Source organism: Burkholderia pyrrocinia (assembly GCF_003330765.1).
GTDB classification, from domain to species: Bacteria; Pseudomonadota; Gammaproteobacteria; order Burkholderiales; family Burkholderiaceae; genus Burkholderia; species Burkholderia pyrrocinia_B.
The window spans coordinates 2,394,362-2,450,388 of record NZ_CP024903.1 but is presented as its reverse complement, the minus strand read 5'-3'; the positions used below and the strand labels follow the sequence as shown (position 1 = coordinate 2,450,388).

The 56,027-nt window shown below is 64.7% G+C and carries 52 protein-coding genes and 3 pseudogenes (1 of these 55 cut by a window edge); 30 read left to right on the top strand and 25 right to left on the bottom strand.

The annotated features are described in order from the left end of the window. From CUJ89_RS28735 to CUJ89_RS28725, 3 genes are all read left to right on the top strand, one after another. Positions 1–933, top strand: partial view of a 4-hydroxyphenylacetate 3-hydroxylase family protein gene (locus CUJ89_RS28735; protein WP_114180675.1) — the 3' portion only. Its footprint begins 546 nt before the window's first position; the window shows 933 of its 1,479 coding nt (coding positions 547–1,479); the start codon falls outside the window, past its left edge; it ends in the stop codon at positions 931–933. 50 nt (positions 934–983) lie between these two features. Then, positions 984–1,370, top strand: a complete 387-nt coding sequence (locus CUJ89_RS28730) for a cupin (RefSeq protein ID WP_089453518.1) — start codon at positions 984–986, stop codon at positions 1,368–1,370. Between the two features lie 70 nt (positions 1,371–1,440). Then, entirely contained in the window at positions 1,441–2,130 is a 690-nt protein-coding gene (locus tag CUJ89_RS28725) for a DUF2848 domain-containing protein (protein WP_114180674.1), read from the top strand. A 66-nt stretch (positions 2,131–2,196) separates the two neighbouring features. On the opposite strand, the pseudogene CUJ89_RS28720 reads toward CUJ89_RS28725, so the two are convergent. From CUJ89_RS28720 to CUJ89_RS28710, 3 genes and pseudogenes are all read right to left on the bottom strand, one after another. Further along, positions 2,197–2,421, bottom strand: a pseudogene (locus CUJ89_RS28720) (class I SAM-dependent methyltransferase); the annotation flags it as partial. Between the two features lie 13 nt (positions 2,422–2,434). Next, positions 2,435–3,061, bottom strand: a complete 627-nt coding sequence (locus tag CUJ89_RS28715; RefSeq protein ID WP_114180673.1) for a LysE family translocator — start codon at positions 3,059–3,061, stop codon at positions 2,435–2,437. An 81-nt stretch (positions 3,062–3,142) separates the two neighbouring features. Next, entirely contained in the window at positions 3,143–4,063 is a 921-nt protein-coding gene (locus CUJ89_RS28710) for a LysR substrate-binding domain-containing protein (protein ID WP_114180672.1), read from the bottom strand. Between the two features lie 108 nt (positions 4,064–4,171). On the opposite strand from CUJ89_RS28710, the gene CUJ89_RS28705 reads away from it, so the two are divergent. Together CUJ89_RS28705 and CUJ89_RS28700 are read left to right on the top strand one after the other, a co-directional pair. Further along, on the top strand, positions 4,172–5,254 hold the full coding sequence (locus CUJ89_RS28705) for a tartrate dehydrogenase (protein WP_114180671.1): 1,083 nt from the start codon (positions 4,172–4,174) through the stop codon (positions 5,252–5,254). 183 nt (positions 5,255–5,437) lie between these two features. After that, positions 5,438–6,748 (top strand): MFS transporter, encoded by a 1,311-nt coding sequence (locus CUJ89_RS28700; protein ID WP_114180670.1) that lies wholly within the window; start codon positions 5,438–5,440, stop codon positions 6,746–6,748. Between the two features lie 142 nt (positions 6,749–6,890). Here the strand turns inward: CUJ89_RS28700 and CUJ89_RS28695 are convergent, their stop codons facing one another. The 4 genes from CUJ89_RS28695 to CUJ89_RS28680 all read right to left on the bottom strand — a co-directional run bounded on the left by CUJ89_RS28695 (position 6,891) and on the right by CUJ89_RS28680 (position 12,088). Next, positions 6,891–7,388, bottom strand: a complete 498-nt coding sequence (locus CUJ89_RS28695) for a shikimate kinase (protein ID WP_114180669.1) — start codon at positions 7,386–7,388, stop codon at positions 6,891–6,893. A gap of 281 nt (positions 7,389–7,669) precedes the next feature. After that, on the bottom strand, positions 7,670–9,007 hold the full coding sequence (gene argG, locus CUJ89_RS28690) for an argininosuccinate synthase (RefSeq protein WP_114180668.1): 1,338 nt from the start codon (positions 9,005–9,007) through the stop codon (positions 7,670–7,672). Between the two features lie 340 nt (positions 9,008–9,347). After that, the gene (locus CUJ89_RS28685) at positions 9,348–10,418 is read right to left on the bottom strand and encodes an FUSC family protein (protein WP_114180667.1); all 1,071 of its coding nucleotides are present in this window, start codon (positions 10,416–10,418) and stop codon (positions 9,348–9,350) included. A gap of 137 nt (positions 10,419–10,555) precedes the next feature. Next, on the bottom strand, positions 10,556–12,088 hold the full coding sequence (locus CUJ89_RS28680; protein ID WP_114180666.1) for a sensor domain-containing diguanylate cyclase: 1,533 nt from the start codon (positions 12,086–12,088) through the stop codon (positions 10,556–10,558). A gap of 588 nt (positions 12,089–12,676) precedes the next feature. Here CUJ89_RS28680 and CUJ89_RS28675 point away from each other — a divergent pair. From CUJ89_RS28675 to CUJ89_RS28660, 4 genes are all read left to right on the top strand, one after another. Next, positions 12,677–14,212, top strand: coding sequence for an amino acid permease (locus CUJ89_RS28675; RefSeq protein ID WP_114180665.1), 1,536 nt, complete (start codon positions 12,677–12,679; stop codon positions 14,210–14,212). Positions 14,213–14,475: 263 nt separating this feature from the next. Further along, positions 14,476–14,721 (top strand): DUF3717 domain-containing protein, encoded by a 246-nt coding sequence (locus tag CUJ89_RS28670; protein WP_114180664.1) that lies wholly within the window; start codon positions 14,476–14,478, stop codon positions 14,719–14,721. Positions 14,722–14,900: 179 nt separating this feature from the next. Beyond that, positions 14,901–15,818 carry a LysR family transcriptional regulator gene (locus CUJ89_RS28665; protein WP_114180663.1) on the top strand — a complete coding sequence of 306 codons (918 nt, stop codon included), beginning with the start codon at positions 14,901–14,903 and terminating at the stop codon, positions 15,816–15,818. Between the two features lie 107 nt (positions 15,819–15,925). Next, entirely contained in the window at positions 15,926–16,756 is an 831-nt protein-coding gene (locus tag CUJ89_RS28660; protein ID WP_114180662.1) for an alpha/beta fold hydrolase, read from the top strand. Positions 16,757–16,793: 37 nt separating this feature from the next. On the opposite strand, the gene CUJ89_RS28655 is transcribed toward CUJ89_RS28660, so the two are convergent. The 3 genes from CUJ89_RS28655 to CUJ89_RS28645 form a co-directional block, all read right to left on the bottom strand. After that, positions 16,794–17,147 carry a hypothetical protein gene (locus tag CUJ89_RS28655; RefSeq protein ID WP_114180661.1) on the bottom strand — a complete coding sequence of 118 codons (354 nt, stop codon included), beginning with the start codon at positions 17,145–17,147 and terminating at the stop codon, positions 16,794–16,796. A 179-nt stretch (positions 17,148–17,326) separates the two neighbouring features. Then, complete coding sequence (locus CUJ89_RS28650) at positions 17,327–18,862, bottom strand: intermembrane transport protein PqiB (RefSeq protein ID WP_236654984.1); 1,536 nt, start codon at positions 18,860–18,862, stop codon at positions 17,327–17,329. 91 nt (positions 18,863–18,953) lie between these two features. Then, complete coding sequence (locus tag CUJ89_RS28645; RefSeq protein WP_114180659.1) at positions 18,954–19,616, bottom strand: DUF3313 domain-containing protein; 663 nt, start codon at positions 19,614–19,616, stop codon at positions 18,954–18,956. A 388-nt stretch (positions 19,617–20,004) separates the two neighbouring features. Between CUJ89_RS28645 and CUJ89_RS28640 the strand changes: the two genes are divergently transcribed. Next, positions 20,005–20,622: a TetR family transcriptional regulator gene (locus CUJ89_RS28640; RefSeq protein ID WP_114180658.1), complete on the top strand. Its 618-nt coding sequence runs from the start codon at positions 20,005–20,007 to the stop codon at positions 20,620–20,622. A 104-nt stretch (positions 20,623–20,726) separates the two neighbouring features. Here the strand turns inward: CUJ89_RS28640 and CUJ89_RS28635 are convergent, their stop codons facing one another. After that, on the bottom strand, positions 20,727–21,347 hold the full coding sequence (locus tag CUJ89_RS28635) for a TetR/AcrR family transcriptional regulator (RefSeq protein WP_114180657.1): 621 nt from the start codon (positions 21,345–21,347) through the stop codon (positions 20,727–20,729). 96 nt (positions 21,348–21,443) lie between these two features. Here CUJ89_RS28635 and CUJ89_RS28630 point away from each other — a divergent pair, with 96 nt between their 5' ends. Continuing rightward, complete coding sequence (locus CUJ89_RS28630; RefSeq protein ID WP_114180656.1) at positions 21,444–22,685, top strand: glycosyltransferase; 1,242 nt, start codon at positions 21,444–21,446, stop codon at positions 22,683–22,685. 9 nt (positions 22,686–22,694) lie between these two features. Here the strand turns inward: CUJ89_RS28630 and hutC are convergent, their stop codons facing one another. Beyond that, on the bottom strand, positions 22,695–23,390 hold the full coding sequence (gene hutC / locus CUJ89_RS28625; protein WP_114180655.1) for a histidine utilization repressor: 696 nt from the start codon (positions 23,388–23,390) through the stop codon (positions 22,695–22,697). 580 nt (positions 23,391–23,970) lie between these two features. Here hutC and CUJ89_RS28620 point away from each other — a divergent pair. The 6 genes from CUJ89_RS28620 (at position 23,971) to CUJ89_RS28600 (ending at position 28,046) form a co-directional block, all read left to right on the top strand. Beyond that, positions 23,971–24,744 (top strand): ABC transporter substrate-binding protein, encoded by a 774-nt coding sequence (locus tag CUJ89_RS28620; protein WP_114180654.1) that lies wholly within the window; start codon positions 23,971–23,973, stop codon positions 24,742–24,744. Between the two features lie 68 nt (positions 24,745–24,812). Next, entirely contained in the window at positions 24,813–25,502 is a 690-nt protein-coding gene (locus CUJ89_RS28615) for an ABC transporter permease (protein ID WP_114180653.1), read from the top strand. Beyond that, the gene (locus tag CUJ89_RS28610) at positions 25,499–26,212 is read left to right on the top strand and encodes an ABC transporter permease (RefSeq protein ID WP_114180652.1); all 714 of its coding nucleotides are present in this window, start codon (positions 25,499–25,501) and stop codon (positions 26,210–26,212) included. Before CUJ89_RS28615 ends, CUJ89_RS28610 begins: the two co-directional genes overlap by 4 nt. Positions 26,213–26,236: 24 nt before the next feature. Next, positions 26,237–27,004, top strand: coding sequence for an ABC transporter ATP-binding protein (locus CUJ89_RS28605; protein ID WP_114180651.1), 768 nt, complete (start codon positions 26,237–26,239; stop codon positions 27,002–27,004). A gap of 371 nt (positions 27,005–27,375) precedes the next feature. Next, on the top strand, positions 27,376–27,513 hold the full coding sequence (locus CUJ89_RS38365; RefSeq protein ID WP_201752341.1) for an HHHH-motif protein: 138 nt from the start codon (positions 27,376–27,378) through the stop codon (positions 27,511–27,513). Between the two features lie 62 nt (positions 27,514–27,575). Further along, the gene (locus tag CUJ89_RS28600) at positions 27,576–28,046 is read left to right on the top strand and encodes a DUF3761 domain-containing protein (protein ID WP_114180650.1); all 471 of its coding nucleotides are present in this window, start codon (positions 27,576–27,578) and stop codon (positions 28,044–28,046) included. Positions 28,047–28,151: 105 nt separating this feature from the next. Here the strand turns inward: CUJ89_RS28600 and CUJ89_RS28595 are convergent, their stop codons facing one another. Continuing rightward, positions 28,152–29,507: a polyhydroxyalkanoate depolymerase gene (locus CUJ89_RS28595; RefSeq protein WP_114180649.1), complete on the bottom strand. Its 1,356-nt coding sequence runs from the start codon at positions 29,505–29,507 to the stop codon at positions 28,152–28,154. A 289-nt stretch (positions 29,508–29,796) separates the two neighbouring features. Between CUJ89_RS28595 and CUJ89_RS28590 the strand changes: the two genes are divergently transcribed. The 7 genes from CUJ89_RS28590 (at position 29,797) to CUJ89_RS28560 (ending at position 37,195) form a co-directional block, all read left to right on the top strand. Next, positions 29,797–30,459 (top strand): glutathione S-transferase family protein, encoded by a 663-nt coding sequence (locus CUJ89_RS28590; protein WP_114180648.1) that lies wholly within the window; start codon positions 29,797–29,799, stop codon positions 30,457–30,459. A gap of 239 nt (positions 30,460–30,698) precedes the next feature. Then, on the top strand, positions 30,699–31,949 hold the full coding sequence (locus CUJ89_RS28585; RefSeq protein WP_114180647.1) for a Crp/Fnr family transcriptional regulator: 1,251 nt from the start codon (positions 30,699–30,701) through the stop codon (positions 31,947–31,949). A 14-nt stretch (positions 31,950–31,963) separates the two neighbouring features. Further along, complete coding sequence (locus CUJ89_RS28580) at positions 31,964–32,728, top strand: flagellar motor protein (RefSeq protein WP_114180646.1); 765 nt, start codon at positions 31,964–31,966, stop codon at positions 32,726–32,728. 36 nt (positions 32,729–32,764) lie between these two features. Beyond that, entirely contained in the window at positions 32,765–33,436 is a 672-nt protein-coding gene (locus CUJ89_RS28575) for a flagellar motor protein MotB (protein WP_114180645.1), read from the top strand. Between the two features lie 48 nt (positions 33,437–33,484). Then, positions 33,485–34,441 carry a hypothetical protein gene (locus CUJ89_RS28570; RefSeq protein WP_114180644.1) on the top strand — a complete coding sequence of 319 codons (957 nt, stop codon included), beginning with the start codon at positions 33,485–33,487 and terminating at the stop codon, positions 34,439–34,441. Positions 34,442–34,587: 146 nt separating this feature from the next. Next, positions 34,588–36,450: a methyl-accepting chemotaxis protein gene (locus CUJ89_RS28565; protein WP_114180643.1), complete on the top strand. Its 1,863-nt coding sequence runs from the start codon at positions 34,588–34,590 to the stop codon at positions 36,448–36,450. A gap of 103 nt (positions 36,451–36,553) precedes the next feature. Continuing rightward, positions 36,554–37,195 carry a hypothetical protein gene (locus CUJ89_RS28560; RefSeq protein WP_236654983.1) on the top strand — a complete coding sequence of 214 codons (642 nt, stop codon included), beginning with the start codon at positions 36,554–36,556 and terminating at the stop codon, positions 37,193–37,195. Positions 37,196–37,682: 487 nt separating this feature from the next. Here the strand turns inward: CUJ89_RS28560 and CUJ89_RS28555 are convergent. From CUJ89_RS28555 to CUJ89_RS28530, 5 genes and pseudogenes are all read right to left on the bottom strand, one after another. After that, positions 37,683–37,814 (bottom strand): annotated as a pseudogene (locus CUJ89_RS28555) (IS256 family transposase); the annotation flags it as partial. A 66-nt stretch (positions 37,815–37,880) separates the two neighbouring features. Then, a complete protein-coding gene (istB, locus tag CUJ89_RS28550; RefSeq protein ID WP_114175276.1) occupies positions 37,881–38,654 on the bottom strand; it encodes an IS21-like element ISBcen13 family helper ATPase IstB in 774 nt (257 codons plus the stop codon). Then, the gene (gene istA / locus CUJ89_RS28545; protein ID WP_114175274.1) at positions 38,651–39,679 is read right to left on the bottom strand and encodes an IS21 family transposase; all 1,029 of its coding nucleotides are present in this window, start codon (positions 39,677–39,679) and stop codon (positions 38,651–38,653) included. The genes istB and istA overlap by 4 nt, the downstream gene beginning before the upstream one ends. Positions 39,680–39,772: 93 nt before the next feature. Next, a pseudogene (locus CUJ89_RS28535) lies at positions 39,773–40,894 on the bottom strand (IS256 family transposase); the annotation flags it as partial. A gap of 1,018 nt (positions 40,895–41,912) precedes the next feature. Continuing rightward, positions 41,913–42,836 (bottom strand): recombination-associated protein RdgC, encoded by a 924-nt coding sequence (locus CUJ89_RS28530; RefSeq protein ID WP_114180642.1) that lies wholly within the window; start codon positions 42,834–42,836, stop codon positions 41,913–41,915. Positions 42,837–43,398: 562 nt separating this feature from the next. Between CUJ89_RS28530 and CUJ89_RS37865 the strand changes: the two genes are divergently transcribed. After that, a complete protein-coding gene (locus CUJ89_RS37865) occupies positions 43,399–44,007 on the top strand; it encodes a hypothetical protein (RefSeq protein ID WP_152036672.1) in 609 nt (202 codons plus the stop codon). 67 nt (positions 44,008–44,074) lie between these two features. On the opposite strand, the gene CUJ89_RS38090 is transcribed toward CUJ89_RS37865, so the two are convergent. Continuing rightward, the gene (locus tag CUJ89_RS38090) at positions 44,075–44,221 is read right to left on the bottom strand and encodes a hypothetical protein (RefSeq protein WP_161556566.1); all 147 of its coding nucleotides are present in this window, start codon (positions 44,219–44,221) and stop codon (positions 44,075–44,077) included. An 803-nt stretch (positions 44,222–45,024) separates the two neighbouring features. Here CUJ89_RS38090 and CUJ89_RS28520 point away from each other — a divergent pair. The 3 genes from CUJ89_RS28520 to CUJ89_RS38680 all read left to right on the top strand — a co-directional run bounded on the left by CUJ89_RS28520 (position 45,025) and on the right by CUJ89_RS38680 (position 46,761). Beyond that, positions 45,025–45,321, top strand: coding sequence for a hypothetical protein (locus tag CUJ89_RS28520; RefSeq protein WP_114180640.1), 297 nt, complete (start codon positions 45,025–45,027; stop codon positions 45,319–45,321). Positions 45,322–45,566: 245 nt separating this feature from the next. Next, positions 45,567–46,469, top strand: a complete 903-nt coding sequence (locus CUJ89_RS28515) for a LysR family transcriptional regulator (RefSeq protein ID WP_201752340.1) — start codon at positions 45,567–45,569, stop codon at positions 46,467–46,469. Positions 46,470–46,578: 109 nt separating this feature from the next. Then, the gene (locus CUJ89_RS38680) at positions 46,579–46,761 is read left to right on the top strand and encodes a PAAR domain-containing protein (protein ID WP_236654982.1); all 183 of its coding nucleotides are present in this window, start codon (positions 46,579–46,581) and stop codon (positions 46,759–46,761) included. Positions 46,762–46,797: 36 nt separating this feature from the next. On the opposite strand, the gene CUJ89_RS28505 is transcribed toward CUJ89_RS38680, so the two are convergent. From CUJ89_RS28505 to CUJ89_RS28495, 3 genes are all read right to left on the bottom strand, one after another. Then, positions 46,798–48,039 carry a metal-dependent hydrolase family protein gene (locus tag CUJ89_RS28505; protein WP_114180638.1) on the bottom strand — a complete coding sequence of 414 codons (1,242 nt, stop codon included), beginning with the start codon at positions 48,037–48,039 and terminating at the stop codon, positions 46,798–46,800. Positions 48,040–48,051: 12 nt separating this feature from the next. Beyond that, complete coding sequence (locus tag CUJ89_RS28500; RefSeq protein WP_114180637.1) at positions 48,052–49,368, bottom strand: MFS transporter; 1,317 nt, start codon at positions 49,366–49,368, stop codon at positions 48,052–48,054. Positions 49,369–49,491: 123 nt separating this feature from the next. Continuing rightward, positions 49,492–50,403, bottom strand: a complete 912-nt coding sequence (locus tag CUJ89_RS28495) for a LysR substrate-binding domain-containing protein (protein ID WP_114180636.1) — start codon at positions 50,401–50,403, stop codon at positions 49,492–49,494. Between the two features lie 191 nt (positions 50,404–50,594). Between CUJ89_RS28495 and CUJ89_RS28490 the strand changes: the two genes are divergently transcribed. Next, a complete protein-coding gene (locus tag CUJ89_RS28490) occupies positions 50,595–51,005 on the top strand; it encodes a TIGR02594 family protein (protein WP_114180635.1) in 411 nt (136 codons plus the stop codon). A gap of 147 nt (positions 51,006–51,152) precedes the next feature. Then, entirely contained in the window at positions 51,153–51,785 is a 633-nt protein-coding gene (gene yfcF / locus CUJ89_RS28485; RefSeq protein WP_114180634.1) for a glutathione transferase, read from the top strand. Positions 51,786–51,879: 94 nt separating this feature from the next. Here yfcF and CUJ89_RS28480 read toward each other — a convergent pair whose 3' ends face one another. The 3 genes from CUJ89_RS28480 to CUJ89_RS28470 are packed head-to-tail and all read right to left on the bottom strand — an operon-like array spanning position 51,880 to position 56,006. After that, positions 51,880–53,316, bottom strand: a complete 1,437-nt coding sequence (locus CUJ89_RS28480) for an efflux transporter outer membrane subunit (RefSeq protein ID WP_114180633.1) — start codon at positions 53,314–53,316, stop codon at positions 51,880–51,882. 10 nt (positions 53,317–53,326) lie between these two features. Beyond that, on the bottom strand, positions 53,327–54,901 hold the full coding sequence (locus CUJ89_RS28475; RefSeq protein WP_114180632.1) for a DHA2 family efflux MFS transporter permease subunit: 1,575 nt from the start codon (positions 54,899–54,901) through the stop codon (positions 53,327–53,329). A 13-nt stretch (positions 54,902–54,914) separates the two neighbouring features. Further along, positions 54,915–56,006, bottom strand: a complete 1,092-nt coding sequence (locus CUJ89_RS28470; protein ID WP_114180631.1) for an HlyD family secretion protein — start codon at positions 56,004–56,006, stop codon at positions 54,915–54,917. Positions 56,007–56,027: the final 21 nt, after the last annotated feature.

Here is a 56,027-nt window from a genome sequence, read left to right as displayed (position 1 = left end):
CGCGGCGCGAAGATGCTCGCGACCAGCGGGATCATGGCGAACGAGGTGTTCTGCAGCTGCATCCAGCCGCTGCGCGAAGGCGACGAGATGTACGCGCTGTCGTTCGCGGTGCCGATGAACGCGAAGGGCATGAAGATCATGTCGCGCAAGTCGTACGAGGAGAACGCGACGTCGGTGTTCGACAACCCGCTGTCGAGCCGCTTCGACGAGAACGACGCGGTGCTGTATTTCGACGACGTGAAGGTGCCGTGGGAGCGGATCTTCGTCGCCGGCAATACGGCGATGTGCGCGAAGCAGTTCCACGCGACGCCCGCGCACGTGTTCCAGAACTACCAGTGCCAGGTGCGCCTGATGACGAAGCTGCGCTTCCTCGTCGGGCTCGGCCTGAAGATCTCCGAGGTCAACGGCACGAACGCGTTCCCGCAGGTGCGCGAGACGCTGGGCCAGCTCGCGGCCGAGGCGTCGATGGTCGAGGCGTGGGTCTACGGAATGGAAGCGAAGGGCACGGTCGTCAACGGCTTCTACGTGCCCGACCGCAACATGCTGTACGGCTCGCAGGTCGTCACGCAGCAGCTCTATTCGAAGGTGCTCAACACGCTGCGCGAGCTCGCCGGCGGCGGAATGATCATGCTGCCGTCCAGCGTGCGCGATTTCGAAAACCCCGACCTGCTGCGCATCATCGAGAAGACGCAGAAGTCGCCCGTATGTTCGTCCGAGGATCGCGTGAAGTTCTTCAAGCTCGCGTGGGACGCGGTCGGCTCCGAATTCGCGTCGCGCCACAACCAGTACGAACTGTTCTATGCCGGCGCGTCGTTCGTCACGAAGGGCCATGCGTACCGCACGTACGACTGGCAGCGCGCGTCGCATCTCGTCGATTCGATGCTCGGCAGCTATTCGCTGAACCAGGAGTTGTCGACGCCGCGCGCCGCTTGACGCGCCGCATCGCGCCAGACCTTACCCGCTATCGCATTCAGGAGAGACAGATGGCCATCAACAAGCTTCACGACGAATTCCATACGCTGGACATGCAGCGCGACTGGCGGCTGCCGGAAGGCTATGACCCGGCATCCGGCGCGCAGGAACTGATCCTGTCCGGCGCGCTCGACACCGAGCGGAAGCGCGGCAGCCGCACGCGCCTGCTGCGCCTGCCGGCCGGGCTGCACACGAAGAAGCCGTTCGTGCACGACTACTGGGAGGAGGTGTTTCTCGTCGAGGGCGACCTGACCGTCGGCAACGACGAGCACGGCAACGGCGGCACGCCGTTCAACGGCTACACGTATGCGGTGCGTCCGCCCGGCGCATGGCACGGCCCGTTCAAGTCGAACGGCGGCTGCGTGCTGCTGGAGATCCACTACTACGACCCGGCGTGAGCCCGGACGATCAATGACACACAGCGGGCGGCGGCGCATGGCTCGCGCTGCCCGCCGCAAGGAGTTTTCGATGAAAACCATCACGTTCGCGATCGACGGTCGCGACGGCCGCACCGAGCGCGCGATTTCGATCGACACGCTCGTGATCGCGGGCTGGACCGGCCGCGATACGGCCGCCATGGAGCAGCACATTCGCGAGCTGGAGGAACTCGGCGTCAAGCGCCCGGCGACGACGCCGGTGTTCTACCGCGTCGCGGCCGATCGCCTCGATCCGTCGCCCGCGATCCAGGTATCGGGCGGGCAGAGCAGCGGCGAAGCGGAATTCGTGCTGGTGCGGGACGGCGGCGAGACCTTCGTCGGCATCGCGTCCGACCACACCGACCGCGAGGTCGAGACCTACGGGATCACCGTGTCGAAGCAGATGTGCGGCAAGCCGTGCGCGAACACACTGTGGAAGTTCGACGATGTGGCCGGCCACTGGGATCAGCTCGTGCTGCGCGCGTACGCGACGATCGACGGCGAGCGCGTGCTGTATCAGGAGGGCAAGGTCACGGCGATGCGCGCGCCCGACGATCTGCTCGCGCAGTTCGCGCGCCACGACGGCCGCTTCGCCGACGGTACCGCGATGCTGTGCGGCACGCTTGCGGCGATCGGCGGCATCCGGCCGGCCGAGCGGTTCGAGGTCGAGCTGGAGGATCCGGTGCTGGGCCGCACGCTCCGGCACGCGTATGCGGTGGACACGCTGCCCGTTGCGGGCTGACGCGGCCGAACGCACTCAGGCGCGGCAGATCGCGATGATCTCCGCGCTCGTCGCGTCGGCGAACGGTGCCACCGCATGATGGAGATCGACGACGTCGTGCCCGGCCGCCGCGAGCTGGCGCGCGAACGTGCCGGTGCCGCAGCCGAGATCGAGAACGCGTTGGCGCGCGGTGCCGATCAGGGCTGCGTAGAACGCAAAATCGTGATCGCCCGCGTTGAACAGGTCGTGGATTGCGACGAGGCGCGGGTCGGTGTAAAGGGCTTCGCCGGCGGGCGCCGCGCCAAACGTCATGCGCTCGCGCGCATCAGCGCTGCTGCACGGCCACGCGCAGCCCGAGCGTGATGAAGATCGAGCCGATGATCTTGCCCTGCCAGCGTGTGAGCCACGTCAGCCGCTTCACGATGCGGCCGAGCGGGCGGATCGAGCACGCGATCAGCGTCGTGTAGAGCGAGCTGAGCACGACGAAGATCAGCCCGAGCACCGCGAACTGCACGAACGTCGAGCCGCGTTCCGGATGCACGAACTGCGGCATGAACGCGAGGAAGAACAGCGCGGTCTTCGGATTGAGCACTTCGGCGGGAATCGCCTGCAGGTACGCCTTGAGCGGCGTGACGGGCGACACGGTCGGCAGCGACGGATCGGACTGCTTCTCCAGCAGCGCGCGCACGCCGAGATAGATCAGGTACGCGGCGCCGACCAGCTTCACGACGTTGAACGCAAGCGCCGACGTCATCAGCAGCGCGGACAGCCCGACGGCCGCGAACAGCGTATGCACGAAGTCGCCGCTGGCGACGCCGAGGCCGGTCAGGATGCCGGTCTTGCGCCCGCCCTGCACGGTGCGGCTCAGCACGAGCAGCACGGCGGGACCGGGGATCAGGAACAGGCCGAGAACGACGGCCGTGAAGGTGGTCAGCGTGGTCAGGTCGAACATGGCGGCTCCGGCAGGTTGGCGCAGCGGCGGGGGATCGGGGCATTGTATTCGGTTCGGCGCGCGGCCGTTGCCGACGGCGCGCTACGCGCCTTTCAACCGCCCCAACTCATCCGCCAGAAAATCCACGAACGCGCGAATCCGCGTGGACATCTGGTGACGCTGCGCGTACACCGCATAGATGTCGGCGCTCGGCGTTTCGTGGTCGGGCAGCACGACCACGAGGCGGCCATCGGCGAGATAGTCGCGGAGATCCCATTCGGCGCGCATCAGGATCCCGTGCCCGTCGAGCGCCCACTTCACGGCGATCTCGCCGTCGTTCGTCGTCAGGTTGCCGTTGATTCGCACGGCTTCGGTGTTGCGTGCCGCACCGCGCCCGCTCGTCAGGCGCCAAATTCCATAACCCTCGTCGCCCTGCCGGATGCCGATGCAGTTGTGGCGCGTCAGGTCGTGCGGCGTGCCGGGCATCCCGTGCCGTGCGAGATACGCGGGCGCCGCGCACAGCAGCCGGCGGTTCGGCGCGAGCCGCCGCGCGACGACGCGCGAATCGGGCGGCTCGCCGAAGCGGATGCACACGTCGAACGCGTCGTCGGTGAGCGGCGGCGGCATCACCGACAGCTGCAGCTGCACCGACACTTCCGGATAGCGCGCGACGAAGCGTGAGATCGCGGGGCCGACGTGGCTGCGCCCGAAGCCGAGCGTCGCATTCACGCGCAGCAGCCCCTTCGGGCGCTGCTTCGCGCTGCCGAGCAGCTCGCCGAGTTCGTCCACCTGATCGAGGATCCGGCGCGCGTAGTCGAGATACACGTCGCCTTCGGGCGTGAGCATCATCCGCCGCGTCGTGCGGTTGACGAGCGTCACGCCCGCGCGTCGCTCCATCTGCGTGAGCCGCTTGCTGACGGCCGCCGCGGTCAGCCCGAGTTCGCGCGCGGCCGCGCTCAGGCTGCCCGACGCGGCCAGCGTCGAGAAGAAGCCGAGATCGGCCGGCTGGACGGTATCCGCCATGACGGGATTCGTGAATTTAAGTTAAAGATGCTTTGAGTCTAGCACCGGTTCCTGCACTTTTGGTTCGGTAAAGTGCGTTCACGCTCACGATCAATCGAGGATGTCCGCATGAAAACCTACCGTATCGCAACGATTCCCGGCGACGGCATCGGCAAGGAAGTGGTGCCGGCCGGCAAGCAGCTGCTGGAAGCACTGGCCCGCGGCAGCGACCGCTTTGCGTTCGAGTTCGAGGATTTCGACTGGGGCGCCGATTATTACCGCCAGCACGGCGCGATGATGCCGGCCGACGGCCTCGACGCGCTGCGCGGCAAGGACGCGATCCTGTTCGGCTCGGCGGGCGATCCCGACGTGCCCGACCACGTGACGCTGTGGGGGCTGCGCCTGAAGATCTGCCAGGGCTTCGACCAGTACGCGAACGTGCGCCCGACGCGCATCCTGCCCGGCATCGACGCGCCGCTGAAGCGCTGCGGGCCGGACGACCTGAACTGGGTGATCGTCCGCGAGAACTCCGAAGGCGAATACGCGGGCGTCGGCGGCCGCGTGCACCAGGGCCATCCGATCGAGGCCGCGACCGACGTGTCGATCCTCACGCGCGCCGGCGTCGAACGCATCATGCGCTTCGCGTTCCGGCTCGCGCAGTCGCGGCCGCGCAAGCTGCTGACCGTGATCACGAAGAGCAACGCGCAGCGGCACGCGATGGTGATGTGGGACGAGATCGCGAAGCAGATCGCGCAGGAATTCCCCGACGTGACGTGGGACAAGGAACTCGTCGATGCGGCAACCGCGCGCATGGTCAACCGGCCGGCGTCGCTCGACACGATCGTCGCGACCAACCTGCACGCGGACATCCTCAGCGATCTTGCCGCCGCGCTCGCCGGCAGCCTCGGCATCGCACCGACCGGCAACATCGATCCCGAGCGCCGCTATCCGTCGATGTTCGAGCCGATCCACGGCTCCGCATTCGACATCATGGGCAAGGGGCTCGCGAATCCGGTCGGCACGTTCTGGTCGGTCGTGATGCTGCTCGAGCATCTCGGTGAAACGGCGGCCGCCGCGCGCGTGATGCAGGCGATCGAGGCCGTGACGGCCGACCCGTCGCTGCACACGCGCGACCTCGGCGGTAGCGCGACGACCGCGCAGGTGACGGCGGCCGTCTGCGCGCGCGTCGCGCATGCGGCGGTCGCAGCCTGACGAGCAAGGCGGCGATGCGCGTGCGCAACCGGTAACCGGCCGCCGCCCGCGCATCGCTCCCCGGGAATTTCCTGCCCGTGACTCGCGCATCCGACGCGAGCCGGGCGCCGGCCCGCACGCTTCGTTGCGGCGCCGGCCGGCATTCACAGACAGAGCACGGCTCGACCTCGAAGGAGGAGACACATGCAAACGGATCTCGAAACCCGCGTCGCGCGGAAACTGATGTGGCGCATCATTCCGTTCGTGATGCTGCTGTACTTCGTCAGCTTTCTCGATCGCGTCAACGTCGGCTTCGCCGCGATGACGATGAACAAGGCGATCGGCCTGTCGCCGACCGCGTTCGGGTTCGGCGGCGGCCTGTTCTTCATCGGCTACTTCCTGTTCGAGGTGCCGTCCAACCTGATCCTCCACCGCGTCGGCGCCCGCATCTGGATCGCGCGCGTGATGGTCACCTGGGGCATCGTGTCGGCCGTGTCCGCGTTCGCGGCCGGGCCGACGAGCTTCTACGTGCTGCGCTTCCTGCTCGGCATGGCCGAAGCCGGGTTCTTCCCCGGCATCATCCTGTACCTGGGCCTGTGGTTCCCCGCGAAGCAGCGCGCGGTGGCCGCCGCGTGGTTCATGGCGGCCGCGCCGATCTCGACCGCGATCGGGTCGCCGCTGTCGGGCGCGATCATGCAGATGCCGCCGATGTTCGGGCTCGCCGACTGGCAGATGCTGTACATCGTCGAAGCGCTGCCGGCGGTCGTGCTCGGCTTCGTCGTGCTCAAGTGCATGACCGATTCGCCGTCGAAGGCCACGTGGCTGCGGGCGGACGAGCGCGACTGGCTGATCGCGAAGCTGAAAGCCGAAGCCGACGTGCGTCACACGCATGCCGGGCACACGGCCGGCGCGTGGCAGGCACTGCGCGATCCGCGCGTGCTGGCGCTCGCGCTGATCTACTTCGGCACGTCGGCGGGGCTGTACACGCTCGGCCTGTGGGCGCCGCTGATGGTCAAGCAGTTCGGCTTCACCGCGCTGCAGACGGGCTTGCTGACCGGCATCCCGAGCATCGCCGCCGTCGTCGCGATGATCGTCTGGGCGCGGCATTCGGATCGCACCGGCGAGCGCACATGGCACGTCGTGATTCCGTGCGTGCTCGCGTGTATCGGCTTCGTGTTCGCGGGGCAGGCGAGCACCGCGCTGCTGACCGTGCTCGCGCTGGTCGTCGTCAACATCGGGATCAGCGCCGCGAAGGCGCCGCTGTGGGCGATGCCGAGCGCATTCCTGTCCGGCGCCGGCGCGGCCGCGGGGATCGCGATGATCAACTCGATCGGCAATCTCGGCGGGTTTGTCGGGCCGTTCGCGATCGGCTGGCTGAAGAATGCAACGGGCGGGTATGCGGCGGGGCTCTACGTGGTGGCGGGCACGCTCGCGGTATCGGCGATCGTCACGCTGATGCTGAGCCGGAAGAGCGTGAGGGAGGCGGCCGTGCCGGGCGTGCGGCATCACCCGTAAGCGCGGCGTTTGCGCCGACACGCCGGACAGCGCGCATCGCGTGCCTGTCCGGCGCAATGCGTGGTGATGCGCGATCAGCCATGCGTCAGCGTCAGCGCATGGAACTTCACGTCGGCTCGACGGGCGCGTGCAGGTGCAGGCATTACGACTGCGTCGCCGCGACGTGTTGCGCGATGCGAACCGCACATCCATCGGGCGTCGCGTCGGACGTATCCAGCACCATCTGGCTGAATGGCCGCGCCGCATACCCTTCCCGATACATCTCGGCGATACGCTGCCGCTCCCAATCCGTCAGCGCGCGCGAGCCGCGATTCGAAGCCGCGACCGCTTCGGGCGGCGCGAGCGTGACGACGAAAAACCGTGCAGCGCGCGCATCGCAGGCGGCGCGCAGCCGCTCGAATTCCGCTTCGCCGATCGGATAGGCAATCACCAGATGACGCTCGCGGGCCTGCGCGATCTGCGTGACGAGGCGCTCCAGCGCGATCGCCCACTGCACGTCGAACGGCGCATCGTCGGGTGCATCGTGATCGTCGCCGTCGATGAAGCGCGCATCGGGCAGCACGCGTGCGAGCGCGAGACCGATCGTCGTCTTGCCGCTGTTGATCGGGCCGTTCAGGTGGATGACGGTGACGGGTGTCATGAGGGAAAGCCGGTATCGGACGACTCGCAGCTTGCCACGATTGCGCGGGCGTTGCAGGGCCGTGCGATGGCGGCACGCGCGGGATAGCGTGACGGGAAGATGTTGAAGCTGGGTACGTGATCGCGGGGCAACGCGGGAGGCGTCAACGCCCGTGCGTGCGATCGGCGGAAAAACGGAAGGGGGAGGGACAAGCAGGCCGCACACGCAACGAAGCACGCACAGCCTGCCCGACCGGGCCGCCTATCCTTTGCGGATACGCACCCGGCCGTTGGCGAAGCGACTTACTTGTCGCTATCGCTCTTGATCTGCGGCAACGCCGACGATTCGCTCGGCGTCAGCAAGCCGACTTGCGAATACACGCGCAGCTTGTCGCGCGTATCGGTGATGTCGAGGTTGCGCATCGTCAGCTGGCCGATCCGGTCGCGCGGCGAGAACGTCGATGCCACCTTCTCCATCGACAGGCGTTCCGGCTGGTACGTGAGGTTCGGCGACTTCGTGCTCAGGATCGAGTAGTCGTTGCCGCGGCGCAGTTCGATCTTCACTTCGCCGGTGATGGCGCGCGCGACCCAGCGTTGCGCGGTTTCACGCAGCATGATCGCCTGCGGGTCGAACCAGCGGCCCTGGTACAGCAGGCGGCCGAGACGGCGGCCGTTCTCGCGGTACTGCTCGATCGTGTCTTCGTTGTGGATGCCGGTGACGAGACGCTCGTACGCGATGTACAGCAGCGCGAGGCCCGGGGCTTCATAGATGCCGCGGCTCTTCGCCTCGATGATCCGGTTCTCGATCTGGTCGCTCATGCCGAGGCCGTGGCGGCCGCCGATGCGGTTGGCTTCCAGCAGCAGCTCGACCGGGTCCGTAAACTCGACGCCGTTCAGCGCGACCGGCTGGCCGGCTTCGAAGCGCACCGTCACTTCTTCGGCGGCGATCTTCACGTCGTCGCGCCAGAACGCGACGCCCATGATCGGGTTCACGATCTTGATGCCGCTTTCGAGGCTTTCGAGATCCTTCGCCTCGTGCGTCGCACCGAGCAGGTTCGAATCGGTCGAATAGGCCTTCTCGGCCGACATCTTGTATGCGAAGCCCGCCTGGCGCATGAATTCCGACATTTCGGCGCGGCCACCGAGCTCGTCGATGAAGGTCTGGTCGAGCCACGGCTTGTAGATCTTCAGGTCCGGGTTCACGAGCAGGCCGTAGCGGTAGAACCGCTCGATGTCGTTGCCCTTGTACGTGCTGCCGTCGCCCCAGATGTTGACGCCGTCTTCCTTCATCGCGGCGACGAGCATCGTGCCCGTCACGGCGCGGCCGATCGGCGTGGTATTGAAGTACGTGACGCCGGCCGTCGTGATATGGAATGCGCCGCTTTGCAGCGCCGCGATGCCTTCGGCGACGAGCTGCGCGCGGCAGTCGATCAGGCGGGCACCAGCTGCGCCGTATTCGATCGCACGCTTCGGGATCGCGTCGTAATCGTCTTCGTCAGGCTGGCCGAGGTTCGCCGTGTATGCGTACGGGACGGCGCCCTTCAGTTTCATCCAGTGCAGCGCGGCGCTGGTGTCCAGGCCGCCGGAGAAGGCGATACCGACCTTCTGGCCGGTCGGGAGGCTTTCGAGAATCGTGCTCATAGGAATTACCGTGGATTGGGTCCGGGGGGATCGTATTTCGCGGAATATGCGAGTATCGGCTGTCCGGGAAGTTGGGGCAAGGGCTGATTTTCGCGCGGATCCGTCGTCCGGCCTGTCGCGGCGGGCCTGGCGGGCGGTTAACCAGGCGGAGAACGCGGCGCGAATCGGTGCGGAATGGGCGCGCAATGGTGGCCGAAACCGGTGCGGACGAGCCCGGTCGCGGGCCGTATTTCCGGGGACGGATCGGCCGAAGCGCTGGGCCGCCGCCGTCAGGATGCCGGCCTGCCGCGACGAAAGGCCGATGAAAGCAGCGCGCGCGCCGCCCGGAATCCCGCGAGCTTCAGATATTCCACGACTGCGCGGTATCGAGCAGCTTCTCGCGCAACTGATCGACTTCGCCGGCCAGCTTGGCCGTGATCGACACGTAGCCGGACAACTGCGGCGGCGGCGCGTCGTGCGGCGCGTCAGCCGGCCGGCGGCGCGGCGCGAGCCGGCTCGGCGTGCCGAACTTGAGCGCGCGGCTCGCGCCGACCAGCGTGTCGCGGATGCGCCGGTTCACGGCCTTCATTTCAACGCGCATGTATTCGCGGGCCGCGACATCGTCGCGGGCCGGCACCGCGCTCGACAGGATCTCCAGATAGCCGATGCACAGGCGCAGGCTGCGCTGGATCGCCTCGAGCTGCGTCGTCGACGTCTCGCATTCCTTCGACACCGACGGCATCAGCGAACGCAACTGCACGAGCAGCGCGCTCAGCGCGGCCATTTCCTTCAGGTGCGCGTCGTCGCTCACGTGACGGTCGCCCGCGAGCCGCGCATGCACGGCCGCGCACGCGCGCAGCGCGTCGGCGAGCTTGTAGCGCCACGAATAGGTCGCGTAGAGCGGCAGTGCGAACGAAAACGCCAGCGCGATCGCGATGCCGACCAGCACGTTCACCGCGCGCCACAGGCCGTCGACGATCTCGTTGTCGCCGTGCCCGGCGACGATCACCATCGTGATCGCCGACAGCAGCGCGATGTAGCCGGCCTTGCCGATCGCGTGATACGCGCAGAAGCCGCACGCGAGCGCCATCAGCAGGTAGATCGCGACCGGCGCGTGCACGACGGAATACAGCAGGATCAGCCCGAGCCCTGCGAGCGCGCCGATCGACGTGCCGAGCGCGCGCTCGGCCGCCTTCTTGCGGATGTTGCCGTGATGCTGCAGCCCGCCGACGACGATCAGCACGGTGATCGTCGACCACTCGCCGTGCGGCACGCGCAGGCCGGTGGACAGGCCGATCGACACGAGAATCGCGAGCGCGACGCGGGCCGCATGGATCAGCTTCGCGTGCCGGTAGCGGCGGTACGGGTCGAGCAGCGGACGAAGCGCGTGGCGCAGGAGCGGCGGCAGCAGGGTAGGGAGCGGGGCGGTCATGACGGAACGGGGGTGGCCGGAACGCGCACGGCGGCGTGCGCGGGCCGGCGCCGCGCCGCATGCGCAGCAGACGTAACGCTAGCCGAACGCGTGCGGGCTGTCCACGGCGCGGCGGTCCGGCCAGGCCGGCCGAAGCGTCACGTCACGTCTTGCGTCGGCCGCGTGTCCGACACGCGGTTGCGGCCGCCGGACTTCGCGCGGTACAGCGCCTCGTCGGCACGGCGCAGCAGCGTCGCGGCGTTCGTACGGCCGTCGGCAGCGGTTGCCGCGCCGATGCTGGCCGTGACGCGCCCGTAAGGGCTCTTTACGTGGTCGATGTCGAGCTCCGCGATCGCGCGCCGGATGCTTTCGGCGACGGTCGCCGCGCCTTGCGCGTCGGTGTCGGGCAGCGTGACGACGAATTCCTCGCCGCCGTAGCGCGCGACGTGATCGCCGTCGCGGCGCAGGCAGCGCGACGCGGATTGTGCGACGCGGCGCAGCACGTCGTCGCCGGCCGGGTGGCCGTAGTAGTCGTTGAACGCCTTGAAGTGGTCGACGTCGACGAATAGCACCGACAGCGGGCGGCCGCTGCGCGACGCACGCTGCGCCTCCTTCGCGAGCACCGTGTCGAACGTGCCGCGGTTGTCGACGCCCGTCAGCGAATCGGTGTGCGCGAGCCGGTACAGCTTCGATTCGGCGATCTGCCGGCGCCTCAGCTCGCGCGACAGCGCCAGCGAGCCCCACGCGATGAATCCGGTGAACAGGCACATCAGCACGACGGTCCAGACCGCGCGGTGGTGCCACGGCGCGTAGATGTCGATCTCGGCGGGCGCGACGTCGACGATCAGCGGCAGGCCGGCGAGATGCTTGTAAACATAGATGCGCCGGATGCCGTCGATCGCGCCGGTGCCGGTCAGCGCGCCGTCGCGGCTGCGCTGCGACTCGATGAACAGCGGCGAGTCGTGCAGGTCGAGGCCGACCACATGCGGGTCGTAAGGCAGGCGCGACACGAGCGTGCCGTTGTCCTCGACGATCGCCGCGCTGCCGTGCTTGCCGACCGCGAGGCCGTCGAGCAGCGCGCGGAAGTAGTCGATGCTGAGCGTGCCGACGACGATGCCGCCGAACGTGCCGTCGGGCCGGTTGATCCGGCGGCTGAGCGCGATCGTCAGCGCGCCGCCGCGCAGCCGGGCCGCATACGGCCGGCTGATATAGAGGCCCGGCGCGAGCCGGTCGCGGTGCACGGCGAAATAGTCGCGGTCGGCGAAATTGCCTTGCCGCGCGGGCGACGCGCTCGAATCGATCACGATATTGCCGTGCGCGTCCATCACGAAAATCGACCCGAGATACTCGCCGGTCGCCGCGCGGTCGAACAGCAGCCGGTGGCGCTGGCGCGGCGGCAATGTCATCAGTTCCGGATCGGCAATGCCGTCGACGACGTTTTGCAGCGACAAATCGTAGAGTTCGATATTGCGTGCGATATCGCGTTCGATCAGCAGCATCAGGTTGCGCGCATTTTCGACCGCATGGTCATACGCGTCGCGCCGCGCTTCGATTAAAAGCGACGTGGAAAGGCCCCAACTGAACATCAGCAGCACGATGCCCGCGACGAGCACGCCGCGGGGCGACAGAATGCGTGCCACGATCGACGCGGTATGGCGGCGCAGCGCGGCGGGCAGCGTGAATGACTTCATCCTCGGGAGGGGGCAGGCGGCGGATATTCGCGTTGTTGGCGGTTCCGCGCGCTGATTATTTCGAATTAACCGGCATTATCTCGCGAAATCCTGAAATTCGCGTGCGCATGCAAAACATGCATGCGAAAACGGCGATTCGAAACGGTTACGCATCATTACCGCTTTGTATGCGGGCGATTTGATTTGAATCAATTATCAGTGTCGGTCGTTTTGTCTGAATAATGATGCAATGGCCGGTCGATTTTGCGTATCGGCGCGGTATTTGGCGGATTGCGACAGGATGGTTCACAAACGGCGCGGATCGGAAAACCGGATGACCCCTTGGGCTCCATGGTTTTGGCGCCGGCATGCTGCCATGGTCGGACCCGACGCAGCCAACTCCTTGATTCTGCGAAATCTCCCCGCGGTGGCGGGCGTGTTCACCCGAGCTGCCCCCGTGGCGAATCAGGTAGAATCCGCGCTTCGCCGCAGGCGCCCGCCGCGCAACGCGTATCGGGGCCGCATCGAATGCATCGCAGGACGCGCACCGCGCTCCGATTCCGCATGCGCCGGCTACGGATGCCGGCCCGCTCAACGTTTGTCTCGTTTATGTCCGCCATTCCGAATTCCGACCAACCTGGTTCGTCCGCGAACCCACCCAAGCTTCATCGCGCGCTGAAGGCGCGCCACCTGACGATGATCGCCATCGGCGGCTCGATCGGCACGGGCCTGTTCGTCGCGTCCGGCGCGTCGATTTCGCAGGCCGGCCCTGGCGGCGCGATGGTCGCGTACATGCTGATCGGCCTGATGGTTTATTTCCTGATGACGAGCCTCGGCGAGATGGCCGCGTTCATGCCCGTGTCGGGCTCGTTCGCGACCTACGGTGCGAAATACGTCGACGAAGGCTTTGGCTTCGCGCTCGGCTGGAACTACTGGTACAACTGGGCCGTGACGATCGCGGTGGAGCTCGTCGCCGCGCAGCTCGTGATGCATTACTGGTTTCCGGACGTGCCGGGCGTGTGGTGGAGCGCGGCCTTCCTCGGCGTGATGTTCCTGCTCAACGCGCTCACCGTGCGCGGTTTCGGCGAAGCCGAATACTGGTTCGCGCTGATCAAGGTCGTCACCGTGGTCGCGTTCATCGGCGTCGGCCTGCTGATGATCTTCGGCATTCTGAAGGGCGCGCCGAGCAACGGCTGGGGCAACCTGACGATCGGCGACGCGCCGTTCGCGGGCGGCCTGCCGGCGTTGATGGGCGTCGCGATGATCGCGGGCTTCTCGTTCCAGGGCACCGAGCTGATCGGCGTCGCGGCCGGCGAATCGGAAAACCCGCGCACGACGATCCCGCGTGCGGTGCGCCAGGTGTTCTGGCGCATCCTGCTGTTCTACGTGTTCGCGATTTTCGTGATCGGCGTGCTGGTTCCGTATACCGACCCGAACCTGCTGAAGACGGACGTGACCGATATCGGCGTGAGCCCGTTCACGCTCGTGTTCCGCCACGCGGGCCTCGCGTTCGCGGCCGGCGTGATGAACGCGGTGATCCTGACGGCCGTGCTGTCGGCCGGCAACTCGGGCATGTACGCGTCGACGCGGATGCTCTATACCCTCGCGACCGAAGGCCGGGCGCCGAAGGTGTTCGCGAAGCTGTCGCCGGGCGGCGTGCCGCGCAACGCGCTGTACGCGACCACGGCCGTCGGCGCGCTGTGCTTCTTCACGTCGCTGTACGGCGACAAGACGGTGTATCTGTGGCTGCTGAACACGTCGGGGATGACAGGCTTCATCGCGTGGCTCGGCATTGCGGTCAGCCACTACCGGTTCCGCAAGGGCTACGTGAAGCAGGGCTATGCGCTCGACCAGTTGCCGTACCAGTCGAAGTGGTTCCCGTTCGGCCCGCTGTTCGCATTCGTGCTGTGCCTCGTGATCGCGCTCGGGCAGGACTATCAGGCGTTCCTCTCGAACCGGATCGACTGGGCCGGCGTCGCCGCGACCTATGTCGGCATTCCGCTGTTCCTCGTCGTGTGGCTCGGCTTCCGGTTCCTGAACAAGAGCCGCTTCGTGCGCTACGAAGACATGGAGATCGCACCGTGGATCGCTGCGAGCCGCGGCGCGCAGCGGCAGCCGGTGGCGAACCGCGAAACCACGGGTTGACGCGGGCGCGGCAAGCGGCACGCGCGACGTGCGATGAAACGGGAAGCCTTGTGCTTCCCGTTTTTTTTGCCCGGCTTTTGCCTGCACGGGGTCAAAGCCGGTTATATTGCCCGACCCTACCGGGCCACGGCCCGGCCGGCGCGACAGGCGCAGCGCGGATCGGCATCCGGCGCGCGCGGCGCGCGGCGGCCGGCGGCGCCCGGCGTTTTCATCGCTCCATTCGGGCCGGCACGGCCCGTGGAGCGCGCAATCCAGAGGAATCCATGAGCGCATCACCCGCCGAGCGGAAGGCCGGACCCGTTTCCATCGTGCGAATCGAAGCCGCGATCAACGCGTGGCGCGAAGTGTACCCGCCGGCGCCGGACGGCGAGGACGGCTACGCGCTCGACGCCGGCAGCAATTGCCTCGCCGAACTCTACGGCGCGATGATCTGCTATCGGCTGCCGGACGTGCCGCTCGACTCGCTGAGCAACGCGCAGCGCGACGCGCTCTACGCGACCGAGGCGTGATGGGCGATCGTGACGCTGCCGCGATGCGGCGTCGATGAAGCAACGGGAAGCTCGCGGGCTTCCCGTTTTGCTTTGGGCGGCGCGGGCTGCGCGCGTGGAGGTTTGCGCCGCCTGGGGTATCGTCATGACATCATCCGGCCGTGGTTTGACGTCGGGTCCCTGTCCGGGAGGCATCGAAAATGGAGTTGAGACACCTCCGCTACTTCGTCGCGGTCGCCGAGGAGCGGAATTTCACGCGTGCGGCGGAACGGCTGCATATCGCGCAGCCGCCGCTGAGCCGGCAGATCCAGCAGCTCGAGGAGGCGCTCGGCGTGCCGCTGTTCGAGCGCAACGCGCGGCCGCTGAAACTGACCGACGCGGGGCGTTTCTTCTATTCGCATGCGGTGCAGTTGCTCGCGCAGACGACCGAACTCGAATCGATGACGAAGCGGGTCGGCAAGATCGAGCGCAGCATGTCGGTCGGCTTCGTCGGCTCGACGCTGTACGGGATGCTGCCGAAAATCATCCGGCGCTTTCGCAGCGAGTATCCGGCCGTCGAGCTGAGCCTGCACGAGATGTCGACGATGGACCAGATCAAGGCGCTGAAGGAAGGGCGCATCGACGTCGGGTTCGGGCGCATCCGCCACGAGGATCCGAGCGTGCGGCGCGTGGTGCTGCGCGAAGAGCGGATGATCGTCGCGCTGCCGGTCGGCCACGTGCTCGACAGCGCGAAGTCCGTGCTGTCGCTGCACGATCTCGTGAACGACACGCTGATCATCTTTCCGAAGGCGCCGCGCCCGAGCTATGCGGACCAGGTGCTTGCGGCCTTTCACGATCGCGCGCTGCAACCGCGGCGGATCTACGAGACGCGCGAACTGCAGATCGCGCTCGGCCTCGTCGCGATGGGCGAGGGCGTGTCGGTCGTGCCGCACAGCGTGTACGGCCTGAAGCGCGACGACATCAGCTACAAGCCGCTCGACGATCCGAACCTCGTGTCGCCGATCATCATGAGCATGCGGATGCTCGACGAATCGGAGGACATTCGCGCGATGCAGGCGCTGATCTACCGGCTGTACGACGAAGCGCAGATGGAGTATCTGCCGCCGCAGCCCGAATGAGCGCGCGGGCGGCGGGGGCTTGCTTGACGCCGCGCGCGCCTGCGGGCCAACATGCGGGGATTCCGAGGCCGCCGACGTGCGGCCGCTTTCAGGCAGACGACAGACACATGACCGATATCGTGACCGAGGAGACAACCGTCGAGACGCCGCAAGGGCGTCTCTTTGCGAAGCGCTGGCGTGCTCGTCCGGCGCAGGACGCAGCGGGCGCATTCGGGTCGGCCGCACCTGAGCCGGCCGCACCCATCGTGCTGCTGCACGATTCGCTCGGCTGCGTCGAACTGTGGCGCGACTTTCCCGCGCAACTCGCGCGCGCCACGCAACGCGACGTGATCGCGTACGACCGGCTCGGCTTCGGCCGTTCGGATCGTCATCCGGGGAAGCTCGGCACGACGTTCGTGCGCGACGAGGCCGATCACGCGTTCGATGCGCTGCGCGAACAGCTCGGCGTCGATGCGTTCGTCGCGTTTGGACACAGCGTCGGCGGCGCAATGGCGGTGGGGTGCGCAGCCGCACATCCGGATCGTTGCCGCGCGCTCGTGACGGTCGCCGCGCAGGCGTTCGTCGAGGATCGCACGCTGGCCGGCATTCGCGACGCCGGGCTGCAGTTCGACGAACCGGGACAACTCGACCGGCTCGCGCGCTATCACGGCGACAAGGCCGAATGGGTGCTGCGCGCGTGGGTCGACACGTGGCTGTCGCCGGCATTTCGCGACTGGAATCTCGACGACGCATTGCCGCGCGTGCAATGCGCGACGCTTGCGATTCACGGCGAAGACGACGAATACGGGTCCGACGTGCATCCGAAGCGGATCACCGCGCGCGTCGCGGGACCCTCGTCGTTCCTGTTGCTTGGAAAGTGCGGGCACATGCCGCACCGCGAGCGGACGGACGACGTGCTGGCCGCCGTGGTGACGCTCCTGCGCGACGCGGGCGCCTGAGCGCCCATGCAACCGGCGGGCGTGTGCCCGCCGGCTGTCAGAACACCAGCTGGATCGCGAGATCGATCGCGAGCAGCGCGATCGAGCAGCCGATGCCGAGGACCACGTTCGGCAGCCGGTGCTCGAAATCGCGATGATCCTTGCGCATCGCGGCGCCGAGCAGGAAGATCGCCTCGACCACGATCTGCAGCCCGACGAACAGCAGCATCAGCAGATACTCGTAACCCATTTGCTTGAACGCGGCGAATTGCATCCCGTGATCGCGGATCCACTGGCCGACGCGCAGCAGTTCGTAAACGAACAGCAAGGCCGGAAACAGGTAGCTGATGAAATAGGTCGGCGCGGTGGCGTGCCGTAGTTCGAGGTGGAAGTGCTGATGCGTGGTAGTCATCACGAATCCCTCCTTGCAATGCATGATTGCGGTCGCGACGGCGGCGCGACAACGTCGCAACTACGGGATTGCCCGATGCACCGTGCGCGGCCGTACGTCATCAGCATACTGCTGCGCGGGAAATTTGGCATGCGGTGCGTGCGATCGTCGTAAAAATCTGTATGCACCGCGCGACGCGCTCACCGTGCCGCACTCGCCGGATGCGGCGCGTCGGCCGGTGGCGTGGTGCTCGACGCATTCGGCAGCACCCACTCCGGATGCTGTTCCAGTTCGCCGGCCAATGCGCGCAGTGCGCGCGATGTTCGCGCGAATTGCGTCAGCGTGCGGTGGAGGTTCGATGTACCCGCACCCTCTTGCCGGAGCATCGCCTGCGCAGCCGTGAACGTCTGTCGCGCAATGCCCAGCGCGTCGCGCGCATGCGGCGCGAGTTCGGTATCGAGTTGCGTGAACAGCGTATTGGTGTTTACGAGCGCTGCGTTCAGATCCGTACCTATGCGATCGAGCGGCAACCGGGACAGTGTTCCGGCGATATCGGCAATTTGCACGCGCAGCACGTCGAGCGTGCCGGGCACGGTCGGCAACGCGATCGGCTCGCGATTCGTGTCGACCGAGGCGGGCGGCGCGTGCGGGAACATGTCGAGCGCGACATACGACCGGTTCGCGATCGGGTTGCCCACGCGCAACTGGCCGCGCAACCCGCGCGCGACGAGCGTGCGTAGCAGCGCCTTGCCGGCGTCGGTGTCGCCGTTGCCGAGCACGTCGCGGTAGCGCTGCCCGAGGCGATCGGGGTAGAGCGCCATCGTCACGCGCATCGTGACGTCGCCGCGTGCTGCGTCGTATTCGGTGCCGACGGCCGTTACGTTGCCGAGTTCGATGCCGCGAAAATCCACCGGCGCGCCGACATCGAGGCCGCGCAGCGAGCGATCGAAACGCATCACGACGGGCGCGGCCGGCGCATTCGGCGTCCGCATCGCGTCGATTTCGTCGTCGGCCACGCGAAAGCGCTTGCCGTCCGGCGCCGCGACGATCGATGCGCGCCCGGGCGGCGACGCGAACGCGAGTGCGCCGGCGAGCATCGCGGCGATCGACGGCGTGCCGAGTTTCATGCCGCCCGCGTCGAGCCGCAGGCCGATGCCGCCGGCCTGCCACCAGCGCGCATCGACGTCGACGTACCGATCGAACGGCGCGGCGACGAACACGTCGATCGAGACGCCGTGCCCGTCTGCATCGAGCGCATAACCGGTCACCTGGCCGACGCGTGCGCGCCGGTGATAGACCGGCGAACCGATCGCGACCGAGCCGAGCGACGCCGTGTGCAGCGTGTAGTGACGGCCGCCGTCTTCGGTGACTGGCGGCGCATCGAGCCCGATGAACGTCGCGCGCGGTGCGCGCGAACCGCCTGTCGCGGCCGCGATGTACGCACCCGATAGCACCGAATCGAGACCGGAGAGGCCGCCGGGCCCGATGCGCGGCCGCACGATCCAGAAGCGTGTGTCCGCAACCGCTAGTGCGTGCATGTCGGTGTCCAGCTGCACATCGACGCGCACGCCCGATTGCCCGCGCAACGCGCGAACGCGCGTCACGCGGCCGACTTCGACGTTGCGCAGCCGCAGCGTCGATCGGCCGGCTTCCAGCCCGTCGGCTGTCGCGAACGCGATCGTGATCGTCGGCCCGCGGCTGCCGAGCGACGCGACGCCCCATGCGACACAGAACAAGGCGGCCGCGAGCGGAACGACCCAGAAGATTGCTGCTCGCGGCCAGTGGGCACGCGCCTGCGCAATACGCGCCACCGTTAGCCGACGGGTGTCAGTCGAATTGCGCGACGAGTGCATCGGCGCCCTTGTCGATGCCGGTTTTTGCCGCGCTGAGCGCGCCGAAACTCGCGCCGATGTTCATCGCATTCGGATACTGCTTCGTCACGTACGCGCTGATCAGCCGGTTCGTCGATGCATCGCGAATCTCCACCGCGTAAATGACCGAACCCGTGAATGCGCCTTCGCGGCCGCGGATCGCCTGCACGCCGTTGTAGACGTTGCCCGCGAGATCGAAATGCGCGAATGCGCCGGCAAATGCCGTCGTCGTCACGGCGCCTGTCAGCGTCAGCTTCACGCGCAGCGTGTCGGGGCCCGGCGCGCTCGTCAGTTCGAAGCGCTTGCCGAGCTTCTTCGCGAACGTGTCGCCCATATACGTGGCAAGCGTCGACTTGTCCTGGTCGGTCAGGTTGCCGAACTGATGATCGGTGCCGCGATAGACGGCCACCGGGTCGAGGATCAGCTTCCGGTACTTGTGCCAGTCCGCCGGCAACGCATAGCGGTAGGGCACGCGGCCGGACTTGTCTTGCGGATCGCTGCGCAGGTACGGCGACGATTCGATGCCGCTATAGCGGGCCGGCTGGACGCCGGCGCATCCGGCGAGCGCGATGCAAAGCGCGGCGTTGAGCAGGTGGCTGGGCTTGATCGATCGGTGCATCTGATTCTCCGGGTCGGGGTGCGCGCCGGTAGCCGGCGCGAAGGGTGGTGCAACGGGGCGGCATCGCCGCTCGGGGTTCAGTAAAAAAACCAACTAGACGGTTTGTTTTTGGGGCGCAACGACTGCATGAATTCCGGAGGCGATGGGCGGTTCGGCGGCGGTCATCGGCCGGGCAGCCGCACCACCGGCGGTGATCGCGCACCTGTGACCGGTGCGCAAAACAGCCGTTGATCCGGCCGGAGCCGATGCGGGAGCCGATCGTAGCACCGCCATTTCCGGATGTAAACCGACCAGGCGGTTTGTTTGTGATAGACTCCGCGCACTTCCTGCATGCGGTCGCGCCGGTTCGGCACGGTCGCGTTGCGTCACTCCATACCGGGGAAAGTTCATGGATAACCCGACGCGTTCCGAGCGAACGCGCACTGCCGCGATCCAGGCGGCGCTCGCGATCCTCGAGCGCGACGGTCCGGGCAAGCTCACGTTCGATGCGATTTCACGCGAAAGCGGCATCAGCAAGGGCGGGCTGATGCATCAGTTCCGCACGAAAGGCGATGTGCTGAACGCGCTGATGGAACATCAGCAGGACTACTATCAACGATTCCAGCGCGACTATCTGGCTGCGCGCGATCCGCGCGAAGCGCAGCCGACGTTGTCCGCGCAGATCGCGACGATGCGCGAAGTGATCGACCAGCAGCCGTCGGCGGCGCTCGCGATCATGGCGGCGCTGGTCGAGGATCCCGCGCCGTTGCAGCAGGTTCGGGACATCGATGGCGAGAACGCAAAGCGCATCGCAGCCGAATCCGGCGATCCCGACCTTGCGCTGCTGCGATGGAAGGCGGCCTGGGGGCTCGCGCTATCGGCGATGTTCGGGCTGTGCCCGCTGTCGGCCGACGAGCGCGCGCGGCTGTTCGACCGTTTGCTCGACGAGACGCAATGGCCGTCGGGCGGTGGCGCTGCCGCGCAGCGCGGTGCGCCGGCGGCGGCGAAATCGTCGCGGAAGAAATGAAGCGCGCGTTTGTTACATGCGGTGCGGCGGTCGCCCGTTTCGGGCGCTCGCTGCTCGCGGTCCTGCTCGGGCGACTGTGAACGTTTGACCGGCGGCTTGCGCGCTCAGCGTTTCGCTTCCGCGCCTTCGACAAATAACTTCGCGACCGACTGGAACTCCCGTTTCAGCGACAGCCCCGGCACGGTCAGCCAGCGCAGCATCGCGGCGAGATACAGGTGATGAAACCACGTCGCGAGCTGGTCGGCGCGCAGCGTGCCGTTCAGTTCGCCGGATTGCTGCCCCGCGGCGATCAGTTGCTGCCATACCCGCGCGATATCGCTGCCGTTCTCTCCACCGCTTGCCGGTTCGACCGCGCCGATGCTCAGGAAGCGATGCCGCAAATAAGCGAGCAGATACACGGGATGCTGCTCGCACCACGCGGCCGACGCGTCGAGCACGCAGCCGATGCGCGATGCGAAGGTCTTGCGTTGCGCGACGTCGCGCTGCAGATGCGCGAGATCACGCGCGAGTTCGCCTTCGAGCCAGTGCGCGAGCACCGCTTCCTTCGTCGGAAAATGGTTGTACAGCGTGCGCTTCGCGACATCGGCCTGCGCGGCGATCTGCTCCATCGTGACGGCTTCGTAGCCGTGCGTATCGAACAGGCGCGCGCCGGTGGCGGCAAGATGCGCGAGCATCTGGATGCGCTTGCGCGCGCGGCGGCCCGGATCGTCGGTCGGAATCGGCATGGCGGGGGAGATTGACTGAAAGTGCACGAGTTGCATTAGTATACGACGTGCATTTTTACGAAGCCATCCGTTTCCGTCGTGCACGAGGAGTCACGCATGAAGCTCGTCATCGCCACCTACGGCACCGAAGGCGACACGCGCCCGCTCGCGGCGCTCGGTTGCGCGCTGACGGGCGCCGGCCACGATGTCCGGCTGCTGGCCGACGCGGCGACGCTCGGCGCGGCTGCCGCGCTTGGCGTGCCGTCGGCGCCGTTGTCCGGCGATATCCGCCGCGCGATCGCACCGGACGGCGCGTTGGCGGATGCGGTGCGCGGGCGCGGCGGTTTCAACGACACGTCGAAGGCGCTCGCGGCGATCGCGAATGCGAACACGGCCGCGTGGATGCGCGAAGTCGCGGACGCATCGGCCGGCTGCGACGCGATCCTCGTGTCGGGGCTCGCGTCGTTCGTCGGGCTGTCGGTTGCCGAGTATCGCGGCGTGCCGGCGATCGGCACGGGCATGATCCCGATCACGCCGACTGCCGAATTCGCGTCGCCGTTCCTGCCGCCGGGGAAGCTGCCGCGCTGGCTGAACCGTGCGAGCCACCGGCTCGTGAACGCGCTGTTGTGGCAGGCGTTCAGGAGGGCGACGAACGCGGCGCGCGCAAGCGTGTGCGGGTTGCCGCCGCGCAAGCAGGTGTGGACCGATCATCCGATGCTGTACGGCGTGTCGCCGGCGCTGCTGTCCGGCCCTGCCGACTGGCCGTCCCAGGTGCTCGCATGCGGCCAGTGGCGTATCGATGCGCGTGCATGGACACCACCGCCGGCACTCGCGGCCTTTCTCGACTCGGGCGATCCGCCGGTGTACATCGGTTTCGGCAGCATGGCCGGCTTCGACCGGGCCGCGATGGCCGACGCGCTGGCGCATGCGCTCGCCGGGCGGCGCGCGCTGTTCTATCCGGGCTGGAGCGGTATCGACGCATCGATGTTGCCGGCGCAGGTCTGCGTGATCGGCGACACGCCGCACGACTGGCTGTTTCCGCGCACCTCGATGGCGATTCATCACGGCGGCTCGGGCACCACGCATTCGGCCGCACGGGCCGGCATTCCGTCGGTCGTCGTGCCGTTCGCGGGCGATCAGTTCTTCTGGGCGAACCGGCTGCAGCGGCTCGGCGTGGCGGATGCGCCGGTCGCGGGGCGGCGCGTGGACGCTGCCGCGCTGGCGCGAGCGATCGCGTTTGCCGAACGCGGCGATACGAAGGCGCGTGCAACGGAACTCGGCGCGCGCATCGCGCAGGAGGACGGGTTGACGCGGGCGGTCAGTGCGATCGAGCGATGGGGACGGCCCGGCGCGCGGTGATGCCGTGCATCAGAAATGCCCGGTGAACCGGTAACGGCTGCCCGGATGCCAGAGATTGGCCACCGACGCGACCAGCCCCTGCGACCACGTGCGCCGATGCAGCATCAGGCACGGCTCGCGTTCGTCCATCGTCAGCCGCTTGCGCGTTTCCGCGTCGGGCATCGCGGCCTCGATCCGGTATTCGACGCGCTGCAGCGGCGCGACGCGCGTCAGGTACTGGTTCGGCGTCGTCGTCGTGAAGTCCTGCAACGCATATTCGGGCGCACAGGCCGGATTGACCCAGCGTTCCTCGAGCTGCACGGGCGTGTCGTTCTCGAAGTGCAGCACGCGCGAATGGAAGATCGGGCTGCCCGTGTCGAGCTGCAGTTCGTCGGCGAGCTTCGTATCGGCGATTGCTGCGCCGACCTGCAGCACCTGCGCGCGATAGCCGTGGCCGCGCGCGGCGACTTCGTCCGAGATGCTGCGGATCGCGACCAGCGTCGATTCGTACTTCGGCGATGCCACATACGTGCCGGAGCCGCGCGTGCGCGTGAGCACCTGCTCGGCCGTCAGCTCGCGCAGCGCGCGATTGACGGTCATCCGTGCGACGTTGAATTCGCGCGCGAGTTCGTTCTCCGACGGCACCTGGTCGCCTTCCGCCCATTCGCCGGCATGAATGCGCGCGAGGATGAAGTCCTTGATTTCCTGATAGATCGGTGTGGTCATTGCATCGCTGTTGGAGAGACGCACGGTTGGCGGTGCGCGGCGACGTCAGTATAGACAACCTGACGGACCGTTTCCCATCGGGGAGACGCCGAGGCAAGCAATGCGCGGCGCACGTGTGCCCGACCATCGCGATGGTCGCCGTGCGGGCGGCGATGCAGTCCGCCGGGACGGGCAAGACGCAGTCGGCCGATCTCGCCATCGATGGTGCGAGCGGTAGGCGATCGCCTATTCCTGCCCCCCGGTTTCGCGGCCATTTCCCGGACCTGTCGCGTTGCATGTGCGTCGGTCTCCGTTTTGACCGTATTGTCTAGACAAATCTCCGATGCGCATGCGATTCCACAATCGTGAGACGAAAGTCGTCAACCCGCCGAAAGAAATCTGTAGCCATTTGAAATAAAAGAAAAATTCCACCGGAGGATCGAGGTTCTCCGAATAGAGATAAACACGGATTGCACGGGTAACTCGGTAAACGGCAAAGTTGTATGTACAACTTGGGTGTCCGGACGATGGCGCGCAGGTTGGGCAGGTGCGGCCCGCCCGCGGGACATCTGCCGAGTCCTCCGCCACTTACAGGAACGTCATGAAGAAACTCGCGCTCAGTATTGCCCTTGCCTGCATCGCGGTCGGTGCCCATGCGAAGGATTGGTCGACGATCCGGTTCGGCGTCGACGCCAGCTACCCGCCGTTCGAATCGAAGGACGCAAGCGGCAAGGTCGTCGGTTTCGATGTCGATCTCGGCAACGAGATCTGCGCGCGCCTGAAGGCGAAGTGCGTGTGGATCGAAAACGATTTCGACGGGATGATCCCGGCGCTGAAGGCGAAGAAGTTCGACGGCGTGCTGTCGTCGATGTCGATGACGCCGGCGCGCGCCGAGCAGATCGCGTTCTCCGACAAGCTGTTCAACACGCCGACGCGCCTCGTCGCGAAGAAGGGCGCGAACCTGCAGCCGACGGCCGAATCGCTGAAGGGCAAGTCGGTCGGCGTCGAGCAGGGCACCATCCAGGAAACCTACGCGAAGGCCTACTGGGCGCCGAAGGGCGTGCAGGTCGTGCCTTACCAGAACCAGGACGGCGTGTACCAGGACCTGACGTCCGGCCGCCTCGACGCGGCGCTGCAGGACGGCGTGCAGGCCGATCTCGGCTTCCTGAAGACGCCGCGCGGCGCGAACTTCCAGTTCGCCGGCGGCGACATCAACGATCCGAAGACGCTCGGCAACGGCGCGGGCATCGGCCTGCGCAAGGACGACGCCGAGCTGAAGGCGAAGATCGACGCGGCGATCGGCGGGATGCTGAAGGACGGCACGTACCGGAAGCTCGAGAAGAAGTACTTCGCGTTCGACGTCTACGGCGGCTGACGCTTTCACGGCGCACGCGGTTTCGGCCGCGCTGCGCCGCTTGTTTTTCCGGATCGGGATACGCTGACATGATTTTCCAGGGATTTGGCCCGCTGTTGTGGGCCGGCACGGTCGAGACCGTGAAGCTCGCGGTGCTGTCGCTCGCCGCGTCGCTCGTGCTGGGGCTGGCCGGCGCGGCGGCGAAACTGTCGACCAACCGCGTGCTCAAGGCGGTCGGCACCTTCTATACGACGCTGATCCGCGCGGTGCCGGACCTCGTGCTGATGCTGCTGCTGTTCTACGGGATCCAGATCCTGCTGAACAACCTGACCGACCTGATCGGCTGGGACCAGATCGACATCGACCCGTTCGTGGCCGGCGTCGTGACGCTCGGCTTCATCTACGGCGCGTACTTCACCGAGACGTTCCGCGGCGCGTTCCTCGCGGTGCCGCGCGGCCAGCTCGAAGCGGGCTTCGCGTACGGGATGGGCGGCTGGCGCGTGTTCCGCCGCATCCTGTTCCCGCAGATGATGCGCTTCGCGCTGCCCGGTATCGGCAACAACTGGCAGGTGCTCGTGAAGGCCACTGCGCTCGTGTCGATCATCGGCCTGGCCGACGTCGTGAAGGCGTCGCAGGACGCGGGCAAGAGCACGCTCGATTTCTTCTTCTTCACGCTGGCTGCGGGCGCGATCTACCTCGCGATCACGACGGTATCCAACGTCGTGCTGCATCACCTCGAGAAGCGATATTCCGTCGGCGTCCGGAGGCTCGCGCTGTGATCGAAATCATCAGCCAGTACTGGCAAAGCTATCTGTATACCGACGGCTACCGCTTCAGCGGCCTCGCGATCACGCTGTGGCTGCTGGTCGTGTCGATCGCCCTCGGCTTCGCGCTGGCCGTGCCGCTCGCGATCGCGCGGGCATCGTCGAACCGCTGGATCTCGGGCCCCGTGTGGCTCTATACGTACGTGTTCCGCGGCACGCCGCTCTACGTGCAGCTGCTGATGTGCTACACGGGCATCTACAGCCTGCAGGTTGTGCATAACCATGTGCTGCTCGACACGTTCTTCCGCAACGCGATGAACTGCACGCTGCTCGCGTTCGTGCTGAACGAATGCGCGTATGCGACGGAGATCTTCGCGGGCGCGATCAAGGCGACGGCGGCCGGCGAGATCGAGGCCGGGCTCGCGTACGGGATGTCGCGCTTCAAGCTCTATACGCGGATCATCCTGCCTTCTGCGCTGCGCCGCTCGCTGCCGAGCTACAGCAACGAAGTGATCCTGATGCTGCACGCGACGACGCTCGCGTTCACCGCGACCGTGCCCGACATCCTGAAGGTCACGCGCGACGTCAATTCGGCGACGTACATGTCGTTCCAGGCCTACGGCATTGCAGCCGCGCTGTACGCCGTCGTCGTGTTCACGCTCATCTGGGCGTTCCGCAAGCTCGAGACGCGCTGGCTCGCGTACCTCTCGCCGCGCGGCCATTAATGCATTCGCAAGGAAGGACCAAGCATGTACAAGCTCACCGTTGACAACCTGCACAAGAAATTCGGCGACAACGAGGTGTTGAAGGGCGTGTCGATGAAGGCGAAGGCCGGCGACGTGATCAGCATCATCGGCTCGAGCGGCTCCGGCAAGAGCACGTTCCTGCGCTGCATCAACTTCCTCGAGCAGCCGTGCTCGGGGCAGATCACGATCGGCAACGAGCCGATCCAGACCGCGCGCGATCGCAACGGGTCGCTGCGCGTGGCCGACCAGAAGCAGTTGCAGCGGATGCGCACGAAGCTGTCGATGGTGTTCCAGCACTTCAACCTGTGGGCACACATGACGGTGCTCGAGAACGTGATCGAGGCGCCGATGGCCGTGCTCGGGATCGGCAAGGATGAAGCGATCGCGCGGGCGCGCATGTATCTGGAGAAGGTCGGCCTGGCGCCGCGCGTCGAGGGCATGTATCCGTCGCACCTGTCGGGCGGTCAGCAGCAGCGCGTCGCGATCGCGCGCGCGCTGGCGATGGAGCCTGAAGTCATGCTGTTCGACGAACCGACCTCGGCGCTCGATCCGGAACTGGTGGGCGAAGTGCTGAAGGTGATGCAGAAGCTCGCGGAGGAAGGGCGCACGATGGTCGTCGTCACGCACGAGATGGGTTTCGCGCGCAACGTGTCGAATCATGTGATCTTCCTGCATCAAGGGAAGATCGAGGAGGAAGGGAATCCGCAGGAGATTCTCGTGAATCCGAAGAGCGAACGGCTCGGGCAGTTCCTGTCGGGGCGGTTGAAGTAAGCAGGCAGCGTTGCCGTGATCGCGCAGGTGCCGTGGGGCGAGGCCGGGGCGTCGCTGCCGGATTGATCACGGTGCGCATGCGCCAGCCGACGCGCATCATGCGCACGTTTGCGACAAACCGCCTTCGGGCGGTTTTTCTTTGCTTCTTTCCGGAACCGGCGTGTCTGCCCCCCGGATCGTTCGTTTGAATGCCGAATCGTTTTCAACCTGACAGACTGGAAGGTCTAGAAAGACATTCGTCAGCTTTGGCCGTCGTCGGCCACGCGGTGTCAAACATCGTCAATTGCGCGCTACGCGGTGCACGGAGTGTCGACGACCGGCGTTAAGGAGATAACGGCCGGATCACCGGCTGACCTACCCGGGAGAGTTCCATGAACCGCATCGCGAAGATCCTGACCGCCACCGCACTTGCCTGCGCCGTCCTCGTTCCGGCGCTTGCCGAAGCGCATTCGCACCGCGAGTGCCATTTCGAGCATCACCACCATCGCGTGTGCCGCTGGGTGCGGTAACCGTGGGTTTCCCCGGGGATGCCCGGGACGCTTTCACTATGCAGGCCAATCAGGAGAGGACTATGAAAAAGACGATGTTGATCGCCGCGCTTGTCGCTGGCATGGGTATGTCGATCGGTGCGTTTGCGCAGGTTCCGGCCAGCGCGCCGGCCGGCACGACCGGTCTGTGCAAGGACGGTTCGTTCTACTCGGGCGCGTCGAAGAAGGGCGCATGTGCGGGTCATAAGGGTGTGAAGACCTGGTACGGCGCATCGTCGGCGGCTGCGGCCAGCGCGCCGGCCGCGATGGCACCCGCCACGGCGGCTTCCGCTTCCGCTGCGTCCGGTGCAGCGCCCGCGAAGAGCGCGCCTGCGACGACTACGGCCGCGGCGCCGGGCGGCGGCGCGGGCAAGGTGTGGGTCAACGACAGCACGAAGGTCTATCACTGCTCGACCGACAAGTACTACGGCAAGACGAAGCACGGCAGCTACATGTCGGAAGCGGATGCGAAGGCGAAGGGCTTCCATCCGTCGCACGGCAAGGCCTGTTCGTAAAACGCAGGCCGGGCGAGCGCCGTCCGGGCGCCGCCGGACATCACGCCCCGCCGCCACGGCGGGGCGACTCTTTTGGAATGCTGGTCGTTGCGCCGCCGCACGGGCTCAGTGGGCCTGATGCGATGGTGTTTCGGCCGCCGCATCGTGCCCGGTTGCGCGTGCATCGAGCAGTGCCCGCAGCGTGACGTAGTGCGTGCCGCTCGCGTTGCCTTCCGCATCCGTGGTGCGATCGTACGGCTCGTTGTCGTGGATCGTCGCGCGCACGATCGGATAGATCTGCGTTTCCCATCGGCTGCCGTTGAATACGCCGTAGTGGCCCGCACCCGTCTGCACGTGGTGCGTCTTCAGATACGGCGGCAACCCAGAACACAGTTCCTGCGCGGCCACCGTCTGGCCGACTGCGCAGATATCGTCCTTCTCGCCTTCGATCGTCAGCAGCGCGGTGCGATGGATCGCCGCCGGTTCGACGAGCCGGTCGCCGACCGTCAGCTCGCCGCGCGCGAGCGCGTATTGCTGGAACACCTTCTCGACCGTTTCCAGATAGAACTCCGCGGTGAGGTCGGCCGTCGCGAAATACTCGTCGTAGAAGTGCCGCAGCGTATCGGCTTTCGCCGGGTCGCCCTTCGCGCGCTCGTGATACAGATCGGCAAACGACGCCGCATGCCGCTCGGGGTTCATCGACATGAATGCGCCGACCTGCACGAAGCCCGGATACACGCACCGTTGCGCACCGACAAAGCCCGCCGGCACGATGCTGATCAGGTTCCGCGCGAACCATTCGATCGACTGGCTCGTCGCGAGCGCGTTGACCTTGGTCGGATTCACGCGGCAGTCGATCGGGCCTGCCATCAGCGTCAGGCTCGCGGGCTGCGCCGGATCGCCGCCGGCGGCCATCAGCGAGACCGCCGCGAGCGCGGCGACGGTCGGCTGGCAGATCGCGAGCACATGCGCGTCCGGGCCGACGTGGCGGATGAAGTCGATCACATGCACGACGTATTCGTCGAAGCCGAACCGTCCGGCCGTCAGCGGGATGTCGCGCGGGTTGTGCCAGTCGGTGATGTACACGTCGTGGTCGGCCAGCATCGTGTGCACCGTGCCGCGCAACAGCGTCGCGAAATGCCCGGACATCGGCGCGACGATCAGCACGCGCGGCTGACGCGCGACCGGCCGCGCCTTGCGGAAATGCAGCAGCGTGCCGAACGGTGTGGCCGCTGCCGCTTCCTCGACGATCGGCACCGTTGCGCCGTCGACGACGATCGATGCGATGCCGAACGGCGGACGCCGATGCGAGAACGCGCAGCATTCGAGCAGTTCGCACAGCGCGTCGAGCATGCGGCCCGTCGGCGCCGCGGTGGACGGCGGCCATAGCGACATCGTCGCGCGGGTGGTGGCCGCCCATGCACGCGCTGGCCGCAGGCATTCGGCAGACCATTGATAGAACGGATAGGCAAGCAGATTCATGACCGTCGCTCGTTGCGCCGCATTGCATTGAACGAGGCAAGCCGTGTGCCAGCGCGCGGCTGGCACGCGCGTTGCACGCGGTTCGGCAATGCGGTGACGCACACAGCACGCGACGACGGCCGGCCGAAGGCGCTGCGTGGCCGCGCCGGTCTCGCGTGTCGCCGATGCCGCGACATCGTGCAGCGCTGCGCCAGTTCGGCGAATGCGCCGCACCGGTATGGTGCGGGCGATGACGTACGGCGTCCATTTTCGGTGCAGGGGCACGAACGGCCTTCAGCAGGGGAGCGACATGGAATCTACCGGACAGGCGACGCTGACCATCAGCAGCCGCAATTACTCGTCGTGGTCGATGCGCGGCTGGCTGCTCGCGAAGCTGAGCGGGCTCGCGTTCGAGACCGTCAGCGTGCCGATCGATGCCGCGTCGCGCGCGGAGCTGTTGCTGCTGTCGCCGTCGATTCTCGTGCCGTGCCTGACGCACGACGGCAACGCCGTGTGGGACACGCTCGCGATCGCCGAATACCTGAACGAAATCCGGCCGCAGGCGCGGTTGCTGCCTGAAGACCGGCATGCGCGCGCGCATTGCCGGTCGATTTGCGGCGAGATGCATTCCGGTTTCAGCGCGTTGCGATCCGCGTTGCCGATGAACCTGCGCGCGCATTTCCCCGGCTTCCGGATCTGGTCGCGCGCGCAGCACGACATCCAGCGGATCGTGACGATCTGGCGCGAATGTCTGGCCGCGTACGGCGGCCCCTGGCTGTTCGGCGCGGAGATCGGCATTGCCGATGCGATGTATGCACCGGTCGTCACGCGTTTCCTGACCTACGACGTGAAGCTGGAGCCGGAGATCGCCGAGTACTGCATGCAGGTGCTTGCGCATCCGTTCGTTGCGGAGTGGATCGACGCGGCGAAGGCGGAGCACGAAGACATCGACGAACTCGACATGGAGTTTTGATGCGCAGGGTCGCATCGCGTTTTCAATTGCACGACACGATGCGCGCATCGAAATGAAACTATCGATGCGGCCGTGCAATCCGCAAACGTTTCACCTTGATTTCGCATCGAAACGAGTGTGAATTCCCTAAAGGATGTTGAGCCCGATGACGTAAACGAGTCACGGGGATGGCTCGCGACACGCATGCTTTCGACATGCGGCGCGCAGTCAAAGAAATTCAGCGCAGCAGGGGAATCGACTTGAATCGTCAGCAATCGTGGACGCGTACGGCGGCGCCCGGAGAAATCATTTACGCCGAGGGTTTCGCGGGTGAGCCCGTGATCTTTCTGATTACCGACGGCAAGGTCGAGCTGTCCACGCGATGCGACGACAAGCGCGTCATCGTCGCGACGCTCGGCCGTGGCGAGTTCTTCGGCGAATCGGCGCTGCTCGCTGCCGAGCCGCGTGCCCATACCGCGAAGGCGCTTTCATTCTGTCAGCTCACGGTCGTGCCGGCCGCCATGCTCGACGATGAAATCGAGCGCGTGTCCGCGCTGCTGCGCCATATCGTGCGGACGATGATCCGGCGTGTGAAGCGCAAGGACGATCAACTCGCCACCTATACGCATGCGGACTTCATGCCCGGCGTGTTGTCGTATGCGCATGTGCTGGCGCTGATGGCGGGCGCCGACGCGCGCGAATCGGGCGACGCATGGGCACGCCGGCCGATGCAGGCCCATGCGGCCGAGACATCGGTGCCGCTCGCTGAAGTGATCCGCAAATGCCGCGCGATTGCCGGCCATTCGCGGCCGCATGTGCTCGCGATGCTGCGGCGCATGGAGAAGCTCAATCTCGTCACGATCGAAGCCGCGCAGGCCGACCTTGCCGGCAGTGCGAGTGACTATGCGGCTTCGTCGGATGCGCGCCAGGTCGTCACCTTCGACCCTGCGCGCGTGATCGATCGCGCGCAGCAGGTCGCCGATCACGATCTCGACCTGTCGATCAACAGCGAACTCGAGCTTATTGAACTGGCCGATCTCGAATCGCTGATCGGCGTCGACAAGACGCTGTTGCTCAACAAGCTGTCGAACGGCGAGATTGCCGACGAAGTGTTCGCGTTCCGCAAATCGAAGGTGCTCAGTTACGTCGAGCAAAAGGGTGTCGCGTATTTCTCGCGGCGCAACGCGCGTCGCGGCGGCGACGTGAGCGCGCTGGAGGATCTCGTGTGGGTCGACCAGCGCACGCTGTTCGACGTCATCAGCGCATTCGATACGTACGACCTCGCGAAGCTGATCGCGAACCTCGACGATCGCGCGGTGGCCGACAAGCTGTTTTCCGTGATGACCGAGGCGCGTCGCAACGAGGTGGCGTGGGTGATGCGCCGCGAACTCAAGCTCGATCCGGCTGAGATCGAGGATATCGAGCGGCGCGTGCTGGATGCCGTTCGCGCGGCCAAGGCGCCTGCGACGGCCGCTGCGTCCGTTGCGTCGGCATCGTCGTCGAACGCGTGATACGAGGGGGGCGTATGGATCTGTTGACCTTGGCCGGTGTGGTGCTCGGTGGCGCGGCAATCGTATTGGGCTTCGCGCTGGAAGGCGGGCATTTCCCGATGCTGTTCCAGTTCGAGGCGCTCGTCATCGTGCTCGGCGGCACGCTCGGCGCGGTGATGATCCAGAACACGTGGGCACGCTTCTTCGACGCGGTGAAGCAGTTGCGGCTCGCGTTCGTGCGCGCACGCGAGGTTGATCGCAAGAACCTGTCCGACCTGCTCGAATGGGGCGACCGCGCGAAGCTCGACGGGCTGCTCGCGTTCGAATCGATGGATGTGAGCGGCATCCACCCGTTCGCACGCCGCGGGCTCGAACTGCTGGCGAACGGCGTGTCGACCGCCGTGCTCGAGGATGCATTGCAGCGCGAACTCGACGCGTACGAGCGCAGCCGCCTGGCCGCCGCGCGCGTGTGGCAGCAGGCCGGCGGTTATGCGCCCACGTTCGGCATTCTCGGATCGGTGCTCGGGCTCGTGCAGGTGACCAGCCATATGCTCGAACCGGCGCAGCTCGGGCCGGGCATCGCGGTCGCGTTCGTCGCGACGCTTTACGGGTTGGCGTTTGCGAACCTCGTGTTCCTGCCGCTTTACGGCAAGCTGCGCGCGCAGATCGACAGCGAACTGCGGTTCCGCAAGCTGTATCTCGACGGATTGCTGGCGATTTCGCGCAAGGAGTCGCCGCATATGATCGAAACGCGCCTGACCGGCGACGTGCGCGGGCGCGCCGCGGAGTCGCTCGCGTGATGTGCGCGTGCCGTATGCCGAACCCGGGTCTTCAACATGACAGCTCGAACTGACGGCGCAACCGCTGCCGATCGCGACGATGACGAAATCGAAGGCGCGCAGTCCGGGCGTTGGCTGATTTCGTACGCGGATCTCATCACGACGCTGATGGTGCTGTTTCTCGCGCTGTATGTGCTGCAGCTCGCGAAATACAATGCGCTCGACGCGCGCTACCAGACGCTCGCGCGACACGCCGATGGCGCTGCGCGTGCTGCCAGTGCTGCCGCTGTGCCCGAACGTGCGCCGGCCTGGCTCGCGTTGCTCGATGCGTTGAAGACGAACGGCCGGATTTCGCTCGTGAAAGCGCCGCATGGCGTCGAGATCGGGATCGACGCGAAGATCCTGTTCAATGTCGGCGATGCGCGGTTGCTGCCCGATTCGTCGCCCGTGTTGAACCAGATCGCGCAGGCACTGAGCGATCACGCGACCGGCGACCTTCTCGTCGAAGGGCATACCGACAGCGTGCCGATCGCGAACGCGAAATACGAATCGAACTGGGAGCTTTCGTCGGCGCGCGCGGGGAGCGTCGTGCGCTACTTGACCGAGCGCGGCGTCGCGCCGCACCGGCTTGCGGCGATCGGGCGGGCCGATACGCAGCCGCTCGTGGCGGGCGACGATGCGGCGGCGCGGGCGCGGAATCGACGCGTGACGATCTTTGTCGCGTATTGATCGGATTGCCTACGCTCGCTCAAGATTTGAACCTGATGGAATATGTAGATGTCGATCGAGAATAATGTGGTGGCCGTTGTAAATCGCACCGAGAAGCGAAGTGCTTGGGATCTTGCCCAACCGTTGATGCGCTCGTTGACAGCCGATTTGTCGCCCAGATTCTTGGTCATCCAGACGATCGTCATCACATTGGTGATTACATTGTTGTGCCATTTCTGGCTTGGTCCATGGATGGCTAGTCATATTTCATACCCGTGGTTGAGCCAGTGGCGCTGGATACCGTTACCGTGGGCTATCGGATATGTGGTGTTAATCGGAACCATGCGGCATCGATCGCTGATGGCGGTACACGCAAGACTTGGTGATCTGCCGAAGGACGCACCTGATGATGTGAAGCGCCGGCTCAAGAGCCAGGTTGAAAGGAAGCGCACGCTGTACAAGATGATTGGAGAGATATTCGCGGCGATGTCAGTATTCGGAGTCGCGTTTTCGCTGGTGACTTCCTACTATTCGTTCGATACGCGATTCCTGCGGCCGGCTGCCGCACAGGTCGATGTGGATCTCGCGAGAATCCGGGAATTGACCGAGCAGACATGCCGTCTTGGTGTGACTACGGACGCGTGTACTTCCCGGCCGTCTGTGAGCCAGATGGTCAAGATCATCGAGAAAGAAACCGACGTAATTCAGCGGCACGCCGCGGTGACAGCGATGCTGGACCGTCTGCGCCCTGTGCTGTTGACTATCCAGGGAAACGGCCGCGACGAACTGGCGCGACTGCTCGACGAAGTCGATGCCGCGTTTCCGAATGATGCGCTGTTCTCGCTGCTACAGATGACCGCAGCATCGTTTCTGGTTCTGACTGTTACAGTCGCAGTCGGCTTTAAACTTGCCGTCGCCGTGTACGAATACAGGATCACGCTTCAGGCAGAGGGGGAAGGTGCTCCATCTGTGGTTAGACCCGAAGCACAACGGCGCGAGAGTGGACAAAATTCCACCGAGCAATAGCGTTAGCTGGAGTATCTATCGGACGCCCGCCTGTCGACACCATAACGAATCTCGCATGATGGCTATCTGAAATCAGCGATGCGGTTCTGCGCGTGCATGCCGATAACCCAATCTGGCTCAGACCGAGCGGTTATCGAGGGTTCCCCATGCATTTCTGGCGCAAGCTTTCCATTCAGAACAAGCTGATTCTCAGCATGACGAGTTGTCTGCTCGTGTTCATCGCGATTTCGAGCGGACTGAGCATTCGCCTGATCGGCAACGCGGTGCGCGACCGCGTCGTCCGCGAAGAGTTGCCGACCGCCGTGAACGGCATCCGCGCCGACGTGCAGCGGCAACTGGCCGGGCCGATTGCCGCGTCGCGCATTCTGGCGCGTGATGCGTTCCTGCTGCAGTGGGAAGCCGACGGCGAACCCGATGCCGGCACGCGCAACTGGATCCAGCTTGCGAAGAACGTGAAGGACGAGCAGAAGGCCGCGTCCGTACAGTGGGTGTCGGTGAAGAGCGGCAACTACTACAACGAAGCCGGCCTGCAGCGGAAGGTGACCGACAAGGATCAGTGGCTGACCAGTTTCCTGTCGTCCGGCAAGGCGTTCGACGTGAACATGGATCACGAGGTGACCGTCGGCGGCTACATGATGTTCATCAACAGCCGAGTGGAACTCGACGGCGTGCCGATCGGCGCGGCCAGCATGAGCCTGTCCGTCGATGCGCTCGCGAAGGGCATCGCCGCTTACCGGATCGGCGAGACCGGGTTCGCGTATCTCGTGCGTCCCGACGGCGCGATCATGATGCATCGCGATACGTCGCTGATCGACGGCAAGCATTTCCTGAAGGACCAGCAGGGCCTGCCGGGCGATGCGTCGTCGACGCTGCTGGCCGGCAAGCCGTATTCATCCCTGAGCTACAACGGCGACGGCGGCGCGCGCTTCATCGCGACGTCGTTCATTCCGGAGCTGAATGCGTATGTCGTCGTCGAGGTGCCGCAGGCCGAACTGCTCGGGCCGGTGACACGCGCGATCCGCAGCGCGGCGCTGGTCGCGGCCGTGGTGGGTCTCGGTGTCGCGCTGATCGTGATCTGGCTGGTGGGGCGCGCGATTGCCGCGCCGATCCGGCGTGCGGCGACGCTGCTGTCGGAGATCGCCAGCGGCCAGGGCGACCTGACGCGCCGGATGACCGTCGAGAGCGAGGACGAGATCGGGCAGTTGTCGGACGCGTTCAACCGGTTCGTGTCGTCGTTGTCGACGCTCGTTCACCGGATTCGCGCGGCTTCCGCGTCGATCGCAACCGGCTCGGCGCAGATCGCGTCGGGGAATGCGGATCTCAGCGAACGCACCGAAGGGCAGTCGAGCAACCTGGAGCGGACGGCTTCGTCGATGGAAGAGATCACGGCCGTGGTGCGGAACAACACCGAGACGGCGACGACGGCCGCGAAGATGATCACCGGCGCATCGGATACGGCGGCGCGCGGCGGGCAGGTGGTGGGAGAAGTCGTGAGCACGATGGAGCAGATCAGCGACGCGTCGCAGCGGATCTCCGAGATCATCGTGATGATCGACAGTATTTCGTTTCAGACGAATATTCTGGCGTTGAATGCGGCTGTGGAGGCGGCGCGGGCGGGGGAGCAGGGGCGTGGGTTTGCTGTGGTTGCTTCGGAAGTGCGGAATCTGGCGCAGCGTAGCGCGCAGGCTGCGAAGGAGATCAAGGCGCTGATCGAACATAGCGCGGGGACGGTGAATACCGGGTCGCGGTTGGTTAGCGAGGCGGGCGAGGTGATGCGCGACGTTGTTTCGCAGGTGCGGGGTGTGAGCGCGATGATGAGCGAGATTGCTGAGGCTAGTTTGGAGCAGAGTGCCGGGATCGATCAGATCGGGGATGCGGTGCAGTCGCTCGATCAGATGACGCAGCAGAATGCTGCTTTGGTGGAAGAAAGCGCGGCGGCGGCGGCGAGTTTGAAGCAGCAGGCGGCGGAATTGACGAAGCTGGTTTCGGCTTTCAAGGTGGATGAGTAACGTCTGTGTAGCGTTTTAGAATTGGCGTTTCTGAGGAGCGGCTGCCGTGGGGTCACGGCAGCCGTTTTGCATTCGGGCTTGGTTTCGGGGATGTCATATAAGAATGAAAAGCATTTCCAGATTGAAGGTTGGGGTGGGGGTTGTGGTGCTTCTGGCCTTGGTCGCTGTTGTCGGGGCGAAGGCTGCTACGTCGCCGACTGATTCTTATCTCGCGTATCGGAAGAAGGCTGCCGAGGCAGTTAATGCGGCACGGATGGAGGATCGGGCGGATTTGGACAAGAAATACACGGCCGAGGTGAATGCGAGGCTGGCAAAGCTCGTTGGAACGGTCAAGGCGAAAGGGTTTTCCGGGAAGGTGGGGAGCACCGTGCAGAACGCCGTCGCCGACGACGGGATGACGTCTGGGCCGGACGGGCGGTTCTTGAAGTTGGATGACGGAAAGGCGAATCTCTTTGTAACGACGGTTCCACTTTTGAAGGCTTGGGCGAAGACGGCGGATGCGGGGCTCAAGTCGACGGATGATATTGCCGTTATCTTCGATAACGAGGCGTTTTACACGGATGTGTTCAGCGATGCTGCTGCAGCGTTTCGGTTTGCAGAGTTGCCGGTGAAGCGGAAGCCGGCCGATTCTGTGGTGAAAGCATTGCTGCTTGGCGAAAGTCAGGATGGGGTGCCGGAAGGGCCGAACACGTTGGCGGTGTCGGTCAGGCAGGGGCGCGGGTTTATGTGCTCTGGAGGGATGTGACGGTTCCGGGGATTACGGCCTGTGGTGTCGGCTGCGTGCCAGAGGAACAGCGGCAGGAATGTTTCGCGAAACATCCGCCCGCGCAGAGGAGCTATTCACGGCTAGTGATGGAAGTGCAAGCGATGGTGGACGAAGTCGTTCAATAGGGAACGGTTCGCCGACGTCATCAGCCCGCGTTGGGAATGTACTTGATTGCGGCCATAGGTTCTCTAGTCGCGCGGCTCGCTGCATTACGGGGAGGCGATGTCTCGATGACCGGACTCGGCCATGAGACGACAGTCGATCGCGCTCACGAAAGGGCCGATTACGCTTGCAAAGCGGCCAATGCACGCGGTTGGCCAGCGTAATCCGCGCGCCATCTGGATTGCGTACATGTCCCTTTGATTCGCAATAGATCTATTCGGTCCGGCGACGAACTGCCTTCACGGTTCGAAATACCAAGGGCAAGGGGGTGTCAGAATTTCCGTGTTCAAGGCGGGTGGAGTAATTACACGGAAGGCCGAGCGAATCGATCTGCGTAAAGGATAGCGAATTGGTTCATGGCCGTCTTCCAGTCATGAGCGGCACTTCCCCAATTCGCGGTGATGTTGCGCAAGGCCAGCCAGATGAGTTTGGTGGCTGTCAAACGCATTTGAAATCTGAGCCACTTCGCGCCTGATCGCGCAAAGTAAAACTGAGCCAGTCGTTACTTCTTCGATGACCAGACGTGACCGGCCTGGCGCTGCTGTTTCAGTCTGTAGCTGTCTCCTTTGATCTGGATGATGTGGGCGTGGTGCAGGATGCGGTCGAGCATCGCTGCAGTCAGTGTGGTGTTGCCGCCGAAGGTTTCGTCCCACTGCGCAAACGGAAGGTTGCTGGTCAGGATCATTGAACCGCGCTCGTAGCGTTTGGCGACGATTTGGAAGAAGTGGCTGGCCTGATCGCCCGAGAGCGGCAGATAGCCAATCTCGTCGACGATGAGCAACCTCGGGCCGAGAATGTTGTGTCGAAGTACCGCGTCGTATCGCTCCTGTCGGCGTGCGGCCTCGAGCTGCAACATTAGATCCGCCGCCGTAATGAACTTCGTCTTGATGCCGGCCTGCGTTGCGGCGTATCCGATGGCGATCGCGAGGTGCGTCTTGCCCACGCCTGACGGACCAAGCAACACGGCGTTCTCGCCTCGCTCGATGAAGCGCAGGGTGGCAAGCTCGTCGATCGTCTTGCGTGGGGCCCCGACGGCGAAGCTGTAGTCGTAGTCATCCAGTGTCTTGATAGCGGGAAACCCCGCCATGCGCACCAGTGTTTGCCGCGAACGCACTTGCCTCGTCTCTCGTTCGTGCGCGAGCGCGTTCTCGAGGAAGTCGAGGAAACTCCATTGCTTGGCCGCGGCGTCGCTGGCCAGAGCGATGTATCGGTGCATGAGCCCCTCGAGCTTCAAACTCTGGCAGTGCCCGTCGATGCGTTCCTGCTGCAAGTTCATGCGCGCACCTCGGTCAGTAATTGCTGGTAGACGGACAACGGGTGCTGGATCGACATCGCGGGATCAACGCGCGGCCGAGCGACGGCACGAGCCGGCAATCGGGGCACCGCGTAGCCTGGCATGTCGCGCAAGCAAGCCCGTTCTCGTTGCTCCAACAGAATCGCGGGTGCCAGCCCTGTAACCGGATGCACTCGCTGGTTGGCCACGTCGCGCAACCATTTACTCACCTCGACGTTCGCAGTCACGGCGTCGAGCATTAAGCCGGATTGCTTGAGCTGGCTCGCCAGCGGCACATAGAAATTGCCACGCAGATAGCGGTGGAATCGCTCGATCTTGCCTTTGGTTTGCGCGCGGTACGGTTGGCACAGTCTGGGCAGGAAGCCGTACCGCTTGGCCAGATCGAGCATGCCGGCGTGCCAGCGGTGTTGACCGTCGCCATATGCATCGCGCTCGACAACGATGGTCTTGGCGTTGTCGTAAAGGATCTCGCAAGGAACGCCACCCAAGGCTTCGAACAGCGCATGATGACAGGCGACCAGCGTCTCGGCGCGTTCATCGGTGGTGAAGCGTGCCCAGCGCCACCGACTGAAGCCGAGCGTGGCGGTGAAGGCGTAAAGCGGGTCGGTGCCTCGGCGGAAGACAACGAAATCGCACTGCATCTGCCGGCCGGGCTCGGTCTCGAATCTCACGACCGGATCCGGCTTCGGCACGGACTTATGCGCGTTCATGAAGGCCTGCAGGCTTCGCAGTTGGCCGTCGTAGCCGCGCGCACGCAACTCGCGCAATAGCGCCGGCGCGGCGATGACCTCGGGTGCTGCCGCGCTCATGCGCTCGAGGATGTACGCCTCGAACGTTCCGAGCTTGGTTGGTCGCGGTTCACGCGGCTTGTAGCGAGGCACTTCCTCGGCCGACAGGTACCGCGCCACCGTGTTGCGAGAAATACCCAGGCGCCGCGCGATCTCGCGCTCCGATACGCCCTGGGCTTTGAGCACATGGATTTGCATCCACTGTTCCTTCTGGAGCATCGCCAGCCTTTGCGCGCAAAAGGCTGACTGTACTGAAAGGTGGCTCAGATTTACTTCGCGCGAAGTGGCTCATTATTACTTTGCGCCCAACATGGCTGCCTCGTCGGTCGGGAAGTGACCCCGGGTCTTGATGATCTTGCGCAGCTGCGAGTTGATATTTTCAATCGCGTTCGTCGTGTAGATGATCTTGCGCACACCCGGCGGAAACGCAAAGAACGGGATCACGCGATCCCAGGCGTTGCGCCACGCGCTACTGACGGTCGGGAATTTCTGACCCCACGGCCCATCCGCAAACGCATCGAGTTCGGCCTGAGCTGCTTCCGCGCTGGGAGCGGCGTAGATCGGCTTGATCGCGGCGGCCAGTCCTCGGCGATCTTTCCAACTGGCGTAATCGAGGCTGTTGCGGATCAGATGGACGATACAGGTTTGCAGCGTAGTCGCCGGAAACACCACCGCCAGAGCTTCGGGCATGCCCTTAAGACCGTCGGTGACGGCGATCAGGATGTCGTGAACGCCGCGCGTCTTCAGATCGTTGAACACCTTCATCCAGAACTTGGCACCCTCGGTATTCTCGATCCACAGGCCCAGGATCTCCCGGGTGCCGTCGGGCAGCACGCCCAGCGCCAGGTACACCGCCTTGTTGCGCACGACGGCGTCTTCGCGAATCTTGACCCGCAGTGCGTCGAAAAACACGACCGGATACATCGGTTCAAGCGGTCGGGCCTGCCAGGCAGTCACTTCGGCCATGACTTCGTCGGTGACCGAGCTGATGAAGTCGGGCGAGACCTCCGTACCGTACTGTTCCAGCAGGAAGCCCTGGATCTCGCGTACGGTCATGCCTCGGGCATACATGGCGACGATCTTGTCGTCGAAGCCGGTGAAGCGCCTTTCGTGCTTGGGAATCAGGACGGGTTCGAAGCTGCCGTCGCGGTCACGCGGCACCTCGATGCGGATCGGACCGTCTTCGGTCAGAACCGTCTTGGCGCCTTTGCCGTTGCGCTGATTCGTGGCGTTGGCCGGCTTGGCAGCACCGAGAGGGTAGCCGAGATGATGGTTCATCTCGCCGCCCAGCGCACGCTCGATCAGCGCCTTCTTGAGCGCCAGCGTCGCGGCATTGATGGCTTCAGCCGTCATCGGGCCGTTGCCGAACTGCTCAAGCAGCTCGGCCGGAATCGCCGGCAGCGCCGCCGGCTGGGCTTTCGGTTTGCGAGGCATAAACTCTCCTTGAGAGCATGTTATGCCTTAAACACAAAATTCCTGACAGGCCCAAGGGCAACGCCGCTAATGCAAGGCATACAGCTCCGATGGGACATAGTAGCCATGCGTACCAAAGCCAGCCATAGTAGGGTGCCGCGTCTTTAAAGGTAAGTGGAGGGCGAGCTTGCAATCTGACCCTCTCACCCACCAATGGGGTGCCGACTTCAGCAACTGTGAACGAGATGTTATTTCTTCCGGGAACTGCCCTCATTTTCGGCGATCCTAGCGGAGGCCATTTCCATTCGCCCGCCGCTATTGCGTGATCCGGCGTTAGCTTTCGTGCAATTTCGATATCTGTCCACGCACCTCCCGGCATAGCCTCAAGCATCATGGTCGGGCCTCCGTTCACGGAGACCGCGATATTTAGCGGTTCGCCCGGATTAGGGAATACGAATTTCCCGGGCGTCCCGTTGCGCATTCGATAGCTACCCAGGTCGGCTTCCCTGTGCCCCCCTGGCTCGTGGCTAAACCATGCCTCGAATTCAAGCGAATGTCCCCAAAGGCTTGGGATTTCAAGCTGTGCAGTCTCGCCTGGTCGTAGGACGACGGCCACTTCAGGTGCCGCTGTCGCGATTCTCCAAAGTGCGTAATAGGTCAGAGGGAAAGCAGCAATGACACCCCAGATTATCCATGCTCGCACCAGTGCTCTAGCTGTCGGCATTTTATGTGGACACTCCCTTCCTAGGGGCAACGTTTGCTCAGATGGCTTTTTTCATGAATTTCTAGCCTCAATTGAGAGGACTGGCAATTCAGAGCTCTACCTAACAAACCGTGCGATTGGATACTCCTAGCTGAAATTCAACGGTCCGCTTTCAGATCGCTACCTGTCGGTACCGTCGACTAGAGCAGTGACCGCGTTGGGTCGCGAGCGCCCAGTCGCGACCCGCCGCTAGGGCGGCGACGGTCCTCCTCGAAATGTCGCGTCAGCGCGAAGCCTCGTCGTCGCGGGGCGATGATTCTCGACAGCCGACGGAGTTCAGGCTGCTGCCGCCTGATGAATCGAGTCGTGCTGATCGCCACCCAGGATATCGACAAGATTGGTCAACATCCGCCCCAATTCACCCGTCATCAGTGTGACATCCGAGTCGAAGCGTTCATCGTCGTTCTGCGCGGTGGGATCCGTCGCCTCCTTGATCACGTCGAGCGGCGTGACACGCTTGATCGTCAGCGACGGAGTCAGCACGAAGGAGACCCGGTCATCCCAGGTCATCGCGAGACGCATGCATTGTTTGCCGGCCTCGATGTGCCGGCGCATGTCGTTCGCTTTCAGCGCGTGGCCGACGTATCGCACCGTGGCGCCGCCTTCGCCGCTCGAGCGCAACTCGGCGTCCTGGTCCACGGTGAATCCGCCCGGCGCCTCGCCGGACAGCAGCCAATCCGTCATCGCGGCGACCGGCGAAAGCGCCACATGAACGCCGGCGAGCGGCAACTGATCGATCGATTTGACGAGCAGGCCGCGAACGTCGTCGGCAAGAGCCTGTGCCGCCGCATCGATGACGAGCCAGCCGTTCGCCGTATCGATCCACACGCGGGTATCGCGGCGAATGGTGAACGCGCGCGGCAGCAGTTCGTCGGTAACCTGCTCCTTGAGTTCGCGCAGCTGTTTTCGCCCCACCTTGAAGCCCTGCTGCTCCTCGACTTCAAGCGCCCGGGCCTTGGTCACCTGATTGACGACCGACGCCGGGAGCAGCTTCTTTTCGGCACGAAACATCAGCAGCATCTGCCGGTTGATCGAATACACAAGCGCGCCGTCGTCACGCGGCGACGCCCATCCGAGGCTCTGCATCTCGACGCTGTTGCCCGGCTGAAACGCGTAGGGCGCCAGCCATTTTTCCATCTGATCGGGGGTAACGGCCCAAGGTGCCGGAAGACGATGAAGCTGAAGGTTTTTGAACCACATAGGAGTACGGGCAAAGCGCACCATTCTATATGACGGTGACGCTTCCCGGCCAGGAGGCGACATTCGTCTATGCTGTCACCTGGGCAGTCGGACATCGGCTCGGCCCAGTAAAACCGCCAGTCTGTTGGCGAAGATGCCGCTACCGAAGGCCAGCCATCAAAACTCCATTGGGGACTCGTTTTGGAACGCCCTCCGGGTAACGGCCGAGCGGGATGTTACAGAAATGCAACCTCGTCGAACGGCATTGTCTTGGGTTGAGCAAGGCTTCATAGATCACAAGAAATAAATCAAATCAATCACTTGCTCTGCAATGCGCCCGGAACTTTCCGTGCGGTGATGTTGCGTGCCTGAAACAATTTATACGGAAAAAAACGCAGACCACAAGAATCACCGTGGATGCGTTGCGCAACTCCCCAGATCTTCAGGATTGGCACAATCTGTGCCTCCTATCCCTAAGCCGAATTATTCGGTGCGTGTTCGAAGTAAACGATCCCGCCCTCCGGAGAGGTTTCCGCCACGCGCAGGAGCGGGAAATCAATATATGACGCAATCGGGGTGAACTATGAATACCAAGACCGCGCTGGCAGCGCTCGCTCTCGTCGGGTTATGTGGCTGTGTCACACAGGGCGGGGCTCCCACTGCTATTCGTGTGGAAAAGAGTCGAACATTCGACGCCCCTTTCGACGTGGTATGGCCAGCAATAATCGATAGCATCGCAGAACAAAATTTACCGATCACCACACTCGAAAAGGTAAGTGGTCTAATAGCCATAAGTGGCGTTTCTTATTCCCCAAATGACGCTAACGAGGGGTATCGCGGTTCGGTAATGGGGGTTCCCGACCGGGTAACTGCCCGTGCCGCAAGGTTTAATATTTTCGCGACGTCGCAGGAAGGAGGAAAGACGACCGTCAAAGTAAACGCGAGCTTCACAATGCAAGTGCGCACGGGAAATGGATCCAATATTTTCCCATACAGATACCAAACAGAAGAAGCATTTTCGAATGGAAATTTCGAGAAGCGGGTATTTGGCGAAATTTCTTACCGCGTTAACCGCGGTCCCGGACTGAAGAGGGCGGTTCAAACAGGTTCAGCAACGGATGATTCAAACGACGGTGGAATGCATTGCGTGCAAGGCTTCGGTGGAACAATATGCACACACACCAATCGATGATGCATTTAATTAAAACATGAGGCGCCTTTCCTCGCCCTGATGGCGCACGGCGGCGAGCCTGCAGTCATCAGATACATTCAAGAAGGACGTCACAATGTGCTACCGCCGTTTGCACGGAATTACGTGTCGGCGTGCCGCCCTGCAATTGAGAAAAAAACTGGCGGCGGTCGATGAAAATCATTGCAGCAACGGGGATTTCGCTGATTTCGGCCATCGATAGGTGCGTAGTTAATTGGGCCATCGCAATGGCAGCTCAAAAATGCTAAGAATTACGGAGACCAGCAATGAAGTCGATCGGATTTGTGGTGGCGCTTGCATTCGTTGCAAGCCTGGCATACGCGAAGCAGTACGCAATCGACCCCCAGACGGGTCAGGCATACCCTGTCGTCCAAACCAGGCGTGGCGCGATGGCACAGAACCCGGAGACCGGACAGACATACCAGATAGTTCAGCCCTCGCAGACGTGTGACGATGCGAAATGGCGCCTGCAGGAGAATATGCGTATGGCAGCCGCGCAGGGGCGCCCATTACCCGCAATCTTCATTGCCGCATCCCGGCGCCGGATTGCCCACTTATGCGAGCAGTAACGTCTCCTCCTCCAGCATGGCGTTGTAATTGATGTTCATTGTGATGCGGTAGCGGCCGATCCTCGAAGGGCGAGCGTAGAACTTGGCGTAGCGTTGTGCGCCAGGCCTTATCAGCTAAGACGCAGATGCTGCTGCATCATTGGGGTGACGGCTGCACGCCCGAGTCCCTATACCCTTCGGCCAATCCCCCTCAACTCTCCATTTCTGAGATGCCAGCCCGGTTAGACTGGTCACGAAGCCTTGCTTCTCGATCATCGGATGTTGAACTGAGCACCCTTTGCGCTGATGGTCGAAAAAATCGTCTTGCTCGACAAGACGCAGCGAAGGGGGAGAGAGCGAAGGGGAATTCACGGCAGCAAGAAGCGCGGGCCGCATGGGCGGCAACCCATACGACCCGCTGACCACAACCAACTCACACTAGGAGTCGGAAATGGCTGACGCCAATAGTAAGTCACGTCCCAAGAAGCGCAAACCACTCGATAGGAACGAGAGGTTCCAGCTGGTCCTCCGCAGCACGCCTGACAAGCCCAAACGAGGCTGGCCGTACCTGCCCTGGATGGAGGTCGTCGACAAGCACTTCAAGCTGTTCGGATTTGAACCGGGCGACCGGGTTTTCCTCCAAATCAACTACGACACCCGGCAAATCAACATCACGCCTGACTACGGCCAGCTTGATTTCCGGGAGCAGCCCTACCACGACCCTGACCGGGTAGACCCGTTGGCATAACCAACAAGGGCCGCTTGATGCGGCCCTTGCTGCTGGATTGCCGGCCTTGCACGAACGTGACGGGCCGTCCGAACGCTATCGCCCTGGCCGTTGCGCGGATGTTGCGCTGCGTGTCGACCGTCACCTTTACCAACTGTCATGACGGACGAGCGCTGCCGAGCGCCATACTCGTGCGAAGATTGAGCGCTATGCGCCCGCATAGCGCCGGCCAGCCATTCATCCTGCCCCCATTTCCCCAAACCCCCATGGACCGCTTCGAAAGCATGTCGGTGTTCGTCGAGATCGTCAGCACCGGCAGTCTGACCATCGCGGCCGAGCGGCTCGGTCTGTCGCCGAGCATGGTCGGCAAGCATCTGAACGCGCTCGAAGCGCGTCTCGGCGTGAAGCTGCTTCACCGCACGACGCGGCGTCATCATCTGACCGAGGCGGGGGCGCTGTATCTGGAGCGCTGTCGCGACATCCTCGACCGGGTCGAAACGGCCGACGACGCCACCTCCGCGCTCGGCGGCGATCCGGCCGGCCACCTGCGCATCGCAGCGCCGATTTCGTTCGGCGTCACGCAGCTCGCGCCGGCCGTCGCCGTTTTTCTCACGCAATATCCGCGTGTCGATATCGAGCTCGTGCTGACCGATGCAGCGGTCGATCCGGTCGGCGACGGTATCGATCTCGCGTTTCGCATCGGGCCGCTGGCCGATTCGTCGCTCGTCGCGCGGCCGTTGCCGTCGTACTACCGAATGGTCGTGTGCGCGTCGCCGGACTACCTGTCCCGCCACGGCACACCGACCACGCCGCAGGATCTGCTGAATCACGATTGCCTCGGCCATACGCGATGGGGGCCGCGTTATCGGTGGCGGTTCGATGGGCCCGACGGTGCGATCGAAGTGCCCGTCGCGTACCGGTTGCGCGTCGACAGCGGACCCGCGCTACGCGAGGCCGCGCTGGCCGGCGGCGGCGTGATCCTGCAACCGTTCGGCCTGGTCAAGGCGGACGTCGACGCAGGCCGCTTGCGCCTGCTGCTGACCGGATACGAATCGCGCGGGCGCGATTTCTACTTGCTCTATGCGCGCGATGCCGGCGCGCCTGCCAAGCTTCGCGCGTTCATTGCGTTTGCGCTGGAGCATTTTGCGGTTCCGGAGTCGGAGTCTTGAATCCGTCCGTGTCGGGCGAGGCGGCGAAGACTTCCGCCACGACGCCTCGCGCGTTGTTCACGGCCGCACCACCGACCACGGCGGCAAGGTCGAAACGGGCTCAACGAGCATGCGTTTCGATGGCCGCTTTGTCGCGCACAACGGCGACCATGTCTCGTGTCCGCAGCATCCCGACGTTTCGCCTAATGTGATCGAGGAAGGCGATTCGTCGATGACGGACGATGGCATTTCTATCGCACGACATGGCCACCGAGCTACATGCGGTTGTCGCCTTATTTCCGGCCTTATATAGCTACGGCGCGCGTGACTGATTGACAAAAGAGGAACATCAACGCGCACCATCCCGCGCCTTCACGATCCGCCCGCGCTGCAGCACATAGGCGACGCGCGCGCCTTCATCGGCCACAGCCCCGATATCCTCCAGCGGATTCCCCTCCAAAACGACCAAATCCGCAATCGCGCCCACCGCAACCACCCCAAGCAGCCCCTGCATATTGACGATCTCGGCCGCCACCGTCGTCGCCGATCTGAGCGCTTCCAGATTCCCCAGCACCTCAGCCCGAATCCGAAACTCCCCGCATTGAAATGCGTGCATTTCCCCGAGCAGATCCGACCCGAACCCCATCTTCACGCCGGCCTTTGCATAGATCTCCAGCGACTCGCGTCCTTTCTGCTGCACGGACGCCACCTTCGCTACGGAGTCAGCTGGCATCCCGAACTCGGCCCCGTGTTTGGCAAGCGCGTCATAAGTAACAAGCGTAGGCACCACAAACGCCCCGCGCTCATGCATGAGCTTCGCCGTCGCTTCATCGACAAGATTCCCGTGCTCGATCGTCCGCACCCCGCACCGCACGGCGCGCGCAATCGCCCGCCCCGTATACGCATGCGCCATCACATAGGTATTCGCAGCCTCGGCCTCGTCAACGATGGCCCGAATCTCGTCTTCCGAATACTGCGTATTGGCAATCGGATCGGTCGGCGACGCAACCCCACCAGAAGCCATGATCTTGATCTGCGTCGCGCCTTTCTGAATCTCCTCACGCACCGCGAGCCGCACACCTTCGACCCCATCGACCACCCGAGCAATCGCCCCCGTTCGAAAACAGCATGAACAAGGCTCCAGCAAATCCCCGCGAGGCCGAAAATCCCCATGCCCGCCGGTTTGCGACAACGCCTTCCCCGACGGAAAAATCCTCGGCCCCGAAATGAGCCCCGTCTCGACCGCCTGCATCAAACTCCAATCCGCGCCCCCGGCATCCCGAACACTGGTAAACCCACGCGCCAACATCGCATCGAGAATCGGCAACGACCGAATCGCCGCGAGAATATTCGGCTGCGTTGCATTCGCGCCAAGATTCGCATTCGAAGCCAGCACATGAACATGGCAATCGATGAACCCCGGCATCACGGTCTTGCCGCGCACATCGATCACCTGCGCATTCGGAAAATCCACCGGCCGATCGGTGACTTCGACAATCCGCTCGCCTTCGATCACGACATGATGATGCTCGAGCAACATACCCCGTTCGAGATCGAGCACGTTGCCGCCTTGAAGCACGGTAATGGTCATGGGGAAATTTCCTTATCGAGTCATGGAGGGACCACGCTTCGCATCCTTCACGAAGCGGGTTCCGACGAAGCTGACCGCCGCTGCGAGGATCACGTAGAAGGCGGGCGCCATGTTGCTGCCCGTACGAGCGATGAGCCATGTGATCAGGAACGGCGCGAAGCCACCGAAGATCGTGACCGCGAAGTTGTACGCGACGGAAAGCCCCGTCGACAGCACCTTGGTCGGGAACAGTTCGGCGAACGCCGCGAGGATCGGCCCGGTATAGGTGGCGATCAGCACGCCGAACACGGCCTGGAATACGATCAGCGACGTGAACCCGGGCGCGTGGTTGATCCACGCGAACATCGGCCACGCGAGTACGAGGATGGCGAGCGCCGAGCCGGACAGGAACACGCGTCGTCCCCACACGTCGGCCAGCCTGCCGACGATCGGCGAGCAGCACATGATCATGAACCCGCCGACCATGCCGGCCGCGAAGCCGGTCGACTGCGGCAGATGCAGCGTGCGCACGGAATAGGTCGGCATGTAGAACAGCAGCACATAGGTGCACACCGTCCACAGAATGACCATCGAAAAGCTCGCGAACGTCTCGCGCGGGTAGGTGGACAGCACTTCCTTCAGCGGCGAGCTTTCTTTCGCCTGGGCTTCGACGGCACTGAACGCGGGCGTCTCGTCGATATGGCTGCGGATGAAATAGCCGACCGGACCGACGATGATCCCGAGCAGGAACGGCAGCCGCCAGCCCCAGCTATGCAGCGCCTGCGTATCGAGCGACGTCGTGACGAACGTGCCGGTCGCCGCGCCGAGCAGTACCGCGAAGCCGATGCTCGACTGGATCCAGCTCGAGTAATACGCGCGTTTTTCCGGCGGCGCGTATTCGGTGAGGAACGCGGTGGCGCCGCCCATCTCGCCGCCGGCGGAGAAGCCTTGCAGCAGTCGCGCGACGACGATCAGTAGCGGCGCGGCGATGCCGGCCTGTTCATAGGTCGGCGCGAGCCCGATGAGCGCGGTGCCGGCCGCCATCATCAGGATGGTGAGCGACAGCGCCGCCTTGCGTCCGACCTTGTCGGCATAGACGCCGAGCACGATGCCGCCGACGGGCCGCATGAAGAAGCCGACACCGAACGTCGCAACGGTCAGCAGCACGGACGTCAGTTCGTTACCGGTCGGGAAAAACAGCTTCGCGATGATCACCGCGAAGAAGCTGTAGACGGTGAAGTCGAACCATTCGAGGCCGTTGCCGATCACGGTCGCGACGATGGCGCGGCGGCGCTGCTGCACCGCCGCATCGACGGAAGGCGCGGCGCGCGGGGAAAGCGTTCCTTGCATGGTCTCTTCCTTTGTCAGAAGACGGGACGGCTGCCCCGCGTGAATCCCATGCTAAGGACAGCGGGATTTTTTTCTGAAACGAAAGATTCGCATGCGTGCATGCGCTGCGCGCATGCATCGCGTTCAGGGCGCGGTCTGCTGCTCCGCCTGTTCGAATAGCCAGCGCGTGAACAGGCGCGCGGCCTGGTTCTGCACGCGGTCGTTCGGCGAGATCACGTAATAGCCGCCGCCGTGGCTCGCGGACGCTTCGGTCACGCGCACGAGCAGGCCGGCCTCGATGCACGCGTCGATCATGTAGCGCCAGCCGAGCGACACACCCTGGCCGAGAATGGTCATCTGCACGATCTGCGGATACGAGTTGATCGTGATGTCCTGCGGCTGCGCCTTCTGCCGGTCGACGTCGTTCATGTCGAACCATTCGGACCACGACATCCACTGGCGCTGCCCGTCCTCGAGGCGCAGCAGCGTTTCGTTCGCGAGATCGGCCGCGTCGAGCGTGCGGCCGGCGAGATAGCCCGGCGCGCAGACGGGAAACACTTCCTCGTCGAACAGGCGGCGCGCGGTGTACTCGTCCGGCGCCTGCTGGCGCACGTAGTAGACGCCGACGTCGAACTCCGCCGGCGACATGGAGGCAAGGCTATCGCGCACGATCAGGCGCAGCTTGATGTTCGGGTACGCGGTGCGGAATGCCGGCAGGCGCGGTGTGAGCCACAGCACGGCGACGCCGGACGAGCACGCGATCGTGAGTTCGAGATCGCCGTACGGCTTCATCACGTCGTGTGTGGCTTCCGCGCATTGCGTGAGCAGGTGGTGCACCTGCGCCGCGTATTGCTCGCCGGCGATCGTCAGCCGCAGCGAACGATGCTCGCGGACGAACAGCGAGCGGCCGAGGAATTCCTCGAGTTGCTGGATCTGGCGACTGATCGCGCTTTGGGTGAGATGCAGTTCGGCGGCGGCCTTCGTGAAGCTCGCGTGCCGCACGGCGGCTTCGAACGCGACGAGGCACTGAAGGGGCGGCAGGGGCGTGATGCGCATGGCGGGAACGGGAGTCGATGGCGCTGCCGACATGATACGGGCGGATCGAGCGAAAATCGCAAGCCGTGAAGGGCGCTGTAGATTCGCCGTATTCGTGCGAAGATTGAGCGAAATCACACTGACACTCGCCCGAGAACGACGTGACCCGATCGAACCCTGAGAGCAATCCGGAAGCCGCCCATCCGCCCTGGATGCCCGTCGCCCTGGCCGAACTCGGCATCCGCCGCCACCCGCCCGGCAGCATCAACCCGCGCATCGTCGAATACAACAACCAGACGAACCTGGTCGGCTACGACGACAAGATTTCCTGGTGCTCGTCGTTCGTCAACTGGTGCATGAAGCACGCCGGCATTCGCGGCACGGGCTCCGCACTCGCTCGCTCGTGGCTCGAATGGGGCCGGCCGCTGGAGCGCCCGGTCTACGGCTGCATCGCCATCCTGACGCGCGACGATCCCGCGAGCTGGAAAGGGCATGTCGGTTTCTACCTGCGTCACGACGACGAACACGTGCATCTGTTCGGCGGCAATCAACTGGAAGAAGTGCGCGAACTCGAATACCCGTTGAGCGAAGTGATCGGATACCGCTGGCCCGACGCCGGATGACCACGCAGCGACCGCAGCGCACACCAAACCACCAACACCGCCTTTCCCGCCGCTGCTAATCTGTCGCACACACCGCATTGACCCACCCGGAGTTCGTCGGCGCACCGACCCGCGGTCGCCGACCTCCGCACCCACAAGGAGCCTGCAGTGCAAACCGGTAATCTCCGTCTCTACGCGGATGCGCAATACACGAGCCCTTACGCGATGTCGGCCTTCGTCGCGCTCGAGGAAAAATCGCTGCCGTACGAACTGGTGACCGTCGATCTCGGCAACCGCGCGCATTTCGCACCCGACTATGCGGCGACGTCGCTGACGCAACGCGTGCCGACGCTCGTGCATGACGATTTCGCGCTGTCGGAATCGTCGGCGATTACCGAGTATCTCGACGAGACCTTCCCGGGCACGCGGCTCTATCCGGCCGATCCGCGCCAGCGCGCGCGGGCGCGGCAAGTGCAGGCGTGGCTGCGCAGCGACCTGATGCCGATCCGCACGGAACGGTCGACCGAAGTGCTGTTCTATGGCCCGTCGAGCGAGCCGCTGTCGAGCCTGGCGCAGGCTGCCTCGCAGAAGCTGTTCGCGGCCGCCGACAAATTGCTCGCGCCGGGCGCGGCAAACCTGTTCGACGAGTGGAGCATTGCCGATGTCGATCTGGCGGTGATGCTGAACCGTCTGGTGCTGAATGACGATCCGGTGCCGCAGCGCCTCGCCGACTATGCGCGCGCGCAGTGGGAGCGGCCGTCGGTGCAGCGCTGGGTGAAGCTGAAGCGGCCGCCGCTGTAACTTGAATAGAGTCGCGCCGGCGGAGCCGGGCGGCCATGCTTGCGTAAAGGTGCAGGCCGTCGACGCGGCCTGCATTCGTATCAGATACCCGGCTTCAATTTTTCGCCACGGCCTCCACCTCCGGCCCACCCTCCGCCTCATTCCTGCTCCACCCACTCCCAAGCGACCGATAAAGCGCGACTGCCGCCAGCGCGTGCTCGCGCTTGACCTGATTGAGCGAATCCGAATCCCGCAGATACACCTCCTGCGCCGACAGCACATCGAGAAAATCCGTCGCACCGCCTTTGTAGAGCTGATTCGCCAACCCAAGCGCCTTGTCCGATGCGGAAAGCGCGCTATCGAGCTTCCGTGTCGCTTCATCGGAGCTAACGAGATTCGCACGCGCATCCTCGACTTCCCTCAGCGCCTGCAGCATCGTCTGCCGCAGCCCGAGTTCCGACTCGCGCATCCGGCTTTCGCTCTGTGCGATGTCGGCCGTGATGCGCCCCGCGTTGAAGATCGGGCTCGTCGCGCTCAATGCGGCGCTGAACAGGTTGTCGGTCAACGTCGGCAACCCGAGATACGACGCAGCCAGAATCCCGTCCGTCAAATTCAGTGAAAACTTCGGATACCGCTCAGCTTTCGCAACCCCCACCTGCGCCGCACGCTGCTCGACTCGCGCATACGCCACGAGCACATCCGGACGCCGCAATAACGCCTGCGAAGGCAACGTACCCGGCGACCCAACCGGCGGCGCGGGAATCTCGCCCGCCTGCGCCAACACGAGCCGATCGACCGACTCCGGCGTCCGCCCGGAATACACGGCGATCAGATTGAGCTGATGCGAGATCTGCGCCTGCGTCGGCGGAATCCGCGCTTCGAGTGCATCGAGCTGGTTCTGCGCACGCGTGACGTCGAGTTCCGTCGACAGCCCGAACGCCTGCCGCTTGCGCGTCAGTTCGAGCGCATGCTGCCGGATCTTCGCGTTGTCCTGCAGGATCTTCAACTCCTGCTGCGCCCAGCGCAGATCGACATACGCGGATGCCGCATCGGCCGCGAGCGCGAGCCGCATCGCGTCTTCCGCATGCTTCTGCCCGACGAGGTCGGCCTGCGCGGCGAGCAAGTCGAGCCGTTCGCCGCCGAACACGTCGGGCGACCAGCTCAGCGCGAGCCCCGCGCCGGCCTGCCGCACATAGCCGAGCGGAGGCGGCGTGTTCTGGCGCGCGTCGGCCGCATGCGCGGTCGCGTCGAGTTCGGGCAGCAGCACCGCGCGCTTCTGCACGGTCAGCGCCTGCGCCTGTTTCACGCGTTCGGCGGCGGCCTGCAAGTCGAGGTTGCCGTCGAGCACGGTCGCGATCAGCCGGTCGAGCACGGGATCGTGGAATTGCGCCCACCATGCGGCGGCGTCGCTATCCGCGCGCGGCACGTCGGTATCCCATGCAGTGGGCGCGAGCGATTGAACGGAATCGTGCAGCGCCGGATGCTGCGCGGGCTGCACCGCACACCCTGCGGCGAACGCGCTGACGGCAAGAGCGACGAGTAGCTTCTTCATGATGATGTTCTCAGTGCGCGTCCGGCGGCGGCGCGTTCAACGTAATGGGTTTGGAAAACACGACGGCAATCAGCGCGACGACGAAGCACAGCGACAGCGCGTAGTACGCATCCGCGTAGGTCAGCGTCAGCGCTTCGCGGTAGATCAGGCGATGCAGGTTCGCGAGCCCGGCCTGCGCGGTATTCAGCGTATTGCCGGCGACGGACGTCCAGTACGCGGCCTGGTGATCGAGCAGCGATGCGACCTGCGGCTCGCCGGCGCTCACGTGCTCGTTCAGGCGCAGGTAGTGGAAGTTCAGCCGGTCGTTGAGCATCGTCGCGCTCACCGCGATGCCGATCGCACCGCCGAGATTGCGCATCAGGTTGAACAGGCCGCTCGCCGATTTCAGCCGCGACTGCGGCAGCGAGCCGAGCGCCATCGTCACGATCGGCGGGATGCTGAACTGCTGGCCGATCCCGCGCAGTGCCTGCGGCAGCAGCAGTTCGCGCCAGCCCCAGTCGTGCGTGATCGGCGTGTACAGGTAGCAGCCGAGGCCGAAGCAGATCAGCCCGAACACGAGCAACGCGCGCATGCTGACGTAGCGTGCGGCGAACGCATACGCGCACAGCGCGACGAGCTGGAACACGCCGACCGACAGCAGCGCGATGCCGATCTGCAGCGAGTTGAGCGCGCGCACCTGTGCGAGGAACAGCGGCGTCAGGAACACGGTCACGAAGATCCCGACGCCGGTCACGAACGACAGCAGGCTGCCGATCCCGAAGTTGCGCACGGCGAGCGCGCGCAGATCGACGATCGGGTCTTCGGCGGTCAGCGCATGCACGATGAACAGGAAGCCGCAGATACCGGAGATCCACGCACAGATGACGATCGCGTCGTCGCCGAACCAGTTCTTGCGCGGGCCTTCCTCCAGCACGTATTCGAGGCAGCCGAGGAAGCCCGACATCAGCACGATGCCGAGATAGTCGCCGCGCTTGATGAGGCTGAGATCGGGTTCGTCGATGTGCACGTAGCGCGGCACGAGTGCGGCCACGGCGATGCCCGGCACGAGGTTCAGGTAGAACAGCCAGTGCCACGACCATTGGTCGGTGATCCAGCCGCCGATCACGGGGCCGATCGCCGGGGCGAGCGACGCGAGCGCGCCGATGGTGGTCGACGCGATCAGCCGCTGCTTGCCGGGAAACAGCACGAACGCGGTGGTGAACACGGTCGGGATCATCGCGGCGCCGAGCGCACCCTGCAGCCCGCGAAACAGGATCATCGAGTTGATGTCCCACGCGAGCCCGCACAGCATGCTCGTGATCGTGAAGCCGACGGCCGACGCGACGAACAGCCAGCGCGTCGACATCACCTTCGACAACCAGCCCGACATCGGGATCACGATGATCTCGGCAATCAGGTAGGCGGTCTGCACCCACGACAGTTCATCCTGGCTCGCGGACAGCCCGCCGCCGATATCGCGCAGCGACGATGCGACGATCTGGATGTCGAGCGTCGCCATGAAGAAGCCGACGCACATCAGCGCGAATGCGAACACGCGCTGCCTGGTCGGTTGCGACGCGGGGTCGCCGGAGAATGCGGTGGTCATGATCGGCTCCCGCTCAGTTCGCGTGGTCGGTATGCACGGTCACGACCGCGGACAGGCCGGGGCGCAGCACGTGCTCGATGCCCGGCTGCGGATCGAGATGCACGCGCACGGGCACGCGCTGGACGATCTTCGTGAAGTTGCCGGTCGCGTTCTCGGGGGGCAGCACGCTGAAGGTCGCGCCGGTCGCGGGCGCGACGCTGTCGACGCGGCCTTGCAGGCGCGTGCTCGACGCATCGAGCGACACGTCGACGCGATCGCCCGCGCGCATCTTGCGCAGTTGGTCTTCCTTGAAGTTCGCGTCGATCCACAGCCCCGACGCGGGCACGACCGTCAGCAGCGGCACGCCGACGTTCGCGAGCATCCCGACGCGGCCGGTGCGGTTGCCCACGTAGCCGTCGACCGGCGAGCGGATCGTCGTGTATTCGACGTTGAGCGCCGCAACGCGTTGCGCGGCGAGCGCGGTGTTCACGCGGGCCCGCGCGTCGGCGAGCTGCGCGCCGAGCACGTCGAGCTGTCGCTTCGAGGCGAGCAGCGCGGCGTCGCTGCGTTCGACGGACGCACCAGCCTTCGAATAATCGGCGTCCGCGCGTTCGACGATCTGGTTCGACACGGCGTCGGATTTCACGAGCTCGCGGTAACGCACGCGGTCCGATGCGGCACGCGTCAACTCGGCCGACGATGCGTTCTTGTCGGCCGCGTGCTGGCCGATCACCGCGTATTGCAGTTGCTGCTTCGCTTCGAGTTCGGTCACGGCGGAGCGCGCGCTGTCGACTTCGGCGCTGGCCTGCGCGAGCTTCGCATCGTAGTCGCGCGCATCGAGCCGGACGAGCACGTCGCCTGCCTTCACGCGCTGGTTGTCGGTCACGAGAATCCGGTCGACGAAGCCGTTGACCTTCGGGGCGAGCACCGTGACGTCGCCGCCGACGTACGCATCGTCGGTGCTCTCCTGGAAGCGCAGCACGAACAGCCAGTCGAGCACGGCCGCGACGACCACGACGACGACGGCGCCCACCGCGATCCGCATCCACGGCACGCGGCGGCGCTGCTTCGCGAGCTGTTCGACTGTGGCGGCTTCGCGGGAAACCGCGGTTTGGGTCGTATCCATCGATTCACCTATGTATATGCA

What these genes read in the sequence shown, in the direction of transcription:
- CUJ89_RS28730 (WP_089453518.1), top strand. Translation starts at nt 984, where the DNA reads ATGGCCATCAACAAGCTTCACGACGAATTCCATACGCTGGACATGCAG.
- CUJ89_RS28725 (WP_114180674.1), top strand. Translation starts at nt 1,441, where the DNA reads ATGAAAACCATCACGTTCGCGATCGACGGTCGCGACGGCCGCACCGAG.
- CUJ89_RS28715 (WP_114180673.1), bottom strand. Translation starts at nt 3,061, where the DNA reads ATGTTCGACCTGACCACGCTGACCACCTTCACGGCCGTCGTTCTCGGC.
- CUJ89_RS28710 (WP_114180672.1), bottom strand. Translation starts at nt 4,063, where the DNA reads ATGGCGGATACCGTCCAGCCGGCCGATCTCGGCTTCTTCTCGACGCTG.
- CUJ89_RS28705 (WP_114180671.1), top strand. Translation starts at nt 4,172, where the DNA reads ATGAAAACCTACCGTATCGCAACGATTCCCGGCGACGGCATCGGCAAG.
- CUJ89_RS28700 (WP_114180670.1), top strand. Translation starts at nt 5,438, where the DNA reads ATGCAAACGGATCTCGAAACCCGCGTCGCGCGGAAACTGATGTGGCGC.
- CUJ89_RS28695 (WP_114180669.1), bottom strand. Translation starts at nt 7,388, where the DNA reads ATGACACCCGTCACCGTCATCCACCTGAACGGCCCGATCAACAGCGGC.
- argG (WP_114180668.1), bottom strand. Translation starts at nt 9,007, where the DNA reads ATGAGCACGATTCTCGAAAGCCTCCCGACCGGCCAGAAGGTCGGTATC.
- CUJ89_RS28685 (WP_114180667.1), bottom strand. Translation starts at nt 10,418, where the DNA reads ATGACCGCCCCGCTCCCTACCCTGCTGCCGCCGCTCCTGCGCCACGCG.
- CUJ89_RS28680 (WP_114180666.1), bottom strand. Translation starts at nt 12,088, where the DNA reads ATGAAGTCATTCACGCTGCCCGCCGCGCTGCGCCGCCATACCGCGTCG.
- CUJ89_RS28675 (WP_114180665.1), top strand. Translation starts at nt 12,677, where the DNA reads ATGTCCGCCATTCCGAATTCCGACCAACCTGGTTCGTCCGCGAACCCA.
- CUJ89_RS28670 (WP_114180664.1), top strand. Translation starts at nt 14,476, where the DNA reads ATGAGCGCATCACCCGCCGAGCGGAAGGCCGGACCCGTTTCCATCGTG.
- CUJ89_RS28665 (WP_114180663.1), top strand. Translation starts at nt 14,901, where the DNA reads ATGGAGTTGAGACACCTCCGCTACTTCGTCGCGGTCGCCGAGGAGCGG.
- CUJ89_RS28660 (WP_114180662.1), top strand. Translation starts at nt 15,926, where the DNA reads ATGACCGATATCGTGACCGAGGAGACAACCGTCGAGACGCCGCAAGGG.
- CUJ89_RS28655 (WP_114180661.1), bottom strand. Translation starts at nt 17,147, where the DNA reads ATGACTACCACGCATCAGCACTTCCACCTCGAACTACGGCACGCCACC.
- CUJ89_RS28645 (WP_114180659.1), bottom strand. Translation starts at nt 19,616, where the DNA reads ATGCACCGATCGATCAAGCCCAGCCACCTGCTCAACGCCGCGCTTTGC.
- CUJ89_RS28640 (WP_114180658.1), top strand. Translation starts at nt 20,005, where the DNA reads ATGGATAACCCGACGCGTTCCGAGCGAACGCGCACTGCCGCGATCCAG.
- CUJ89_RS28635 (WP_114180657.1), bottom strand. Translation starts at nt 21,347, where the DNA reads ATGCCGATTCCGACCGACGATCCGGGCCGCCGCGCGCGCAAGCGCATC.
- CUJ89_RS28630 (WP_114180656.1), top strand. Translation starts at nt 21,444, where the DNA reads ATGAAGCTCGTCATCGCCACCTACGGCACCGAAGGCGACACGCGCCCG.
- hutC (WP_114180655.1), bottom strand. Translation starts at nt 23,390, where the DNA reads ATGACCACACCGATCTATCAGGAAATCAAGGACTTCATCCTCGCGCGC.
- CUJ89_RS28620 (WP_114180654.1), top strand. Translation starts at nt 23,971, where the DNA reads ATGAAGAAACTCGCGCTCAGTATTGCCCTTGCCTGCATCGCGGTCGGT.
- CUJ89_RS28615 (WP_114180653.1), top strand. Translation starts at nt 24,813, where the DNA reads ATGATTTTCCAGGGATTTGGCCCGCTGTTGTGGGCCGGCACGGTCGAG.
- CUJ89_RS28605 (WP_114180651.1), top strand. Translation starts at nt 26,237, where the DNA reads ATGTACAAGCTCACCGTTGACAACCTGCACAAGAAATTCGGCGACAAC.
- CUJ89_RS38365 (WP_201752341.1), top strand. Translation starts at nt 27,376, where the DNA reads ATGAACCGCATCGCGAAGATCCTGACCGCCACCGCACTTGCCTGCGCC.
- CUJ89_RS28600 (WP_114180650.1), top strand. Translation starts at nt 27,576, where the DNA reads ATGAAAAAGACGATGTTGATCGCCGCGCTTGTCGCTGGCATGGGTATG.
- CUJ89_RS28595 (WP_114180649.1), bottom strand. Translation starts at nt 29,507, where the DNA reads ATGAATCTGCTTGCCTATCCGTTCTATCAATGGTCTGCCGAATGCCTG.
- CUJ89_RS28590 (WP_114180648.1), top strand. Translation starts at nt 29,797, where the DNA reads ATGGAATCTACCGGACAGGCGACGCTGACCATCAGCAGCCGCAATTAC.
- CUJ89_RS28580 (WP_114180646.1), top strand. Translation starts at nt 31,964, where the DNA reads ATGGATCTGTTGACCTTGGCCGGTGTGGTGCTCGGTGGCGCGGCAATC.
- CUJ89_RS28575 (WP_114180645.1), top strand. Translation starts at nt 32,765, where the DNA reads ATGACAGCTCGAACTGACGGCGCAACCGCTGCCGATCGCGACGATGAC.
- CUJ89_RS28570 (WP_114180644.1), top strand. Translation starts at nt 33,485, where the DNA reads ATGTCGATCGAGAATAATGTGGTGGCCGTTGTAAATCGCACCGAGAAG.
- CUJ89_RS28565 (WP_114180643.1), top strand. Translation starts at nt 34,588, where the DNA reads ATGCATTTCTGGCGCAAGCTTTCCATTCAGAACAAGCTGATTCTCAGC.
- CUJ89_RS28560 (WP_236654983.1), top strand. Translation starts at nt 36,554, where the DNA reads ATGAAAAGCATTTCCAGATTGAAGGTTGGGGTGGGGGTTGTGGTGCTT.
- istB (WP_114175276.1), bottom strand. Translation starts at nt 38,654, where the DNA reads ATGAACTTGCAGCAGGAACGCATCGACGGGCACTGCCAGAGTTTGAAG.
- istA (WP_114175274.1), bottom strand. Translation starts at nt 39,679, where the DNA reads ATGCTCCAGAAGGAACAGTGGATGCAAATCCATGTGCTCAAAGCCCAG.
- CUJ89_RS28530 (WP_114180642.1), bottom strand. Translation starts at nt 42,836, where the DNA reads ATGTGGTTCAAAAACCTTCAGCTTCATCGTCTTCCGGCACCTTGGGCC.
- CUJ89_RS37865 (WP_152036672.1), top strand. Translation starts at nt 43,399, where the DNA reads ATGAATACCAAGACCGCGCTGGCAGCGCTCGCTCTCGTCGGGTTATGT.
- CUJ89_RS38090 (WP_161556566.1), bottom strand. Translation starts at nt 44,221, where the DNA reads ATGGCCGAAATCAGCGAAATCCCCGTTGCTGCAATGATTTTCATCGAC.
- CUJ89_RS28520 (WP_114180640.1), top strand. Translation starts at nt 45,025, where the DNA reads ATGGCTGACGCCAATAGTAAGTCACGTCCCAAGAAGCGCAAACCACTC.
- CUJ89_RS28515 (WP_201752340.1), top strand. Translation starts at nt 45,567, where the DNA reads ATGGACCGCTTCGAAAGCATGTCGGTGTTCGTCGAGATCGTCAGCACC.
- CUJ89_RS38680 (WP_236654982.1), top strand. Translation starts at nt 46,579, where the DNA reads ATGCGTTTCGATGGCCGCTTTGTCGCGCACAACGGCGACCATGTCTCG.
- CUJ89_RS28505 (WP_114180638.1), bottom strand. Translation starts at nt 48,039, where the DNA reads ATGACCATTACCGTGCTTCAAGGCGGCAACGTGCTCGATCTCGAACGG.
- CUJ89_RS28500 (WP_114180637.1), bottom strand. Translation starts at nt 49,368, where the DNA reads ATGCAAGGAACGCTTTCCCCGCGCGCCGCGCCTTCCGTCGATGCGGCG.
- CUJ89_RS28495 (WP_114180636.1), bottom strand. Translation starts at nt 50,403, where the DNA reads ATGCGCATCACGCCCCTGCCGCCCCTTCAGTGCCTCGTCGCGTTCGAA.
- CUJ89_RS28490 (WP_114180635.1), top strand. Translation starts at nt 50,595, where the DNA reads ATGCCCGTCGCCCTGGCCGAACTCGGCATCCGCCGCCACCCGCCCGGC.
- CUJ89_RS28480 (WP_114180633.1), bottom strand. Translation starts at nt 53,316, where the DNA reads ATGAAGAAGCTACTCGTCGCTCTTGCCGTCAGCGCGTTCGCCGCAGGG.
- CUJ89_RS28475 (WP_114180632.1), bottom strand. Translation starts at nt 54,901, where the DNA reads ATGACCACCGCATTCTCCGGCGACCCCGCGTCGCAACCGACCAGGCAG.
- CUJ89_RS28470 (WP_114180631.1), bottom strand. Translation starts at nt 56,006, where the DNA reads ATGGATACGACCCAAACCGCGGTTTCCCGCGAAGCCGCCACAGTCGAA.